This is a genomic window from Gottfriedia sp. NPDC056225 (assembly GCF_042267765.1).
Lineage (GTDB): Bacteria > Bacillota > Bacilli > Bacillales > Bacillaceae_G > Gottfriedia.
On sequence record NZ_JBHJTJ010000006.1, the window covers coordinates 115,343 to 165,326 of the forward strand.

Here is a 49,984-nt window from a genome sequence, read left to right on the forward strand (position 1 = left end):
CAACAGCCTGTCATAACAAAACAGTCCAATCCGGACTCTACTACAAGCCCATCTTCTAAAGGATGGATTTCATTTTTAAAACTCGGTATGAATCATATTCTCACGGGTTATGATCATTTACTGTTTTTACTTTCGTTACTAATCGCAAGACAAAGTTTTAAGCAGTTTGCAAAAGTAATTACTGCTTTTACAGTCGCACATAGTTTGACATTAACATTAACAGTTTTAGGAATTATTTCGATACCTTCTTATATTGTCGAACCTGCAATTGCACTGAGTATTTGTTATGTAGCAATTGAAAATATATTCCGTAAAAACATCAATCATCGGTGGGTATTAACGTTTATTTTTGGATTAATTCATGGAATGGGCTTTGCAGATTTATTAACCGCGATGCATCTATCAAAAAGTGAATTAGCAGCAGATTTGGTTAGCTTCAACCTTGGAATTGAAGTGATCCAACTTTCAATTGTTCTTTTATTATTACCATTATTAACACAATTACATCGCTCGAAGTATTCAGGAAAGGCAATTATTTCTACCTCTAGCTTTGCATTTATATTAGGTGGAATTTGGTTATTTGAACGCATCATATCTTAAAATGGAAAGAGTGAATCCTTTTGCGAAGTATTGCTATTGAAAAACGAACGTCTGCTGGTTCTAATCGACATTTTCTAATCATTATTAGTTTAATCATTGTGTTTCTTTTATACTTATCTTCCACTACAGGCTTGAGCTCTGTTTTTTCGACTGCAAAACTACAAGTCTTTAAAATGGTCTTTATTAGTATTATTATCGAGGCCTTACCTTTTGTTTTAATCGGTGTATTCGTTTCAGCAATTCTTCAAGTTTTCGTTACGGATCAAATGATTCAAAGATTTATACCAAAAAATCCTTTTTTAGGTATTATTGCAGCTAGTGTTTTAGGAATCATTTTTCCGATTTGTGAGTGTGGAATGGTACCTGCTATTCGTAAACTAATAAAAAAAGGAATGCCACTTTATGTTGCCGTTACTTTTATATTAGTTGGACCAATTTTAAATCCAATTGTATTTCTATCAACTTTAACTGCTTTTCGAAATCAGCCAGTTGTTGCATATTATCGTATGGGACTTGCATTCATTGTTGCACTAATCGTCGGACTGATCGTTTTTCAATTTGTTAAGTCAAATCAATTACGAGATCAAGTCGACCAAACTAAAGAAAATCATCACCATCATGATCATCAGCACGATACAGCATCTCTACCAGTTAAAAACAAATTCATTGAGGTTTTGGGTCATGCAGTAAGTGAATTTTTTGAGATGGGTAAATACTTAGTATTTGGTTCGATTATCGTTGCCCTACTTCAAATTATCGTTTCTCAAAATAGTTTGATTGAATTAGGAAACAGTGGTCCTGCAGCAAACATCCTTATGATGGGTCTTGGTTTTATTCTATCCCTTTGTTCAACATCAGATGCTTTTGTTGCTCAATCTCTACAAACGATTTTTACAAAGAGCTCACTAATAGGTTTCATGGTTTTTGGGCCAATGATTAATATTAAAGGGATCCTGATGATGCTTGCAGTGTTTAGATCTCGATTTGTTCTACTTCTTTGTACATTGGTTTTCATTTTTGTACTAATTGGAACGTTAGTCTTGCAGTCTATTAATTTATAAAGGCAGTGATTTACTATGAAAAATAAAATTAGTTCCACGACGATTCATCATTTTATTAAAGCTGCTATTCTCTTAGGACTTGCTATCTATATTTTTCAATTAACGCTTACTGACGAAATACTTCAATTTATCGTACCAGAGCTTGTAATCTATATAAAAATTGCAACCGGCATTCTGTTTATTGTCGTAATCTCTCAAATATATATAGCCGTCCTTTCATTAAAAAGACATGTTATTATTTGTGATTGTGGTCATGATCATAGTCACGATCAAGTTTTTGGCCATGAGCACCATCATTTATTTAAAAAATCAATTTTGAAGGATATTTTGATTTATAGCCTATTTTTATTACCTCTGTTTCTTGGGTATCTGTTACCAAACCATGCGAGCTCAAGTTCTCTTGCTAGTAATAAGGAAATGAATTTTAAAGGGTTGGCTGTTCAATCTTCATCTAGTGGACATGCTGTAGAAGTAAAAGGAAATGAGGACCCTGCGCTTAAGAAACTGTTCAAAACAAATGTATATGATCAAGATTATGCAAAGCTTGGAATGCGATTATACAAGCAAAATATAATTGAGATGAAAGACAAATGGTTTATCGAAAAACTTCAATCAATGAATACATTTGTCGACAATTTCCAAAATAAACAAATTAAAATTAAGGGGTTTATCTATCGAGATCCTAAATTAGCAGGAAATCAATTTATTGTTGCAAGAATGGGAATGACTCACTGTATCGCTGATATTTCACCATTCGGTATTATTGCAGAATCAACTGATGCACAGCAATTTGTCAATAATTCATGGGTAACAATTACTGGTACGATCGGTAACACTAATTTTAATGGTCAAACGGTTATAAAAATAAACGTTGAAAAATCAGAGCCAGCTAAATCTCCAAGTGTTCAATACGTATATCCTGACTGGAACTTTGGATCAAAGCTATAGTTAAAAAACTTATTTTAGAGGTGTTATCATGGGATTAAAGTATGGAAGTCTTTTCTTAGTACTCCTTCTTACTTATTATAGTTTAAACCACTTTTATCGAAATAAAGAGCGTTTTTCTAGTACGATCCATTCAATGATTTCTTTATTGGTTGGTGTATCATCAGCTACTATCAGTTTCTTATTCATCTTAACTATAAATTACCATTTGCTAATCTCTTTCACTTTGGACGTCTTATTAGCAGTTTTAATTTTAGTTATAACTAAGAAACTATTTAATAAAGGAATTACTGATATGTTAGCTTCTCTACTCGGAGCATTTGTGGGGACAACAATCGGATACATGACATTCACATCAAGTATAACGATCGTTATTGTGGACGTTCTGTTTATCATTTTTATTTATTTATTATTATTTTTCATTGATCGAAAACTAGTTTCAAATTCACCTCAAAAAAAGAAGCATATAATAGAAGGAAAAAACGAGAGAATACTCATTGGGTCATCAAACAGTACAGTACTATTAATTTCAGCCCTTCTTATATGGGCAATTATTTTTACAGTGAATATCGATAAAGTAAAAGTTGGTGTAATTGGGCAACCCCAAAAGCAGACAGCAAAACAAGATGACCAAAATGACCTTCAATACGCAACAATTCACGTAACTGCTTCAGGTTTTAGTCCGAAAAATACAATCTTTAAACCTGAGACAATGACTAAAATTATTGTTGATGTAGATAAAGGAAGCGCCGAACACCCAAAATTGACCTCTGCAGACTTGGGTATTAATATTCCATTGAAAACCGGCAAAAATATCCTCTTATTAAATAATCCTTTAAAAGGGGAATACCAAATTTCATTAGAGCCATCTAATTCAGTTGGTAAGTTACTTGTAAAATAAATATAAGTCCAAGGGCTTCGTCATAGTGAAAATCCGCAAGATAATTAGATTTCTTGCGGATTTTTTATGTTTCATGTAATTTAAAATAAGCATGCATAAAGGAATAAATGCAGTTAAATAATTTTACTATCTGAGGACTTTTGTAGTATGAATTAAAATATTCCAATTAAATTTAATAAATATTTACAGATTATCACACTTCTATCACAATTTTAATTTAGAATTTAGAAGTTGTTTATCATCTAGCTCATACCAAAAAGTAGATATAGAGGTGACTCAAAATAATAAAATCTCGCAAAATAGGGTTTTCTTTCTTAATTTTATTGATTGCTGCTCTTTATTTTCCATCCATTGCTTCAGCACATGCCTATATCGTAAAATCTACACCTTACGAGAATGAGACTTTTACTAAATCTCCACAACATATTCAAGTACGATTTGATGAACCAGTACAGTCTGCATTTCATTCTTTACAAGTTTTAGATGAATTAGGTAAACGAGTTGATTTAAACGATGGGAAAGTTAATAAGCAAAATCCATCAATTTTAGAAGGAAACTTAAAACCAAATTTACCTGATGGCAATTATCATATTGTCTGGAAGGTTGTATCAAGTGATGGACATTCAGTTAATGGGGTCATTCCATTTAGTGTAGGAGATGCTGGCAGTAAGATCAATACCTCTAGTAAACCTACACAACCTTTATCCAATACGGATGTAATGGGAACTTATTGGATTGAATACATTAGTTTATTTTTATTTGTTGGCCTATTATTTTTTGGCTTATTTGTTTACAAAAACGATAAAAACAATCGCACAATTGCCTTTAATAAGACAAAAGGTTTATTGTTACTCTCCTATTTCGGGCTATTATTTAGTGTCCTTCTTAGCCTGATTGTTGAGACAAAAAATTATACGAATGGAACATGGCAAGCCGTTTTTCATAAGAACTTACTAATGGAAACAATAAACAACACTAAGTTCGGAAGTGTTTGGATCATCCAACTTCTATTATTAATGGTGCTAGCTAATTCATTGTATATGGCTTGTAAAAAGGAACAAAAAAACGCATTTTATTGGTGGCTAAGTGCATTTGTAATCGGCGCTTTCTTATTACTTGCAAAAGCATTTATTGGCCATGCAGCAACGGAAAACGAATTTTTACCAATTTTGTTTGATTTTATCCACTTACTTTCTGTTTCAATTTGGCTAGGAGGATTAATAGGAATATGTTATTTACTTCCTAGAGTACAAATAGAAAAAGAGGCTAACGCAGACTATTGGAAAACCATCCAACGATATTCAAAATGGGCAACTATATCAGTTACACTACTTTTAGTAAGTGGTATTTATGCAAGTTTAAACTATATCCCTAACCTTTACTCTTTATTACATACAAACTATGGAAAGGTTTTATGTGGGAAAATACTTTTATTCCTTGTCATGTTGGTATTAGGCTTAATCCATTTTATTAAAGGAAGACGCAGCAAAAATAAATTAGGCAAATCAGTTTGGATTGAAATAAGTATCGGAATTGTCGTACTTGCACTATCATCTTTACTAACTAATCTGCCTACTGCAATGGAATCACCTGGTCCATTTACTGGAGTAAAGCAAAATAAAGGTTATTCAATATCACTACATGCTACACCAAATATAGTCGGCAAAAACACTTTTACAATTAAGATTAAAGACAAAAATCATAAAAACATCACATCTATTCAACAAGTTACACTTACCTTTAAAAACACTGATATGAATATGGGTAATAACACTACACAAGCTAAACAAGCTTTAACAGGTGTTTACGAATCAAAAGGATTTTATACAAATATGGCCGGACATTGGAATGTAAAGGTCCATATTTTAACAGATTCTCTCGATTCAATAGATGTAAGCTTTAACTATATCGTGGGTAGTAGATGATTTATTACATTCAAAGGAGACATAAATAATGAAAAAATTCATTTCAAAAGCAACTAAAACGATTGCCACAGCATTCGCTATGACTTTGCTATTTACTGGTATTGCAAGTGCACATGTTGTCGTTATGCCAAAAACTTCAACACCTGGTGCATGGGAAACTTATACAATGAAAGTACCAACTGAAAAAGATGTACCTACAACAAAAGTAACACTTAAAGTTCCTTCAAAATTTGAATTTGTTTCATACCAAGCAATTCCAGGATGGAACTTAACTGAAGCAAAAGATGCAAATGGAGTTGTCACATCAGTTACTTGGACTGCACAAAATGGTGGAATTTTACCAGGACAATTTCAACAATTTGTGTTCATGGCAAAAAATCCTGACTCAGAAGTAAATGGCGCATGGGATGCATACCAATACTATAAAGATGGCAGTATCGTAGAATGGACTGGTGACGAAAAATCAGAATCTCCACACTCAATTACAACGATCGTGAAGGACACGACTGTAAACGAAGCACCAGCTAAAACAACACAAGATACAACTAAGAAAACTGATTCTGAGAAGTCAAATTCAAGTAATACTTCATTAGTAATGTCAATCGGAGCAGCTGTTCTTTCTGTGATTGCTTTACTGATTGCACTTCTTAAGAAAAAATAAGTTTGATATAAAGCACGCGGAACACGAACAAAATGTGAACAATATTGATAAAGTTGTGAACTCCGTTGATATATCGCTGTTTCTCGTTGATATATTGCCGATTCCGGTTGATATAATGGCAAATCACGTTGATATATAATTTCTTAAAACCATTCCTCAATATAGTAAAAACTCCACAAAGAAAATTTGTGGAGTTTTTGTGTAATAGACGAAAATTCACCAACCGCTCTTCGTTACAACAATACGTTTGCCAATTAAAAATCATAATTAAATCATTTTAGGATATGTTATTTATGTTATAGATAAATTTAAGAATCATCCCTGTCACAAACTTCTACCCTATCTCGTTATATAAGAGACCCTATCTATAAAATCTTAATAGTAAATTGTTTAAATAGAATGGATGTGAAACTATGCAAGATCTTTACGAAAAGTACAAAAAGTTATTGTTTAAACTTGCATACCAGCTGTTAGGATCGGTTTCAGATGCAGAAGACGTAGTCCAAGATGTATTTTTAAAGCTATATGACGTTTCCCCAGACAAACTAGGCGAACCTAAGGCATATCTATGTAAAATGGTAACAAACCGCTGTCGTGACATACAAAAATCAGCTCGCAAGAAACGGGAGCAATATTTCGGAGAATGGCTTCCTGAGCCCCTTTACTATGCTGAAGACAATTCAATGAATTCAGTCGAACTTGACGATCAGTTGTCTTACGGAATGCTCGTTTTACTTGAAAAGTTAACTCCTACAGAACGTGTCGTTTTTGTCCTTCGTGAAGCACTTAGCTTCGAATATTACGAAATTGCTGAACTAGTAGAAAAAAGTGAAGCAAATTGTCGCAAAGTATTCAGCCGTGCAAAAGCAAAAATTGGAATTAGTACTGAAGAAGTAATTCATTCCAACTCTGCTTCCCAAGAATTAACACATAAATTTATCATCGCACTCAAAAACGGCAACTTGAATCAAGTCGTATCAATGTTAGACCAAAATGCTGTACTTATTGCAGATGGTGGTGGTAAAGTAATCGCCGCTGTGAATCCAATTAAATCAAGTGACCACGTTACAAAATTCCTATTCGGTGCGATACGGAAAGCATCAATGGTCGACGGAGTACCACATATTGAAATCAGTCAAATTAACGGCCAACCCGCTCTTATTCTCCGTTCCAACGAAGGAATTCACACAGTCGGCATGCTTCATATCGAAAATAATTTAATTCAAAATGTATATATAATCAGGAACCCAGACAAGCTGAAACATCTTGGAAAGTGAATTTAAAAAAGCGCGTGAGCATTCCACGCGCTTTTTTGTCATTTTTATTTTAGTCCAGCTTTTGTTAATCCAAATGCTATATCTGCTGATCCAGGTACTGCTTTAAACGCTATACTAATTCTATTCCAAGCATTTATTGCCATAACCGAGAATGTTAAATCAGATAATTCTTTTTCCGAAAATTGCTCACGAACTTCATTATAAACATCATCAGGCACACCATGCTCAGGCAATTTAGTCAAAATCTCCGTCCATGTTAATGCTGCACGCTCACGTGGACTGAATAATGTAGACTCGCGCCAAATAGGAATATGGTAAAGACGAAGCTCCCTCTCACCATGCATTTTAGCTTGCTTAACGTGCATATCTGTACAAAAACCACATCCATTCATTTGCGATGCTCTAATGTGTACTAAATGAAGAATTGCTTCTTCAATTGAACTCTCATTCTCTTCATTGCTAAGTGCCATCATTTTGTTAACGAATTCTGGTGATTGTTTCATATAATCAATACGTTGTGTCATAATTAATTACCTCGCTTTTTTTATTTAAGTCGGAAATATGAGTACCTACTCGAATATATAACGACTAAGTGATTCATTTTGTGACATTAGGAATAATTTGTATTATTCGAGCTAGGTTTTACCTCTGTTATTTTTCCAATCGTATATATAACGATTGGGGGTCTTTTTTTGTGACATATTATTTATGTAAAAATTAAAAACCTGCTCCTGCATACCAGGAACAGGTCGATATTCAAAAAATCTTCCGCTGCTGTCGATCATCCTTCAAAATTTCCACAGCTTCTCTAAATCTCTGCGAATGAACAATCTCACGCTCTCTTAAAAATCTTAAGCTATCATTTAAATCCGGATCGTCAGAGAGATCAATGATCCATTGATAAGTTGCTCTAGCTTTTTCTTCCGCTGCAATGTCTTCATATAAATCTGCGATTGGATCGCCCTTTGCTTGGATATATGCCGTAGTGAATGGCACACCGTCTGAGTTATGGTAGAAGAGTGCACTGTCGTGTGATGCGTAGTGGGTGTCTAGTCCGGCTGCTTTCATTTGGTCTGGGGTTGCGTCTTTTGTTAACTTATAAATCATCGTAGCAATCATTTCCAAATGAGCAAATTCCTCTGTCCCGATATCTGTCAAAAGTCCAATAACCTTATCGGGAATTGTATATCGTTGATTTAAGTATCTTAATGCAGCTGCTAATTCTCCGTCCGCTCCACCATATTGTTCAACTAAAAATTTGGCAAGCATGGGATTACAGGTACTTACTTTAACTGGATATTGTAACTTTTTTTCATAAATCCACATTGTTACTCCCTCCTTTTAAACCTGCCATGGCCATGGGCCTTTATGCCAGTTCCAGTTTTGATCTGAAAAACTGCTACCAAATTGATATAATGGGCCATATTTTGATTCAAAGTTAGCTTCAATTTGCTTTTTATATTGGGCATATTGGTTAAATTGGTTGATTGCATTTTGATCATCTGGATGAGTATCTAAATATAAAGTTAATTCTACAAGCACAAAGTCAACTGCTTGAAGCTCCTCTAAATCTTGATAATACTCTGGAGGAAGTTGCTGAGTCATTTTTTAATCCCTCCTAGCTTTATATGGATTTTCGTAATAGTCATAAAAAACCTTCCATAAAGTACCTTTTTTTAATGCCTCTTTGTATGAAAATTGCTCTAATCCTGGTGGCTGAAATCCTAAATATAAATGTGGAGGTGTTGAAAAGTATCTTTTCCCGATTGGTGGACACGGGTCATTTGGGCCATGAAAAACATCGTATGTTTTAACAGGGGTAAATTGAAGTCCTTGGTTATTTTCGTTCAAACTGATCACTCCCTCAAATAAAAAAACATCCACTATCTCCACTATATTCAAAGGAAATACGAAAAATGAATTTTATCATTCATTGAAAGTCCGATTATTGACTTCAAATGCCGAGCGAATGCCTGATTCGACTGCACCTTCAATCCATGCAGGAGCAGATGATGTATGTTCTCCAGCAAAGTGTACTTTCCCTTCAGGAGTGGAGATATATGGTGACAGTTCTCTATTTTGTTCAGGCTTGAACATAGAAAAAGCCCCTCCAGAGTATGGATAAAGAGCCCAGCTATGTGTGTAACCTGTTATAAATTCAGTATAAACTATACTACCGTGTATAGTGGCCAAGTCCTTCAAAGCATTCATTATACGGCCATTTTCAGACATACTATCCCAAATCAATGCATCGTCTTCCCAAGTATAGCTTGCCAGAACAATTCCTGATCCATTATGTCCATTATGATTACTAGGATAATATGCAAAACGTATTGGCAAGTCTGTTATTAATTTACCGCCTAATGTCCCATCTTTTTCCCAAAATCTAGTTTTAAACTGAAGTCCGATTTTTGTAGAAGGAACATAGTGTAATTCTCGAATAGCTTTCCATTTATAATAAGAAAATGAGTTTCTTGGAAATACTTCTATGAAATTTAATAATGAAAAGGGGATAGTAATAATGGCATAGTCGGCAGTTGTTTGATAAGGAAGATGGCTTGTATAATGATCAGAGTGAATGGTAACCTGATTATTTTCTTGTACAATTTTATTCATCTTTTGTCCGAAAAATAGATTGTCTTTCAATTGAGTTAAGAATTTTCTTGGTAGCTGATCATTTCCACCTGTAATCTCGTAAAACTTAATTTCTTTTGAGAGTAATACGATAAACTCTCTTAAAATAGCCGTAAAGGCAAGTTCAGGAAATCCCTCCATCCCTTGAAGTACTTTTACTTTTTCAACAGCACCAGGTGATAACGGAGTCCCGATCGGGTTATATCTTAAAAATGAATCCATTGACAGATTATCATAGTTTTCAATAATCGTTTTCCAATTTTCTTCAGGATTTTGATTTATAAAATCAGTTACAGATTTTAAAGACCCTTCAATTAACTGATCAACATTTACCCCTTTTTCATTAGCCTCTACACGATAACCTAAAATATCTGGATTTTTTTCATATAACTTTTGCGTTGTTTTTACTCCGTTTACATAAATGATATCCTCTGATTTCCCGTTTATAAATTCGTTCACTTTTAAATTAAACTTATTAATATATTCAAGAACAAGCTTGTGGTTAGAAGCAATACGCATTGCACCTAATTCCAAATATTGATCATTAATAAATGGTGCTCTTTTCGTAAAAATCCGACCACCCACTCGGCCATTTGCTTCTAAGATTGTTACTTCATGCCCTGCATCCTTTAATAAAGATCCTGCTACCAATCCTGAAATTCCCGCTCCTACTATAACAATCTTTCTAGGATTATTTGTCTTCACTAGTCCATTTTGGATTATATTTACCATTTCATCCTTTGATAAATGCCTATCAGGTGTAGTATTCATGTTTCCTCTCCTAAAAAATATTTTAGTTCATAAGATTTTTATTCAGTAAAATATTTCATTAGAATAACAAAACATTTTATGCATTAATTTTTTAGGTAATTTTTAACGGTTTGATTAATTATAGGTGTGATTTTTAACTCAATACTCTTGAACGAAGCATGATTTATGCTCATATCAACAAAATTAACGATTATATCAACAAAAACAGACGCTTTATCAACAAAAATAACCATTATATCAACAAAGTTCACAGCTTTATCAATAAAATACACAATGTGTTCGCCTTTCGCGGTAGCATAGCGTCACCAGCAAACAAAAAAGCACCCACTAAAAAAGTGAGTGCCCTTTCTAAAACATTATTCCTTCACAAATTCCTTCGTACTTCTAACAGTATCAATCTGACGAACCATTCCTTCAATTTCATCGCGCTTTGGTTCTAAGAATGGTGGTAATGATAGTTTCTCACCAAGTGTTTCGTAAGGCTCGTCACCCATAAATCCTGGTCCATCTGTCGCAAACTCAAATAAAATTTGTGGTGCAACTCTCGCATATAAAGATTCAAAGAAATGACGGTCTACATAGCCAGAGTTAGGTAAACGGAATGAATCTAGTCGTTTAATCCATTCTTTTAATACGCTTGTATCTTCTACACGGAACGCCACATGGTGAACAGTACCAAAGCCTTGGAAAGCTTGAGGTAGTATTTCATTATGCTCCGCAATAATTTGCGCTCCGTTTCCTCCTTCGCCAACTTCGAATAAGTGGAATGATTCTTCTTTATCAATTTCTTTAAATAAAAGTACTTTTTCGATTACTTCTTTAAAGAATGCAAAATTTGCTACGCGGATAAAGATTGGGCCAAGTCCTGTTATTGCAAATTCTAATGGAATTGGGCCTTTTTGCCACGGTGTGCCTGAAGCAATTCCTTTGTTATGTTCATCTGAAATTAATTGGTATTGTTGATCGTCGAAATCAACAAACGATAGTGTTTTCTTACCGAATTTTGTTTTTATTCCTGTGTGCTTCACATTTAAACGATCAAAACGTTTCTCCCAATAATCTAATGCTACATCGGTTGGTACTCGGAATGATGTTTTTGAAATTTCATTTGTGCCATGTGCTCCTTTTGGAATACCAGGGAAGTCAAAAAATGTCATGTCCGTTCCAGCGCTACCCTTATCGTCTGCAAAGAATAAATGATACGTTTGAATATCGTCTTGATTGACTGTTTTCTTTACTAAACGCATTCCTAAAACATTAGTAAAAAATTCATAGTTTTTTTCCGCACTGCTAGTTATTGCTGTTACGTGGTGTATACCTTTTAAGCCGTTCATACGAATACCTCCAAATGATAGTTTTTTTATATAAACTTTTTTATTTTGCGAATCTATAGCTGAAGAATACTGAAAAAATTAATTAAAATTTATTTTGAATTCAAGATATCTCGAATTCGAGATAAATATATCATGTAAATCATTTTCCGTCAAACTGTAATTTTGAAGAACAAAAAAGACTCCGACGAATTCGTCAGAGTCCTTTATCTTGCATCTATTCTATTACGTTAAATGGGCGATCTAACTCAAAAAGGTTGCGATATCGAGTTTCGTGTCTGAAAAGATCATCGTGTGATCCATTCATTGCGATTTTTCCTTTATCTAAGAAAAGAATTTGATCAGCCATTTCTGCACCAATTAAGTGATGTGTAATCCATAATACCGTTTTTCCTTCTAAAACTTTAAAGATTGTTTGAAGTAATTTTCTTTCTGTAATTGAATCCAGTCCGACAGTTGGTTCATCTAAAATGACAATTGGTGTATTTTGAAGGAGTATTCTCGCCAATGCTATTCTTTGACGTTCTCCACCTGAAAATCTTACACCAGTTTCTTGCATAGAAGTATGATAACCTTCCGGAAGTGATGCGATATATTCATGCAGTTCAACCATTTTCGTTACCCTTATTACCTCTTCGTCACTTGCCACTGGATTTCCTAAACGAATATTATTTAAAACTGAAGTATCAAATAAATATGGCTTTTGGTTTAGTACAGAGACAACTTTCGAAATATGGTCGCCGAATGATTCACTTTCGATTCCATTCAATTTAACGCTTCCTTGGGTAGGAGTCTCTACTCCCTCAATTAGTTTAAGAATCGTTGATTTACCTGATCCACTTGGTCCTAATAAGGCTGTTTTTTTATTTGGCTCAATCGCAAATGAAATATTGTTTAAAATATTTTCACTTTCAGGGTAATGAAAACTTACATTTTTAAATTCGATTTGTCTATAATCATCACTATTCCCTTCTAAAACAGGTAATTGCTCAGCGCGTTTTACCTCTTTAATGCCATCTAAACGATTGACTGAATCCGAATATAATGGGACACTGCCAAGAGAATTCGATAACGGAATAAAGGCTTCTGTTAAAGGAAAAATCACTAACACAAATGCAGCAATAAACGTTTTTGGAATTTCTCCGGCTAAACTTTCATTACCTGCCCAATAAAGTATCATTAACACTAAAATTGCCACAACGAATTGTGCAACTAAGTCTCGCCATCTTCTAAATCTTTTTTCTTTGCCTTGGATTTTTCTTAAGGAATCATCCATTTCTCTATATTTTGTTATAAAGCTTGATTGCCTACCACTAAATAACCAATCGCTAATACCAATCACAGCATCAGTTAAATTTTCGTATAAATGACTCTTTTCCTTTTTTATTTGATGTGTCCGTGCTTTTTCAACTAATAATGAAAAAAGTGGTAAAACTCCGATTAAAACAAATGAGACGATTGCGGTCAGTAGTGCAAAAGGAATGGAGAAAAAACCTAAAGCAATAACCGAAATAAAATAGATAAATAATGCAGCAATGCCAGGAAAAATAGTTTTCAAGTAAATATCCTGTAAATATTCAATATCATTCGCTAGCAATCCTAAAATATCTCCTGTTTTAAACTTCGAATTGATATTAAGTGCATACGGTTCGAGATTGCTAAATAATCTAGTTCTCATTCGAGATAAAATTTTTAAGATCGTGTGGTGCCCGACTAATCTTTCAACATATTTAGATGCTGACCTTAAAATTCCAAATGTCCTTACAGCTACGATTGGTACATAAATCATTAAAATATTTTCAGGTCTAGTTGCTGCTTTTGAGATTAAATAGCCAGAAGTGTACATAAGTGAAGCCGCCGCAAAAATTGTCAGTGCACTTAAGAAAATCACAACTATAAATAAACGACGATTTTCTTTAATATATGGTAAAATCCATCCATTTTTATTTAACATACTTTTCCCTCTAACTATGAATTAGTCGATAATAATGACCTTTTTTCATCATTAATTGTTCGTGCGAACCAACTTCAGTTATGCTTCCTTCGTTCATCACAATAATTTGATCCATTTCTTTCATCCAATGTAAGCGATGCGTAGCTAAAATCACTAATTTATTTGAAAATAACTTAAGCATTGTTTGTTTTAATTCAAACTCTGTTTCAATATCAAGATGACTAGTAGGCTCATCTAATAAAAGTACAGGGCGGTTTTCTAAAAAAGCTCTAGCAAGTGCAACACGTTGACTTTGTCCCCCACTTAACGCTCTGCCACCTTCACCAATCTTTTCTTCTAATCCATTCGGTAGTTCTTCCATTAAAGAAGTTAAACCGGCCTGTGTGGCTGCATCTTCAATTTCCTCGTTAGTTGCATTAGGTTTATAAAAACTTATATTATCTTTTAATGATTTTGAAAAAATGTACGGATTTTGTGGGATATAGATTAACTGTTTATGCCAATTAGCTAATTGAAGATGCGATACCTCTTCATCTGAAATTCGAATAGTACCTTGTGAAGGCTCCAAAAATCCACCGATTAAGTCAATTAGTGTTGATTTACCAGAACCGCTCTCTCCAACAATCCCAATCTTTTGAAACCCATCCATTCTTAAATTTATATTTGTTAAAATCGATTGACCATCTTTCTCTGGAGTTACTGATAGGTCTTGCAATTTAATTGTACTATTATGGCTCCACTCAGAAAGGGGAGCAGTTTCTTGAGCCTTAAACTCCTGCTCATCTAATATATTCTGCATTGCTTTTCCAGCTTCTTGACCGTTTAATGTAGCATGATAATCCGCACCAACTTCGCGAACTGGTAAGAAATATTCAGGAGCTAAGATTAATATCGTAAGTGCTGGACCTAATAATATTACTCCGTCAATTAAGCGAAGACCTAAAAAGACGGCAACTGTAGCAATTGATAGCATAGTAAATAAATCTAGCGCAAATGATGATAAAAAAGCTATTTTCAGAGTTCCCATCGTTGCTTCTCTGTATCTTTCACTTACATTTTCAATTTTTTTAATATGTTTTCTACTTAATCCAAGAAATTTTAATGTTTCCAGACCGCGCAGTGAATCTGTAAAATGATTCGATAAAATTCGGTAAATCTTCCATTGTTTATCTGATTTCTTTTTAGCCGCCAAACCAAGTAAGATCATAAAAATAATAATGATTGGAAATGTTACGATTAATATAAGTGCAGAAACTTTATCAACAAAGAAAATATAGATCACAATTACTGGTGAGATGATGGCTAAATTAATCATTTTCAAAGGAACGATTTCTAAATATTGTTTTAGTTGAGTAGTTCCTTCCATAATTAGTGTTACAATGCTTCCTGTTCCTGATTTTCTTGCATATCTAGGCCCAAGTCTAAAAAGCTTCTCTAAAACGTCCATCTTTATTTCCGTCGATGCAATGTCTGCAAAACTTTCTGAACACTTCTGTTTGATTGTTGAAACTATATATCGGCAGACAAATGCGACGATGAAGAAAATAGTAGCGTATAAAATATCGCTACTACTTTTTCCATTGAACAATTTGACAATAGCTTGTGAAAGCATATATGCCTGAATAATAATTGTCGCTACATGTATAATTGTTAAAAAAGATAAGATAACAAATAAATTCTTTATCCCTTTGTATTTAATAAGATCTCTTCCCATTAATAAGTCAAATCCTTCTCATCCACTCTTTTTCTAAACACATAATAACTCCAAATTTGATAACCTAGTACGAATGGCAATAGTGTACATGCTACAATTGTCATTACTTTTAATGAATATGGACCTGATGAAGCATTATAAACTGTTAAGTCATAAGTTGTTTTTATTGAACTAATCATGACTCTTGGGAACAGAGAAGTAAATAGAGTTCCTACAGTGAGTACAATACCAAGTCCTGTCATAGTAAATGACCAACCGTCTCTTTTCTTAATGATGAAGACTGTAGCAAGAACGTAAGATACTACGATTAATAAAATAAGTGGCACTGTTATTTGCGCTTTTACTTTAAACATATCCGTTTCAAAAAATGCCATACCAGTAAATGCAACTAAGAATAGAAATACTGGTATGATTACTAAACGTGCTAGAGAACGTGCGCGATCTCTTAAGTCTCCAACCGTTTTTAAAGTTAAAAACATTAATCCGTGTAATAGACATAAAAGCGTCACAGTTATACCGCCGACTACAGTGAATAAATTAACGTAATCAGTAAATCCAGCAGATATATTCATATTTTTATCGATTGGCATTCCTCTAAGGATACTAGAGAATAGTACGCCGAATAAAAATGGTGGTAATAAACTACCAAAGAAAATTACCCAATCCCAAGCTTTTGCCCATTTCAAACTTTCAACTTTTCCTCTAAATTCAAAAGCAACTCCGCGTCCAATCAATGCCATTAAGACGAATACAAACGGAATATAGTAGCCACTGAACATCGTTGCATACCAATTCGGAAATGCTGCAAAGATTGCTCCACCAGCAGTTAATAACCAAACTTCATTTGCGTCCCAAAATGGTCCAATTGTATTTATTAATATTCTTCTTTCAGTATCATTTTTAGCTAGTAGCTTCGTAGATATACCTACACCAAAGTCAAAGCCTTCTAAAAAGAAGAAGCCAATAAATAAAACTGCAACAAGTAAAAACCATAATTCATTTAACCCAATCATACAATTGTCGCCTCCCTTTCAAATGGATCAACAGTAGGAACCTCTTCTTTTTTAACATGATGTGTTCCTTTTTTAATTTCTTTCACAAACAAGTAAACTAAAACGGCTGCTAAAATTGCATACATTGTAGTAAAAGTTGTGATAGAGAAAATGAGTGATCCTTTTGAAACATTAGGTGACACGGATGCAGCTGTCGTCATTAAACCGAACACAGTCCAAGGTTGACGGCCTATTTCCGTCATAACCCATCCAGCTGTATTTGCTATAAATGGTAATGAAATAAGTAATATCGTTGCCTTTAAGAATAGATTTTTTGATTCTAATTTTTTTCGATAACTAAAATATAATCCTAGCATCGACATTAAAATCATGACCATTCCTGCTCCTGCCATAATTCTAAAGCTCCAGAATGTCGTATTAACCGGTGGAATATAATTTCCGGGACCATATAATTTCTCATATTGCTTTTGTAAAGTATTCATTCCAGGTACTTTACCTTCAAACTTCTCGTAAGCAAGATAACTTAATAAATATGGTACTTCTACCTCATATTTATTTTCTTTCTTTTTCGAATCGATCAGACCAAAGAGCATCCAGCTTGCAGGGTCGCCACTATCTTTCCAAAGCCCTTCACTTGCAGCCATTTTCATTGGCTGTGATTCCATTAAATGCTTCGCTTGAGAATGGCCGCTAAACGCTACGCCAATTCCTGCTATTAAAGCGACAACCATTGCTAGATTGAATGCTTTCTTAAAGATTGCAATCTCTTGTTTCTTTAAAATTTTATACGCACTTACACCGGCTACAAATAATGCACCAGTTGCTAAAGCGCCAGCAATCGTGTGAGGAAACTCTACTTTTAGCTGAGGATTTGTAATGATTGCCAAGAAATCATTCATTTGTGCACGACCATTTTTGATCGTATAACCAACTGGCTCCTGCATAAATGAATTAGCTGCTAAAATCCAAAATGCAGACATGACAGTTCCAAATGCAACTAGCCAAATACACAATAAATGAATTTTTTTAGACAGTTTTTCCCAACCAAAAATCCATATTCCTAAAAACGTAGATTCCATAAAAAACGCTAATAATGCTTCAATTGCAAGCGGCGCTCCAAATACATCCCCTACAAATCGAGAATACTCAGACCAGTTCATACCAAATTGAAATTCTTGAATAATACCAGTAACAACACCAACAGCAAAATTAATTAAAAATAAGTGCCCAAAGAATTTTGTTAACTTTTTATATGTCTCGTTATTTCGAAAAACATACAATGTTTCCATAATTGCTACCATAAATACTAAACCAATAGAAAGTGGTACAAATAAAAAATGGAAAATCGTTGTGGAACCAAATTGTAATCTTGCAAGTTCTAACACACTCACAGTCCATCCCCCTTAAGATAAAGAATATTTCAAAAAAAATTTCATAAAGCTCGAGTTAAAATTTGAACATTTTTTCACAAATAATTCATTAAGTAATTTCTAGAGAAGTACATACGGTATCTCTTGTTACTTATAGTTTACTTTTCTAAAAGGGTTTTTGACTTAAACTAATATGTCAAATCCGTGTCAATAAATTGTCTATTTTGTGACTGAATTCACAAATGTTGATATGTATAATTTTTACATGCTATAATAATTGCTATTTTTATGGTACTTCACATTATGGTAATAAATTTAAAAAGGCTCAACGCAAAAAAACATTATTAAAGCAACATCACATAAATTGTTGCTTTAATAATGTTTAACTACTTATGCTAAGAATATAGCACCATATACAAGTGCTCCCCCTATTACATATGCAGGGTGAATTTTCCAACGCTCTAAAAATAACAAGGCAAGTACACTAATAATGATTGTTTGAGTTACACCTACACCATTATATGAATCATTGAAAAAGTCAAAAGCCATAATGCCAAGTAATACTGCGATTAGCGGTTTAACAAATGAAGTCATTTTTTTAACTTTAGGTGAATTTTTGTACTTCATTAATATGCTTAATAATGCAATCATCAAAATAAGTGATGGTGCGATTGAAGCAAATAATCCAACAAATGCTCCAAACGCTCCTCCTTGAGCATACCCAATATACCCTGCCAGCTTTGTTGCGATTGGACCTGGTAGTGCATTGGCTAATGCAAGTACATTACTAAAATCAACTGAACTCATCCATCCGTATTTATCTACAACTTCATTCTCGATCAAAGGAATAGAGGCTGGTCCACCACCGTATCCGAAAATTCCAGGTAAGAAAAATGCCAAGAATATTTTCCAAAAGATCATGATGCCTTCACCTTCTTCTTCTTTTCATTTTTACTTTTTGAGAAAAAGGCATATCCAACTAAACATCCGATTAGTATTGCAGGATGTACATTTAAAAAATAGAGAAGGATAAAACTAGCTACTACAATTATACTAGTAATTTTCCAACCGAGAGATTCTCTTGATTTTTCTACAAAATCCCATGTTAAAGTCGCTAACATCACCCCTACTACTGGAACAACCGCTTTTGACATACCTTGTACCCAAGCAATGCCTTTAAAATGATTTAACGTTGATAATAGAATCATAAGTAGGATGACAGTCGGTAGCGTTGTTGCGATTACTGCATTTAGCATACCTACTACCCCACCTATTCTCCACCCAATATATCCCGCAAGCTTTGTTGCGATTGGTCCAGGAAGTGCATTTCCAATTGCTAATACATCTGAAAAGTCATCTTTATTTAACCATTTATACTTATCTACAACCTCTGTATGTATAAGTGGTATGGAAGATGGGCCTCCTCCGTAACCTAACATTCCTACTCTAAAAAAAGCTAAAAAAAGTTGCCATTGATTTAACATTGAATCATTCCTTTACCAAACTGCAATTGCGCCATCTGTTCGAGATTCTGTTCCTCCCATTAACACGCCGTTCTGTTGATTCCGCCATATAATTTGGCCTCTACCAAAGCTGCTACAATCCGTAGCAATCTGAATTTGGTGGCCTTTACGAGCAAGTGCTTGAGCAAGATGATTTGGAAAGTGAGGTTCAACTACCACTTTTTTCCCTTCCATCCATTGCCATCTAGGTGCATCTAATGTACTTTGAGGGTTTAGTAGAAAATCTACTGTATTCATTACAACTTGTGCGTGGCCTTGTGGTTGCATATATCCACCCATTACCCCGAATGGACCAACCGCTTCGCTATCTTTTGTTAAAAATCCCGGAATTATCGTATGATATGTTCTTTTACCTGGTTTAAGTGAATTTGAATGCTCTGGAATTAACGAAAAGTCGTGCCCTCTGTTTTGGAGTGCAATACCCGTATCTGGAATGACGATTCCTGATCCAAATCCCATATAGTTACTTTGAATAAAAGAAACCATATTTCCTTCCCCATCAGCAGTAGCTAAATAAACAGTACCACCTTTTGGAGGAGTGTAATTTTCTGGTTCAATCGCTTTTTCACCAATTAATTCTCTGCGTGATGCAGCATATTCTTCAGATAATAGCTCATCGACATCGATATTCATATGTTCTGAATCGGTAATGAATGCTTTTCCATCAGTAAAAGCTAGTTTCATAGCTTCTATTTGCTTATGATATGTATCAACTTCATCTTTTGTAGAAAAATTAAAACCTCTAGCAATATTTAATGCCATTAACGCGACCATACCTTGTCCATTCGGCGGGATTTCCCATACATCATATCCGCGATAATTAGTAGAGATTGGTTTTACCCATTCCACTTTATATTCACTTAAATCTTCTAAACTTAAATATCCATTATGCTCTTTCATAAATGAAGCTATTTTTTCCGCTAAATCTCCACGATAAAAGCTTTCTGCATTTGTTGCTCCAATTTCTCGTAAAGTTTTAGCATGTGATTTTGATGACCACATTTCCCCGATTTCCGGAGCTCGATCATTTGGAGTGAATGTTTTGAACCATTCGTCAAACTCAGATGTAGTAAATTGTTTTTTAAACTTTTCATAAGCTATATTCCAAAACTTCCCTAGAATTGGTGAGATCGGAAAGCCTTCTTCTGCAAGGGTAATTGCTGGTTGAAGAACCTCTTCTAATGGTAATTTTCCAAATCGTTTTGATAATGCTGCCCATGCGGCAGGAACTCCTGGTACTGTAACAGGAATAACTCCATGAGTTGGCATTTTCTCAATTCCTTGTTCTTTTAGCTTTTCAATTGAAATTGATTTTGGTGCTGGCCCACTACCATTTAAGCCGTGTAGCTCCCCTTTCACCCAAACTAATGCAAAGGCGTCGCCACCAATTCCATTTGATGTCGGTTCAACTACCGTTAAAGCGGCTGCGGTAGCAATTGCAGCATCAATTGCATTACCACCTTTTTTCAATATATCTAGCCCTGCTTGTGCTGCTAAAGGCTGGGATGTTGCCACCATTCCATTTTTTCCAAATGTTGTATGACGTTGTGCTGAATATGGATTATTTAAATGATCAAACTGCATTTAATATCTTCTCCTTTATGCTTCTACATGGTGACATGCAACAAAATGATTTTCTTCAACTTCCTTCCACTCTGGCTTTTTTTGTCCACAAAGGTCTGTCGCAAGTGGACAACGTGTACGGAATGTACAACCAGAAGGTGGATTAGCTGGATTTGGAATTTCACCTGTCAAGCGGATTTTCTCATGTCTTTTTCCGACTTTTGGACGGGGAATCGCAGATAATAACGCCTTTGTATAAGGGTGTAGTGGATTTTTATATAATTTTTCTACTGGAGCTAGCTCAACAGTATTACCTAGATACATAACTAAAACTCGATCACAGAAATATCTAACTACTCCTAAATCATGCGAGATAAATAAATAAGTTAATTGATATTTTGCTTGTAATGATTTTAAGAGCTTTAATACTTGTGCTTGTACTGACACGTCAAGTGCAGATACTGCTTCATCACAAATAATTAGTGATGGATTTAGAGCAATCGCTCTAGCAATTCCGATACGTTGGCGTTGTCCACCACTAAATTCATGAGGATAGCGATCGTAATGATCTTCATTTAAACCTACTTCACGAAGCAATCCGATTACTTTCTCTTTTCGTTCTTGTTTTGATAGATTAGTATGAATTACAAATACTTCTTCTAACGCATCGCCAATTCGTTGTCTCGGGTTTAATGAAGCATATGGATCTTGGAAAATCATCTGCATTTGCTTCTTAAAATCATTTCGATTTTTATTCGATAAATGCTGAATTTCTGTATCTCTAAAAATTACTTTTCCATCTGTAATTTCCTCAAGACCTAAGATTGTCTTACCTAAAGTAGATTTACCACAGCCTGATTCACCTACAACTCCTAAGCTTTCGCCTTCTAATAATGAAAGGCTTACTTCTTCGACAGCTTTAACATGACCTTGTACTTTTTTAAGTAATCCTCCACGAATTGGGTAATACTTTTTTACATTTCGAAGCTCTAATAAAGTTGACTTACTTTTTACTAGAGTCATAGTGCATCCTCCTCACTTAACCAACATTTAACCGTGTGCCCATTTTTTATTTTAAATTCCTTTGGTACTTCGACTTTGCATCGTCCAAGGGCATGTTCACAGCGTGGATGAAAACGGCAGCCAGTTATTTGTTCGTTTAAGCTCGGCGTCGAGCCTGGAATAGCTTCCAATTCAAAATCTGGATCATCAACATTTGGTACAGAATTTAATAGACCTCTTGTATATGGATGACTTGGATTATTAAAGATCTCTTCAACAGGGCCTTCTTCAATTTTTTCTCCTGCATACATAACCATCACTTTATCGGCAATTTCAGCAACGACTCCCATATCATGTGTAACCATGATGACACCCATTCCCAACTGTTCTTGTAAATCGTGAATCAAATCTAAAATCTGTGACTGAATCGTGACATCAAGTGCTGTTGTTGGTTCATCCGCTATTAAAAGTCCTGGCGTACAAGCTAATGAAATGGCAATCATAACCCGCTGTCTCATTCCGCCGCTTAATTCATGAGGATATTGATGGATTCTTTTTTCTGGATAAGGAATTCCAACTTGTTTTAAAAGTTCAATACCTCTTTTATTTGCTTCTTGTTTAGTAAGCTTTTGGTGGATCATTAGTGGCTCACGTAGTTGATACCCAATTGTAATAACAGGATTTAAAGCAGTCATTGGCTCCTGAAAAATCATCGATATTTTATTACCTCTAATTTTTCTTAGCTCATCATTTGTTAGCTTAGTTAAATCAGTGCCTTCTAATTGAATAGAGCCACTTTTAATTGACCCATTACTTGGCAATAATCCCATTACAGATAATGATGTAATGCTTTTTCCACAACCAGATTCTCCAACGATACATAAAGTCTCGCTTTTGTTTACTGAAAAGGATACATTTCGAACAGCTGGGATTTCTCCGTCAGCTGTTCGAAACGTTGTTACTAAATTGTTTACAGATAGAAGTTCTGTCGTCATCATGCTACCTACTCTCTGTGTACGTTATATAAAGACCATTGTCCAGTAGGGTCAATTACTAAACCTTTCACCGTTTGATCAACTGCTGATGTTACTACACCTTGATTCATAACGATGACCGGAGCATCCTTTACTAATAAATCATCCGCTTCTTTTAGTTTTTCTTTTCGAACATCTGGGTCAATCGTTTGACGAGATTCATTCACTAACTTATCAAACTGGGGATTACTATATGAAATTCGGTTAGATATTCCAATATTGTCAGAGTGGAAGTTTGGATATAATAATTCACTACCATCTCCTGTACTATTTGCCCATCCTAAGAACGTTACATCGTATTGACCTTTCGTTGATGCATCAAGGAACGTCCCCCATTCCATCGTTTCAAGCTTAACTTTTAAGCCAATTTCAGTCATTTGAGCTTGAGCAATTTCAGCCATTTTCATATACATATCTCTGTTTGGAACTAACATTTTTACTTCTTTTCCTTCAAATCCATTATCTTTAATCAGTTTCTTAGCTTTTTCTACATCATAAGAATAGCCTGCTTCTTCTTCAGATTGGTCATATCCGAAAACTTTTGGACCAATTACACTATTCCCTTCAATACCTAATCCGTTTAATTGATTAATATATGCTTTACGATCTAATCCATAAGCAACTGCTTGACGGAATGCTAAGTTATTCATTGGTGCTTTTGTCATATTAAATCCTAAATAATAAACAGGAGTTCCTTCTGCTTTTGTAACTTTTACTTTTTTAATTGATTCTAGACGTTTAATTTGCTCTGCTGGTAATGCATCAATAAATTGTACTTTTCCAGTTTGTAGCATTGAGATCGCTGTAGATACTTCAGGAACGACTTTAAACGTAACTTTTTTCAGTTTAGGTGCACCATTCCAATAATCTTTATTCGCTTCAAGAACGATTTGGTCACCAGGTGTCCAGCTAACAAACTTAAATGGCCCAGTACCTACAGGTTTTTTCATTAAATCTCCATTTTTATCTGCTGTTGGACTTACAATTGAAGCAGCTGAGTGAGCAAGTGCCGCTAAAAGAGGTCCGTATGGATATTTCGTTTTAATTTCTAATTTGTAATCATCAACAACATTAATTGATTGGATTGGTTCTAATAAAGATGCACGTGGAGCAGCCGTTTTTGGGTCACGGAATTTATCGAATGTGTACTTTACTGCTTCTGCGTTGAAATCTGTTCCATCTTGAAACTTAATTCCTTTTTTAAGCGTAATATCCCAAGTTTTATTGTCTGGATTTGTATATGACTCTGCTAAAAGTGGTTCAATTTCCATTGTTTTTGGATCTCGTTTAAATAAAGTTTCATAAACCTGACTGATCACATTAGCCGAAACTGAGTCATTTGTTAAAATTGGTGATAAACCAACTACATCTGATGTTGAAGCATAAGTAAGTTCTTGAGAAACATTGGCGCTATTTGATCCAGTCGTTTTACTAGAACATCCAGCAAGTAAAAGAATTGCACTAAATACGATAAACATCCACTTTTTCATATATCCATCTCCTTAATTGTTTATATTCATATTTGGATCTAAAGCATCTCTTAACCCATCACCTACGACATTAAAAGAGAAAACGATCAACATAATCGCGATACCCGGTACGATTGTCATATGTGGTGAAGAAAACATATAATCTTGCCCTTGCGAAATCATTGATCCCCATTCTGCTGTTGGCGGTTGAGCTCCAAGGCCTAAATAACTAAGTGATGCCGTTGCTAAAATAGCCGTGGCCATCTTCATTGTGCCAAAAACAATTATTGGTGCCATGCAGTTTGGTAAAATATGTTTCACCATAATGCGTAAATCACTAGCTCCTAAAGTCCTCATTGCTTGTATGTATTCTTGCTTTTTTATTGATAATACAGAACCACGAACGATTCTCGCACATGAAGGTATTGCCCATATACTAATCGCAACTGCAACATTTACAAGGCTAGTCCCAAGTATTGCTATAATTAGCATAGCTAGTAGTATTCCTGGGAAAGCAAAGAGTAAATCGACAATTCTCATTAGCAAGCCATCTAGTTTTGAGTAATATCCTGCTAGCATACCGATTGTAATTCCGCCGATTAAGCCAAGAATTACTGCGCTAAACCCAACAAGAAGTGATACTCGTGATCCATAGACAATTCGACTCCACATATCACGTCCATAATTATCTGTCCCTAACCAATGTCCACTTGAGAATACTGGTAGCTCCGTTGATGATAAATGTTGTTTAATTGGATCGTGAATCGTGATTAATGGAGCGAACACTGCCATTAAAATTTGTAAAATAATAATAATTAATCCAAAAACGGCTAATCGATTTTTTACTAGTCGTTTAAACGTTTGAACAATAAATTTTTCTTTCTTTTTAGAACTAACTTGTTTTGCACCTATATTATTAATGACAACTTCCGTAGACAATTCTCTTCCTCCTTTCACTGATCAATCGTAGCTAATTCTTGGATCTATAAATACGTATAAAATATCGACGAATAAGTTCACAATTACAAATAGAGTTGCCACTAGTAATACTGCTCCTTGAACCATTGGAAAATCTCTAGATGCAATTGCATCAATCATCAGTCTGCCAACGCCGTTAATCGCAAATACTTGTTCAGTAATAATTGTTCCTCCAAGAAGAAATCCGAAGTTTAATCCAATTACAGTAATGACTGGAATCATCGAATTCTTTAATGCATGAATCCAAACAATCGATTTTTCTTTTACACCTTTTGCTCTAGCAGTTCGTATGTAATCCGCTCGAATTACTTCAAGCATAGAAGAACGGCTCATTCTTGCAATCATAGCAGCTGAAGCTGTCCCTAACGCGATGGCTGGTAAAATAATTTGCTTCAGCCCAGCTATTGTCCAAATTGGTGAATCTAATCCCCCAACAGGCAATATTTGTAAGTTAACCCCAAATATGAGAATTAGGATCGCCCCTAGCCAAAAGTTAGGTACTGATATACCTGCAAGTGCAATAATTGTACTTGATACATCCATCCACGAGTTTTGCTTAAGTGCAGAAATAATGCCAGTTACAACTCCGATTATTACCGCAACAACCATACTCGCGATTGCTAAACTTAATGTATTGGGAAAACGAATTGAAATTGCCTCTGCAACCGACTGTTTCGTTTGAAATGAATATCCAAAATTCCCATGTAATACACCTGATAAATAATGCCAATATTGGACAAAGAAAGGATCATTCAGTCCCAAGCTTTCTCTAATGGCATTAAGATCTGCCTTTGTTGCTGTAGGTCCTCCAATGACTGCAGCTGGATCACCAGGTGCTAAATGCATCGAAGCAAAGACTAAAAAAGAGATACCTAGTAAAAGTAAAAATAATTGGAACAATCTTCTCAATATGAGTGCTGCCATCTTTCCACCTACTCCATTTGTAAGTATATTAATTAAAATCACATACGTTTGTTAACTAATGATGATAAATAACCTAACAATGTAAATTTAATTATTTTTGATTATACCCCCGGTAGACAGAATATTCTATAATTTTATGAATTTTTACAAAAAATAGTAAAAAAAACCGAGAGATACGACATCTCTCGGTTAAAAATACCTATAACTTTAGTCCATTTCTACTTTTAAATCTTCGCAACAGTATATGACTTTCTACTCTCGTAATACCTTCTAAAGCATATAGTTCATTATTTATAAATTGCTCTAATCTGACAAAATCATCGACTAATACATGCATATGTAAAGTACTTGGACCCGTCATTTGATAACAACTAGCTACAACAGGATTATCTACGAGTGCTTCAGCTACATCTACTAAGAAAGCTGGTTCACAATCAACCTCAAAGAAAGCAGATACTCCTTTTCCTACTTTTTCTGAATTAATAACTACCGAGAATCTCTCTATAACCTCGTTTTTTATTAATTGATTCACACGCTCACGAATCGAAACTCTTGATAAGTTCAGTTCTTTTCCAATATCGGCGTAAGACATCCGACCATTTTTAGTGAGCATCTCTAAAATTCTTTTATCAACCTCAGTTAATTTCATTTATTCACCACTTTTCCTTAGAATGAAAACGCTTCCTTATTTTTTTATATTTTATCGCACTTAAATGCACCCCTAAATTACCATGTTAAAGTTTACCGATAATTACTTTACAATGTAAAGCAAAACTAAAATATTTCCTTCAATATGCCCATTTTTCATCTCTAATTTTACAATAAAATATTCACCTAAAGATACTGGATTTTTATTTCAATTATAGTAAAAAAGGATTGAAATCTTTTTTTAGTTAGACTTCAATCCTTTTTTATTAATTTATGATTTATGCTTCGATTTCACTTAGTTGTTTTTTCTTTGATGATTTAACCCTAACTGCAAATGTTACATTTGTTAGGATGATAAATAGCACTGCAAATCCGCATAAATAGTAGACTTGATCCCATACAAATCCTTTGCTAACAGAACTAGAGATTAATTCTCTAAATCCTTTTATCGCGTATGTCATCGGTAAATATGGATGAATCGTTTGGAAGAATGTCGGTGTTAATGAAATTGGGAAAGTACCTGAAGTTCCTCCAATTTGTAATAACATCATTACAAACACAAAATATTGTCCTATATTCCCTAATGTAACAGTTAAGAATTGAATTAATGAGAAGAATGTTAAGCTAGTGATCATTGTAAACAGAACGAATAATCCTACGTTTTTCACATCAAGACCCATACCGTAAATTAAAACGATGTCTGCTACAATCGATTGCATAATCCCCACAAAGATTAGAACGCTATATTTACTAAAGAACCAAGCTATACCAGTTGTCGGAGTGATTGAGTTCTTTCTCATTGGATAAACTGAAGTGAACATTAATCCACCTGCAAATAATCCAATTGATAAAATATAAGGCGTTAATCCAACACCATACTCTTTTACATTATTTATTTTATGAGCAACTAACTCTGTCGGTTGTGCAAAGAACTGATCGGTTTCATCACTTGTTTTAACTTTGTTTACTTCATCTCCACCATCCTTTAATGATTTATGAAGTTCAGTCGTTCCTTTTGATAAATCAGTTGCACCTTTTAATAAGTCTCCAGACCCGTTATATAGTTTATTTGTTCCATCAGATAGTTGTTTAGAACCATCATTTAGTTGATCAATACCTTGAACTAGTTGGTCTCCACCTGTATTTAACTTACCTAAACCTGATGAAAGTAATGAGCTTCCTTCACTTAATTGTTTTGTACCATTGTATAAAACATTACTTCCCCCGGCTAATTGATTCGCTCCGTTAGAAGCTTGTTGCAATTTACTATTAAATAAACTTAAATTTGAATTTAGCTCTTTTTGTCCTGCAAGTAGATTATTTGAGCCTTCATATAATTGCCCCTGTGCTGCAGCAACTTGATCGATACCAGCTTTAATTTGGTTACTTCCTTGTGAAAGCTGATTTAAGCTGTTTGAGATTGATTGTAATTTTTGTAAGTCTTCCTTACTTAATGAGCCATCTTGCAATCCACTAACAATTGATTTTAATGCGTTATTTGTTGCACCTAGATTCTCATTAAAGCTGGCCTCATTTTTTTGCAGTTGGCTTGAGCCCTCATAAGATTGTTTTAATCCAGCATTTAATTGACTACTTCCAGATTCCAACTTAGAAGACCCTGCTTCAATTTTAGTCCCACCATCAACTAGTTGTGACAGACCATTATTTAATTCACTAGAACCGGCTTTCAATGTACCAGTACCTTCTAAAAGAGAGTTTAAACCAGTGTTTAATTTATTTGCTCCATCATTTGATTGTTTAATCCCATCTGAAAGTTGTGTTGCGCCATTTTTAAGCTTACTACTTCCGTTTTCAAATGTTAGCATGCTATCATTTAATTTTTTTAAATTTTTATTTAAGACATCTGTTCCATCTGTTATTTTTGAAGCACCATCATTGATTTTGCCTGCACCATCAGTTGCCTTTGTCATTCCGTCGCCAATATCCTTGAAGTTATCAAAGACAGATTTAGCATATTGCTCTGTAATTTCTTTAGAGATATTAGCATTTACTTCTTTCATTGCATTCGTACCAATTTGAGCACCAACATAGTTTTTGCCCGCATTCGTGTAATAATTCAACTTCATTTTTTGTGGTTTTTCGTTTAATAATGTAGCTGCATTTTTAGAAAAATTAGAAGGGATTTCGATGACTAAATAATATTTTTCATCGTTTAGTCCATCCATTGCCTGTTTTTTACTTGTCACTTTCCATTTAAAAGATTTATTATCTTTCAAACCATCGACAAAATCCTTCCCTACATTAAGCTTTTTATCATTAAACTCAGTACCTTTATCATTATTAATAACTGCGACAGAAAGTTTTTCTGTTTTGTTATAAGGATTCCAGTAAGCAGATAAGAAAATTAATGAGTAAAGCATCGGTACAAGTCCAATTGCAATGATTGTTGCTATAGTCATTGGCTTCTTAAAAATATTTTTCCATTCTTGTTTAAACACAATATCACTCCCCTTTTAGACCAATTGACCAAATTTGTATTATGGTCATTTTTTGTCATTTAAATAGTTTAATACTCCCTTTTATAAAAAAATAAAAGGGTATACTAAACCACTCTCCCGTTTTATTCATTAAAAACTAAATACATATTCATGTTTATTCAGGACTTTTATTTCCTATTAAACCAAATAAAATTAATTGCACCATTTTATTGATAGCATCATCTGTTATATGCATTGGATCTTTTCCCATTACACTCTTTTGCAGATTTAGAATCGATATGATTGTCGTAATCATACTTAAGCTTAGTATAGGAATTTCTAAATGCAAGTTCGTTTGTTTTGTGAGCATTCTAGCTTCAATTTCTTCTTCAATTGGTGTTTTGCGATATATTTGTTGAAAGAAAATTTCTGATAACTCAGGATGGCGTAAAGTTTCGCTTATCAAAATTTCAATTTGATTCCGATTCTTTTCTACCCATTTAATTCGTTTCTCTACATATAATCTAAGCAAATCTTCAATCGAATAGTTACTAAAATCCTCTTCCATCCAAACGTCTTGAATATCAGGCTTTACACAAGTAATTAATACATCTAATTTACTTTTAAAATACTTATAAATCGTTGCTTCAGAAATCTTACTTTCCTTTGCAATTTGATTAATTGTCGTTCCATCATAACCGTTCTTCGCAAAAAGCTGTATAGATTTTTCTAATATATGATGCTTTGTTCTTTCACCCTTATTCACCATTTACCTCCTTACGAACTAATGTTAAAAAAGGAATTAAACCTATATTTTAGCATGCCTCAAAAAAAGTAAGTGTTTATTCACTTTCCTAGTATATTAACCGGAAATCATTTCGTCAACAAAAAGTAAGTGAACACTCACTTTTTTAATCTTTTTTTAATTCAACCTAATTTCATTAAGATTTCATTAAAAAATTATTGTCATCATCGTTGTAATAATTTATTATTACACTTTATAGTCAAAATTATAGAATAATTTTTCGAATATTCTTACAAAGGAGAGGGATTCATGACAGAATTGGTTACAGTAATCAACGACTATCTATGGGCTAAATTAATTGTCATTTTATTAGTTGCAATTGGTCTATTTTTAACAGCGTATTTAGGATTTATTCAGTTTAAATTCTTCCCTGAAATGGTTCGATTATTAGCTGATGGCCGAAACAAAGACAAAAGTAAAAAAACGGTATCTTCATTACAAGCATTTATGATCGGAATGGCTGCACGTATTGGGACAGGTAATATTGCGGGTGTTGCAACTGCAGTAGCATTAGGTGGACCAGGCGCAGTATTTTGGATGTGGTTAATGGCATTAATTGGTTCAGCTTCAGCATTTGTAGAAAGTACATTAGCTCAGCTTTATAAAGTGAAAGACGGTTCTTCATGGCGCGGCGGGCCTGCTTATTATATGGAAAAAGCTTTAGGTAATCGAAAGCTTGGTGTTATTTTTAGTATTTTGATTACGTTATCTTTTGGTCTTATCTTTAATGCAGTACAAGCAAACACGATTGCTGCTTCTATTAATAATGAATTCGGCGTAAATACAAAAACTACAGCAATTGTATTAGGGATTATTACAGCTTTAATTATTTTTGGTGGCGTACATTCAGTTGCAAAATTCTCAACTGTTTTAGTTCCAATTAAAGCTGGTGTATATATCATTTTAGCTATATGGGTAATGATTTCGAATTTTGATATTTTACCAAACGTTTTCGGCGCAATATTCTCTGAAGGTATTTTTACGTTTAAACAAATGTTTGGTGGTGTAATGGGTGCCGCAGTTCTTCACGGGATTCGTCGTGGATTATTCTCAAACGAAGCCGGAATGGGTTCTGCTCCAAACGCAGCAGCAACTGCTGATGTAACTCACCCTGTAAAACAAGGATTTATTCAAGCTTTAGGTGTAATTGTTGATACATTTATCATCTGTTCATCTACAGCAATGATCGTATTAGTTTCAGGCGTATATAAAACAACTGAACTTACTGGTATACCTTTAACACAGGAATCTTTACGCGCAAGTCTTGGAGACTTCGCTGCCACATTCGTCTCAATTTCAGTATTCCTATTCGCATTAAGTACAATTATGGGTAACTATTACTACGGTGAATCAAATATTAGCTTCATGAAGCATTCAAAAAAATCAATTTATCTATACCGTTTTGCAGTAATTGGAATGGTATTATTCGGAGCACTATATAACGCTGAATTAATTTGGTCTTTAGCAGATATCTTCATGGGATTAATGGTAATCGTTAATCTTTACGCAATTACACGTTTAGCTAAAGTAGTAAAAGCTTTATTAAAAGATTATATCTCACAAAAGAAACAAGGTTTGGATCCTGTTTTCTATGCTGATCAGATTGATAATATACCTGGCCGTGATCAGTTAGAGGCTTGGATTGATGAGAAGAAGGATGTTAAGAAGCAGGTTGGAAAATAAATTAAAACCATCATTCTTTGAATGATGGTTTTTGCATTGTTTATATCAAATTTGATCATGAAAGATTCTTATTTTAAAGGCAATAATTTTACTAATAGTACCCTACTATAAAATTGCTGCCTTAATATGCAGTCCAACCTGCATCACCAGTAATAACAGTACCATTCACAAAACTCGATTCATCTGAAGCAAGGAATAAAGCGATTTCTGCAATCTCTTCTGGTCTACCTACTCGAGGGTTTACTCCTAATCCTACTTGAATTCGTCCCATACCAAACTCGTTGATATTTGTCATTGATGAGCCGATATTTGTTTCTACACCACCAGGGGCAATTGCGTTACAACGGATTCCATTCTTTGCGTACATGAATCCAGTATTCTTTGTAAATCCAACAACAGCATGCTTAGAAGCTGTGTATGCTGCTCCTGCTCTAGCACCTTGTAATCCGCCAGCGGAAGCTATGTTAATAATAACTCCAGACTCTTTTTCTAAAAAGATCGGTAAGGCTTTTCTAGTTGAGCGCATGACACTTGTTGTGTTTACTGCAAAAACTCTTTCCCATTTTTCATCTTCAATATCACCTGCAGGTTCAAAGTTATCCATTATTCCCGCATTATTAACTAGAATATCTAATGTGCCAAAAGTATTAACGGCAGAATCGATTAAGTTTTGAACATCATTTTCGAGCGAAACGTTTGCCATTACAGCTATTGCATCACCATCGTTTGATTTTATTTCTTCAACGGTTGCTTTAGCAGCATCTACATTAATATCAGATACTACTACTTTTGCACCTTCCTTTGCATAAAGGACAGCGATTGCTTTCCCCATACCTGAACCTGCACCAGTTACTACAGCTACTTTATTTTGAAGTCTCACGATTATTCCCCCTATTAATTATGATGTTTTATGCTTTAACTGTTACTTTATCTAACTTAACAGTTGCCTCTTCGGAAGCTGTTTGTTTACCCTTTTTAATAAAGAAAGAAAGCAATAATCCAATTATTCCTATTCCTACAATTACTAAATAAGCGTCATTTATTCCATTTATTGAAGCTTCTTTTATAAGCTGAGCTTGTGTTAAGCCTTTAGTTGCCGCTGTAGGAATTAATTCCTGAATATGTGTTTTTGTACGGTCTGTCATAACTGTGACTAAAAGTGATGTACCAACTGCCCCAGCCACTTGACGGATTGTATTCGTAATTGCTGTACCGTGTGCATTTAATTGCTTCGGAAGTTGATTCAAACCAGCTGTCTGGATTGGCATCATCATTAATGCCATTCCGATTCGTCGACCTGTTGACATTAAAACTAGGTAAGTGTAGCTCGTTGAATCTGTTAAGGTTGTGAATCCAAGTGTTGTTGCAATTGTAATAATCATCCCGAAAATAGCAAGCCATTTTGCACCCACTCGGTCGAATAGTCTTCCAGTAACTGGCATAAGAAAGCCCATTACTAATGCACCAGGAAGTAATAGAAGACCTGACTCAACAGGTGTATAGCCACGAATATTTTGTAAGTAAAGTGGAAGTAGCATCATATCTGCATACATTACCATCGTTACTGCGATATTAATAACTGTCGTTAATGAGAACATACTAAACTTGAATGCACGCAAATCAAGTAAAGGATTTTTTGAAACCATTTGTCTCCAAGAAAAAAGTACAAGCGCTAAAATTCCAACAGCAATCGTAGTAATGACTTCGGCGTTCTTCCAGCCTAAGCTTCCAGCTCGACTGAAACCATATAGCATTGCACCGAAACCGACTGTCGATAATGTTACGCTAAGTAAATCAAATTTTGTTATGACACGATCGGATACGTTACGTAAATAAATAAACCCAAGTACGATTACTAAAATAGCAAATGGAATCATTCCGTAAAACATCGTTTCCCATTTGTAGTTTTCCATAATGTAACCTGCAAGAGTAGGTCCAATAGCCGGTGCGAAAATAATCGCTAGTCCAACCATCCCCATTGCCCCTCCACGTTTTTCAGGTGGGAATATTGTCAAAATAACATTCGTAAGCAGTGGCATAATAATTCCTGCACCTGCAGCCTGAATCAATCGCCCTGTTAACAAAACAGGAAAGTCAGTCGCAATTGCCGATACAATTGTTCCTGCTAAAAAGATAATCATTGAAGCCTGATAAAGCTGGCGCGTTGTGAAACGTAGCATTAAATAAGCTGTAATCGGGATTAACACACCATTTACTAGCATGTAACCTGTTGTTAACCACTGTGCTGTTGCTGCCTTGATGTGAAAATCAACCATTAGCTCAGGAATGGCAACACTCATAAGCGTTTGATTTAACGTTGCTAAAAAAGCACCTAAAATCAAAATGAACATAATAGGTCCTTTTTTTATTGAATTTGTGTCTGAAACAGTAATTTTACTCAATCCCCCATCAACTCCTTCTATCTTTATCATGGACATAATTTACAAAGTGTTTAATAATTAACATGATATAAATTAATTATAGTTAGATAGTTCATTCTTACAACCAACAATATTTGTAGAAATGTATTGTAGTTATCACACATTTTATTTCTGTAGCAAAAATCAAACTTAATATACACATCTAAAAAAATTGTAAATTTTATGGAAAAGGTGATTTGATTTGAAGGATAAAATAAAAGTAGACCCTAGGATCATTCGTACACGCCAATTGATTAAAGATGCATTTATCGATCTACTTCAAGAGATGGATCTAAACAAAATAACAGTTAATCGAATCGCTGAGCGTGCAACAGTTAACCGAGTTACATTCTATCTGCATTATCGTGATATACAAGATATGATGGAGAATATGGCTTTGGAAATGGGCGAGAAGCTTGGCCAAATTATGAGGGATTCAACGAATTATAAATCTATAGAAGAAACAGATTCAGTGAAGCTTTTAAAATTGCTCGAACATATAGCTCAGAATGCAAAATTTTATAAAGTAGTTCTTGCTTCTACTAAAACACCTATCTTTACGGAGCAATTATTAAAAATCATTACAGAAACAATAACGCAAAGAAGAGAAATTGATTCCTTACACATTAAAACAGATATTCAAAAGGATATTATTATTTGGTACGGTTCATCTGCGCTGATTGGCACAATTGTATCTTGGTTAAGGAATGATATGCCTTATACTCCGCAATATCTAGCAAAGCAACTATCTATGCTCTTTAGAATCGGTAATAAAATAGAGAAATAATTCAACGTAAGGTAAAAAAATGAAGTTCGGGAAAGGGATGGCAAAAAATTACTTCCTTCTCCCCCCTTTCTTTTCCTGTATTTTCCTTTTCACTACTTCTTAACACATCTTTAAGTATTACTTCACATGCTATACGATATCTCTAAATATACTAATTTTGTTGTTAAATGTAGAATTTTAGTATTAGGTGTATTTTTTACATCATAGGGTGGGAAGGAGGAATTAGTTATGTATGAAGGAAAAATAATTAAGTTTTATCGAGAAAAATACAAACTAACGCAAGAACAGCTTGGAAAAAACATTTGCTCCGTTACCCATATAAGTAAAATAGAATGTGCGCAAACTAAATATGCGCCCGAAATAATAAATTTATTATCAAACAGACTTGGTATTGATATGGAATTAGAAGTAACTAATTTTATGAATATAAAACAACGATTACTTCACTGGCATGACGTGATCATCATGCAGTTATTTGAAGAGATGGATCAAATCTATTATGAATTTGAAATGGAAGAATTAATTCAAATCTCAGAATATAATGATATGTATCAGTTGCTAAGAGCTAAATATTTTCTTGTGTATAATAAATGTAATGAAGCATTTAAAATCATCAAAAAGATTCAAAAAAAGGAAGATAAATTAGCACAATATGAACGAAATTTATTAAAGCATATTTTAGGAATTTATTATTTAGCAAAACAAGAATATAGTAAAGTAATCCAAATTTTAAAATCGATTGATAATACAGTTTATAAAAACCCTGAATATAATTACCATTTAGCATCGGCTTATCATACTTTAAGTGCTCCTGTATTAGCCTATTATTATGCTGAAAAATCTCGTCATTTTTTCAAACAAATCAATAACTATCTTAGAGTGATTGACGCTGAAATGCTGATGATTATACAAGTTCAAGGTGACACATTAGATGAAGAAATTATTAATCGTTTTAAAAATTTAATTAGAAGCTGCGAGCTGTGCAATGCACCTGAGCGAAAAGCAAAAGTACTGCATAACTTAGCTTATGAATTATATAGAGGTAAACATTATAAAGATGCTAGTAAATACTACAAAGAATCGATGTCACTGAAGGATTCCGAATCCGCGTCATATTTACTTTCATTAGAAGGTTATATTCGAAGTTCATTTGATGGTGGTTCATCCAATATAGAAGAGCTTATTCATGGCACAGACTCTGGACTACTTATAGCGAAGAAGAATAACTATACTTTATATATACACTTATTTAAACTTTTACTTTATTTATTAAAGTCTAAGGAAAAAGAATATCATATCTACCTTAATAATAAAGCTTTACCAATGTTTATAAAAAATGGCTTCACATTTTTAGTGGAGCGCTCGAAAAAGGAATTATTTAATTATTATAAAAAGATGAATTTAAATGAACAGGCAATGGAAATTGCGCAATTAATTGTGAATGCTTAGCACTTATATTTTTATTATAGATCGGGGCTGTCTCTTCATTGATACGGCTCTTTTTTATGAAGATTTTTTTGGGAATTCCAAAGTTGTGATTAATAGAAAGACGAACAAATTATGTCATTTTTTGATAAAGTTGTGAACTTTATTGATATAATCATTTTTTTGTTGATAAAACACGGAAATTTGTTGATATACCTTTAATTTTTATTGATAAGTTGGTTTTGAGACACCCTCTTTTAATTTTTAAAAAAAAGAAGACAAGAATACTAACTCGTACTCTTGTCTTTTATTATTTTTAAGGGAAAGTTTTTAAATTTGAAAATGCCAAGCTATTCCTTATTCTTTCAAGAAAGGGTGTTTAGTCAATCCTCTTCATTTCATAAGCACCCTTTTTGATTTAATTACTTGAGAGTAATTTGTACTGCCTGTTGTTTCACTTTTATTGTTTGATAGACATTACGTTTGTCCACTCACCATAGATTTTTTGTGATCCAACAAGTTTGTAAGAACGGATTTTGTAATAGTATGTTTTACCTTTACTTAATCCTTTGTTTGTATAATTCGTTGTTGTCACACTAGTTAGGTGAGAATATGATCCTGTTTTTGAAGTTGCTTTTACAATTTCATATCCTGTTGCACCTGAAACTTTTGACCATGATAATTTCACTGAATCTTTTCCAGCTTTCGATAATTTCGCATTTGATGGTTTAGCTGGATTTGCTACCCATTTAGCGTAAATTGTCATGTTTGCTGTAACATGATCTTTCGTAAAGTTCCAAGCTACTTTACCTGCAGCATCTTTGTACCATCCAAGGAATGTGTAGCCTTTTCTTGTTGGTGACTTTGGTTGGCTAATCGCCCCATTGTAAGTTGCTGTTTTTGAAGCAACTGAACTTCCTCCGTTACTGTTAAATTTAACAGTATACGTGTTGATGTTCCATTTTGCATAAAGTGTAATGTTACCTGTTAATTTTAAAGAATTTCCTGCTGGTGTTTTTAATGTAGCATCTTTGTACCATCCTGCGAACGTATAACCCGTTCTTGTTGGTTTTGGTAAATTAACTACGCTATTGTAATTTGCAGTTTGAGCATGGACTGTTGAACCACCATTGCTAACATAACTCACTTTATAAGAATTAATTTTCCACTTCGCATATAACGTTGTATCACTTGTTACTTTATCTGTTGCAAAGTTCCAAGCTACTTTACCTTCCTCATCTTTGTACCATCCAACTAACGTGTAGCCTGTTCTGTTTGTTGTCGGTGCAGTGATCGTCGAGTTATATGTTGCAGTTTTGTCAGCAACTTGACTGCCGTCATTACTATTGAAGTGAACAGTGTAAGAATTAATACTCCATTTCGCATAAAGGATCATGTTGTCTGTTACTTTATCAGTATCAAAGTTCCATGGTGTTTTACCTTCAGCCTCTTTATACCAACCAAGGAAAGTATAGCCTGTTCTTGTTGGTTTTGTTTCATCTAGAAGTGAGTTGTATTCAGCCTTCACTGATACGACTAGTCCAGCATCCTGTGTGTTATAGATTACAGTATATTTAGCTGGTTTCCAAGTTCCGTAAATTGTTTTTGCAGAGTAAATCGAATTTGTGAAATCCCAAGGGATTGTGCAATCTTCATCTGCGAACCATTTTAAATCGTATCCGTGTACGGTTGGTTCTGTAATACGACGTACGACGATTTGGTCTTTTACTTCAAATGGCGCTTTTTCACCTTTTAGAACAAAGTGAATGTTATTTCCGTTTACGATTTTTTGCGTCACTGTAACATCTGCATATTCTTTTGCGCTAATACTGATGATAAAGTCACCTGTTTTTTTGAATACACTCTGATCAATTGTCAGTGTGCCATGTGTTGCATCGATTTTGTATTTTGTTGCATCAATCGCTGAACCTGCCACATTGATACTCGTAATCGCATTTGCCCAATCTTTGTCGCTAAATTCGAGTGTGATTTCATTGCCTAACGCATTATCAGTTGTATCTGCTGATACGATTGATGTTGCTAAGGCATATTTTGCATATAGTTTAATTGGTTTTGTCACAATGCTTGTGAAATCAAACGGCGTTGTTAACGCTTCGTCACTGTACCATCCCATAAATTTGTAACCAACTTTAGTTGGGTCAGTTGGCATTGTAACACGTGAGTCAACGATTTGCGGTTCGATTGCATCGCCTCCGTTTGTTTCAAAAGTGACTGTGTAACCAATGACTTGGTCTGTAACAGTCGCATCCAAGTACCCTTCTGACGAAATGGTCACATTTACTTTTTGTCCGGCTGTAAATAATGATTTATCAAGTGTAATTGAACCTTTGTGTGTTATTGAATCATACGTTAGTTTATAATCAATACCCACATTTAGTACTTTTGAACCAATGCTGACTTTCTTGATATTATTTCGCCAAGTTCCGTCGTCTGTAAAGGCGATTGTAATATCACTTCCAACAACATTTCCTACGACATCTTTTGTGACTTGAGGTGGTGTTTTCATCCAAGCGATGTAATATGTTTCGTTGTTTTTCAATACTTTACCAGTTCCTGTTGAAATTGGTACATCTTGTCCGCTTGTTCCAGCCGCATCATAATAAAGTGTTGGCATCATGGAAAGGGTGCCATTTTTTACTTTTGTTGCTGCTGTCACCATGTCAACACCAAATGCTTTTCCGTTGACTAGTTTGTCATTGAAGAATACATCACCTGGTGAATTTAATGTACCTCCATTTAAATCAATGTGTCGGCGATAACCTAGCTTCACACTTGGAATTTGAACGGTTTCTCCTGTTGTTGACGTTAGTGTTAGTTGATAGCCAGTTGAACTTGGCGCTTGACTAAATGCAAATTTTTCACTTGGATGAGCAGTCGCATAAGCCTCTGTCGCCGTTGTGAACGTTAACGTACCACTACCGTCACCATTATCAACTAAATTATACGTACTTGGATCTAATGTATACGTACTGTCTGTTGTTTCAAACGTACCATCTGCTTTCATTTTTTTGTACGTTGCGTCAATTTTTGCGATATCGTTCTTTGTCTTTAACCATGGTGTGTTCGTTGTATAGTCTGGGATTTTAATCATAACAGGACCTTCACCAAGTACGGTACCACCTAAATTATCACCATCCGGTTTCGATACATCAACAGGTGAATAGTTTTGCGTGTAATTCACTTGCCATTTTGCAGCAACCTTTATATCTGAAGCATAGTTATTATATTCAACCCAAGGAGTCGTTAATGCACCCGTCACTGGATCGACATTATACCAACCAACAAAATTATAGCCAGGTTTGACAGAAAGTGGCGTACTTCGATTTACAGAGATACTATTGAAAATAAACTGTCCTCCATTATATCGAGAGTTGCTTGGTTTAAATCCGAATGAAATTGGATTTATCGCGCTTCCACCTTTTGAGTCAAACGTAATGCCATATCCAATTGGTTGAGCCGCACTTGTGCCATCTGCACCAATCGTTACTGTCGGGTAAATGGTTCCATCTAAACCGGTTGAGTTGATCTCGAATTTATACAATTGAGGTAAATAGTTCGTTCCTCCTGGATTAATCGCTGCATTATACGTCGTATTGACATTCGGATCAATTGTTGCATTTGTTTTAAATAAATCGGCTTTAAATGTAATTTTTCCTGTTTGTGAAATATCGTAATACAGATTACCATTTCCATCTTTTAGATTCGTAATATCCAAGCCTGTTGTAAAATTCGCTGTTTTTACAACGATTTTATTGATGCCATTTCGCCAATTTGCTTCATCAGCAAATGTATAGTTAAACGTGATATCGTTTCCGATATGCGCTTTTGCTGGATCAGTGACCATTGGAATGGTAGGCGTTGCAATTGGCACTGATGCAATTGTAAAGCTATTCGTGACTGGTTGATAGCCAGCAGCCGTGATACGAACCGTGTACGTACCAGTCGTTTTAAATAATGAACCATGTAATGTTAGTGTAGCTGGTACATATACGATCCCTTGTGTCGGGTCATTCTTGACGTAGCCGGATGTAATCGATACTGCTGGAACGGTTGTATTTGGTACAACTGCATTCGTTACGTCAGTGAAATTACCGCCTAGACCTAATTCAACCTTTGTAATCGCTTTTCGCCATACAATATCATCTAACATGACATTGCTCGTTGGGATCAACGAAACAGTTGAACCATTTTTCAAATCTTGGAAAGTTGGTAATTGCGTTACGGATGTTTTTTGCGTTGGACCTGCAAAATTTAGCATTGCCATGACTTCACTTAGACCATTACCAGCAGATAAGTTATAGGTTTTAACTTTCGAATCATCAGAAGAAGCAGTATGTGTTCCTCTATTTGATGAAATCGATAGATTTTCTGTCAAATTAAGTTGTGGTTCTGGGACTACCTTACCTGCATCAATCGCACTTTGATTTTTCTGACCAAAGTTTTTAAAGATATAGTAAAAATCATTGTAATCAATATTACTGAAAGAGTAACTGCCAAATGAATTCAGTCCTGAGAAAGCCCAGCTAATGTCATTATTTCGATGAGCAATAGAATTTGTAAAGAATTCCGCTTTTTCTTTAGAGGGTGCTGATACTCCTTTAAGAAAATCGAAATCCGCATATGCTTGGATTTCTGAAACTAAATCCTTCATATCAATCACATTATCGCCATTTACATCTCCACCAAGTAAAAGTGGTGTGTTCATCGATGCAAAATCAAAGTAAGAGCCTGATTGATATCCGAATTTGTTGGAACCAATGACTGGCGTTGTTTGATATCCTTTAAAATGACCTGGCATATTCGTTTCAATTGAATACGGCTTGTCGCTTGCTTTCATTGTAATGGAATACGAACCTGAAGTTTGATTTCCTATTTGAACGGTGTTTGCGTCGCTTGTGTTATCCGTTACATACGTATTACCATCGGCATCCTTTGCCGTAACGGTCGCACCTGAATCCTTCGTAATATTCGTAAAACTTCCGCTTAAACTGTTTGCTTTGAAGCTTTCCGCAAACAGACCGCCCGTCACTTGTGACTTCGGTTGTTTAACAAGTGGCATGTTCGTTAAGAAAGCCGGAACGACTGTCTCTTTTCCAGCCAATGTGAAGCTCGATTTTTCGACAGCGAAACTTTCGTCAATTGGGCCAACAAATGCACTTTTATCTGTGTAAGTCAAATCTGCTTCTAAAATCGTCATGTCTTGCGTGTCTTTCGTCAGTCCACCTGCTTCAGAAACGCCAGAAATAGTCACATCGATTGAATTTCTGCCTGTATGTTTATCTAAATAAGGCTGACCAACTGTTAGTGTAGGTGTAATGCCTTTACTACTTAAATAGTTACGATATTCGTCAGAAAGCTTAATGTTCGAATATTCAAGTATATGATCCGCCTCAATTGTAAAGGTACCGCCAGTCATTCCAATTCCATTTTTCGTCGCTAGTGATACTTTAAATGGTTTATTCGGTTCAACGACCACATTCCCTTTGCTTTCTAGTGCTGGGTCTACGCCTCCAGAAGTTGTGACGGTTAAATATGGCGAACCTTTTTTGATGAAGTAATACTTTTTCTTCGTTGAATACCAGTCGCCTGCTCCAGAATAGTCGGAAGGATAGATCACATACTTCATTCCGCTTGCTTTAATGTCGTCAGGCTCTAAGCCAAAACTGAAACGACCGTTTCCATCCGTTTTAAAAATGTGTGTGACAAATGGACCATCTTGATAACCAAACACTGTGTTCTGCCCTTGATTGACAGGTGAAGGCTTAAGCGTATCGTAATCTTTTAACGTCGTTTCACCATTATTTTTCATGACATCAATATTCGAGTCATAAACGTTTCCATAAAACTTTTTCACCTCTTGCCCTGGATTGTATCCTGTAGGGTCGATTTCATAAATACCCGGCTGCGAATCACTTTCCATCGTTAAGGTAGGTGCTTTGTAGTCGACATAAATAGTGTCTTCTTTTTTAAACTTTTTCCCATCTTTGTCAGTTGCGATCATCTCAACCGAATAGGCACCTTCTTTTAGCACCGCAGGCGTTTTCCCGATTCCAGCTTGATCAAGTGAACCATTATATGGTTTTGTAAATGGTAAATAGAGTCCATTAACAAGCATTGTTACAGGACCATAAACGACTCCAGGGCCAGCCCCACTGATATTGCTCACATTTTGTACGACTCCGATATAGTTTCCATCTTTATCTTTCAATAGAACATAGGCACTATCCATTGAGCCGTTTACAGAAAAGGAATATCCTGATCCAGGTTGTCCCGAATTTGGGTTATAGTTTCCAGTATAACGCTCAGATAGTGTCATCGCCTTGATGTCTACTTTAAAATCAATTCCTTTTTCAGCAATCGTGATGGTAAATGGCATGCGGTATGATTCGTTCGCATCATTTGTATTCACAACATTTACATATCCTTCATACGTACCGTCTAATGCGTTTGCTGGTACGGTAATTGTCGCTTTCGCTTTCACTGAGGTTTTTCCGTCCACACTGACAGACGTTACATTTGACTCACCAGTCGAAAAGTCGATTTTCACATTATTTCCAGTACCTTGTCCAACAGGATTTGAACTCGCAAATTTCGTTGTGATGAACGTTGAACTTAGTTTGAACGTTTTACTTGTTGAACCTTGGTTTGTAATCGTGAAGTCTTTTGATTTGACAACATCATCAGAGCCGGTTTTCGCTCCTTCTCCGCGTCCATTAAAACCAAACGAGAAGCTACCTGTCGTGTTATCGATTGGCGTATACTGTTCTTTCCCATCTATAGTTGTAGTACTTGTTGCTTTATCTAATACTTGTATTTTGATATCAGAGTGCACCGCTCGAACTGGATCAACACGTCCTGCACCAACTTGGTACACACTGTATGTTTTTGAATCGGTACTCACGTCTTTTGCTGTATTCATTAATGCCGTTTTCACATCGGCTGGTGTGTAATCTGGATGTGCAGCTAATACAAGGGCTGAAATCCCTGTTACGTGAGGCGCAGCCATAGATGTACCTGACATTGATTGGTAAGCATATTTATAATCTTTTTCATTATTTGGTTCCCACACATCGAATGGTTGAGTTGAGAAAATATCGACACCTGGTGCGATGACGTCTGGTTTGATGCTCCAATCTTTTACTGGTCCTGTTGAACTGAACGACGCCAATTGATCCGCCGGTTTGTTGAGTGGGGCATCAAGCGTCATTGGGAACGTAATCTTTGCGTTCCCAGGATCGGCTTTGATTGCGTTTACAAGTGATTCACCTTGTGCTTGTGTAATAGAAATTGCATATACATTGTCAGCGCTTATCCCTAAAAAGTTTGGATTATACCCTTGGGTTTCTTCATCAGCTTGGTTATCCCAAATGATCATCCCTTTTGCCCCAGAATCTTTCGCATTGGCCATTTTTTGAGTTAATGTATCGACTCCGCGTTTCACAAGGGCAATTTTTCCGCTCATGTCTCTTCCTGCATAATCATCTTTGCTTCCTAGACCAACATCGACTATTGGAATCGATAATCCTTTGAACGCATCATCAGCGTCTGCAAAATGTTTTCCGAATAAACGCGCTTGATACGGCGTATTACCGAATTTTACGGTTTGTACAGGAATTTGTTCTGGAACCGTACTTGCGCCTACCGTAATGGCAAGTGGTGAAGTCCCTGGTGACCCAAGTGTCGCGACGCCTGGTCCTGCATTTCCCGCAGAGACTGAACAAACGACACCTTGTAATGTTGCGTTGTTAATCGCGATACTAGTCGGGTAAAATGGGTCATTAATATTTGCACCGAGTGATAGATTCACGACATCCATTTTATCTTTTACTGCTTGGTCGATTCCGCTTAGTACAGCGTAAGAAGAACCATGTCCACCCGGTCCAAGTACGCGGTACCCGTGAAGTTCAACATCTGGTGCAACACCGTCCGCTGAGTAAACGTTATTATTATTTGTTGTACTCGCTGCAATCGTACCGGATACGTGAGTACCATGCTCCGTAATATAATCTTTGTAATTAGGAGACGGTAACCCTTCTTCTGGATTCGGATTTTCTCTTGCTGCTTCCCAATCCGAATAGATCGTTTCCATCGGGTCATGATCATCTACTGGGATCACGGTTCCATCTGCATCAACTTTTGAATTAATAAAGTCATGTCCTTCGTATAAATGACCGTCCGCATCGTGAGTTACTTTATATAAATCAGGATGGTTGTAGTCAATCCCTGTATCAAGTACCCCAACTTTTACTCGTTGACCTTGTTTTGGACCTGACAAGAATTTACCTGTGTTTCCTTCAGCGTGTAGTTTATCGACACCCAATAATGAAAGCCCTGCAGTTGGTTTTCCAGTCGCCGGTACCTCGGTCGCTGTAACTGTTTCTCCTTTTGAAGGCGTTCCTTCTTCTACTTCGTATTGAACCACTGACCAAACAGAAGCAACATCCGCTTGGCTGGCAATTGTTTCAACCATACTCGGTGGAACCGATAATGCAACCCCGTTAAATGCATCTGTGTATTCCCTTGTGATGCGGACATCCGTCTGAACTTCTTTTCCACCAGTAATTTGCTTAGCTGGCTGCGTCTTGACAAACGTTTTAAATTTCGCATGTGCATCCGCAACTTTTTGTTTTGCTTCTGCGTAATCATCAGCAAATGTCTGCGCACTTGCGCTTCCTTTTTCAAGTGATTGCTTTATGATTTGGATCTTTGCTGGATCCACTTTAAATTGAACGATTACGTCAATATTTTTTCCACTTTTTAAATCTTTCTGATCGACGTGGATTTTTTGTGTGTTATCCGCACCAGTCAGCTTATTGATGCTCGCTTTTTGTTCTGGCGTTAATCCAGTCAAAATGCGATTCACTTCATCTGCTGTAAATTTCCCATCAGATGAGCTTTTCTGATCGACATTCGACTCTGCATGTGCAAGAATCGCACTTTGGGGTAATACGACATTTAGTAACATCGCACTACTCAATGCAACAGCCGATAACGTTCGTTTCTGTTTCCTCTTCTTCATTAAATCTCCCCCATTTTAGTGAACTTTTCGGTTAAGAATTAAAAATATTCTAAAAAAATACAAATTAATTAATCTACCATAATAATACTTTAAAAAATACGTAAACTATATTGGGGGAATTTGCAGGAAATTGTCGTCATCTGACGAACAAAATCAACTCATTTATCTACCAAAAACAGCCTAATCTATGGGTTTTTACGCATAATTACACTGCTTTATCTTCTTCCATTAGTTCTATACACCTAATTATTCAGTGAAATTCTATTTTTATAATTTCATTGAAATTTAGTCTGATTTGGGGGAATTTTCTACATTTAAATATTTTTTTAAATTTTCGGATTATAAATTCCATTATTTACTTACATTTGAAAATACTAATGAAAATTTAAAGTCGTTTTTAAATTGTTCATATTCTCAAAGATTTACTATTCATTTCTTTATAATAAATAAAAACTGTAAGTAGATTAGATCACAGTTTTTGGTACAGGGAGAAGTTGTTTAAACACTCTTTAATTTATATCAGTTTAAATACTTTAAAAGCATTAGTAAGTTTAAACGTTTTGTCCTCAGATAATATATCAATTTAGATAAAACGATAAAAAAATAATTAACGCCTAAAATAGAAAAACCTCTTAAAAAATTTATAATTCAACGTTTTAAGAATTTAATTAAACCAAATTGAAAGTTTTTTAGGAAGTCAGACGCAATAGCACAGAAAAAACGTCTTATTACTAACGTTTTTCTGTGCTATTTTACTATCCCCAAACAAAATTCCGTGCAAAATGCGGTATTACTAACATGTTTGCGTGCAATTTTATCTTGATCCAGCTAATAGTTGATGGTCGGTCACGAATAGCTTTCGATTACGTTGTAGCTGATGCGCAAGTCTTGGATCATATGTGTCATACGTAGTAGAAACTCATTTCATGTCTGGCATGAAAGAAAAACCGGTTTAATAAATGAGGCTATTGTCCGGATTTCGATTTGGATGGATATGATCTAGTAGCTACTGGATGGGCGAAATTCAAATTATGCGCGGCATACATAGTGGATGGATTTGAAATAGCGTTCTGAACGGTACCTTTTAAGAGCTCTAAATAGACGCTATTACACCTTTCTTCAGCGATAGCGTTGTAACCGGTACCTTTTTTAAACGAGTCACAAATCCGTTCAACTAGCGTTGACTATAGCAAATCTGGCTAGTATCTAATTGTTTCAATTAAGACTTGCAATTCTTGTAGGGAGTGCTTATGTTCTCTTTGAGTCATTTAGTTTAATTTTTTTCACTTGGCATATGTCCTGGAATCCAGGTACTCGCGACATAAGTAATAAGAAGTATTTTAATAGATGAAAGTTTGAACTTCAGCATCATACAGGTGCTGAGAATAAAAAATAGGAGGTTTTACTATGCACCACAATGATGATATGACTAAATTTGAGATCAATCTAAAAGGAAAGGAATCAGATTTCATGATGAAATACGAGAGAAAAAAAACCGAATCTCCCCTTTAAGTTCAGGTTCCCTTTCTGGTTGTTGCAGGGGATTGTTAAAAGCCGTTTTCATGTGGATCATGCAAAATGTCCCATTGGAACATCTTCATTTACCGTTTCAAGGAGAGGTTCTGTTAGATTAAAATGTTGATTTTGGAGCTAACAAAGACTGTCCCATTTAGACAGTCTTAGACATTCCTTAAGCAACTAACGTATCAGTTAGTTGTATAAGCTTTATACAATTAGTCCCTGATTTCCACCATAGTAATCAACAATTTCTTTTAGTTCTGCTAACGTAGAAGTCAAATAGCTCTGTTCACTTTCAAATTCAAATTGTAAAAAATTCTCCTCTGATGGATACTCTTGAAAACTGCCAAGTATTGTAAATTGACCAAAGTCTGCAAATTCGAGCACTAATTTAAGCTCCGATTCAGTATTCGGAAAATTAATTATACCTTTTAATTCCTTGTAGCATTTAAGCAGTTGTTCGTAGAATTCATATATTTGACCTGTTGAAAACCAAAGTTCGGCATCTTTAACGTAATAGTTTTTACTTTTAATTTCAATTTTCCCCTTAACATCATAGCCTCCCAAATAACTTGTTCTTTTTGGAAAACCTAAAACCTCAGTTAGCTCAATTCTTATATATCCTTGTTTGCCTCCAAGTTCAAATGCATACACTTAATCATCCCTCTTCATTAATTGCCTTTAGTTCAACCTTATCAAAATAAGAGTTATTTTAACAGATTCTTATACAACTAAATTGCCATTTAGCTTAATAAAAAAAATCGACCATACAGCCGATTATTTTGTACAACTAATGCATTAATTAGTTGCATAAGATTTTATCAATTAAGTTTAAAAAATGATAAATGTTTTAATATAAGCCTCAGTTAGATTTTAGTGTTGTTTTATCGGCAAATAAAGGATGGATTCGCCTAACGGATTTCAATTTCGTGTTTGAAAATGGCTAAGAAGCATTACAAATCACAATGATAAACGCAAAAAAATTCACTTCAGAAATGGTGTGAATTTAATTATTAAATATAAGTTATAATATTTACCAAATAAAAGGAATTAATCTCCATGTGTTAATGCAATATTCGTCAAACTCTTGCCCAAACCTCGTCCTCAATGCCTTTTCTTCAACTATAATTCTTATTCCAAAACACACAGTAAAAAGAATCAATGATAGTATTACAGCGGTTAAATTTCGCAGAGAAAGAGCAACTCCGATAGTAAAAAGCAATAAACCTGTATACGAAGGGTTTCTTAGGAATTTATACATACCGTGTTTAATTAACTTCTGGTTAACTGTGGTTTGCACTACAACGGTAAAGGCACGCTTCAGAGTCAGTACAGACACACAACGAAGCACAACTCCTCCTAACATAAAAAATACTCCAAAGAAAAAAATGAAATTTGGAAGATGCAGTCTTATAACTGACGAGGACATACTATCATTTGATAGAAAGAAACTTAATTGAAGGCTTCCAAACAAACCGATAATTGCAATAAAAATCGAACCTACGTCCGATGATTTTCTTTTATTGAAAGAACGCAATCTATTAATATCTGCATATATTTTAATTATGACCTCTGATATTAGAAAAAAAATGAAAAGTAGGGTAAATACATAAAATTCAACCAGAGATGAAAAGTATGACATTCATTTTGCCTCCATAAAAAAAGTTTTTCACAATAAATATTTTGAATTAGGTAATATTCTTCTCAGAAATAGAAATTCCTTCTTTTAATAAAGAAATCTTATTATACTAAACTACCATTTAGCTATAAAAAAAATCGACTGATTAGTCGATCATGTTATTAGTAATTCATATTTATAACAGAACAGTTGGTATCAATTAACGACATACTCCAATTTTTCCTGATAGCCAATCCTCGTATGCGTCTTGATGTTGTTGCACGAATAACTCTGGTAGCTCATATTTTGGAAAGTACCTTAACTCCAGAGTTTCTTTTCCATCTATCGTTAATTCACCATCAAAAGGTTTACATTTAAAAAAGAAAGTAATGGTTTGAGCCTTATCGCCACTTGAATAAAGGTGGACATATTTTGTATAAACACCAATTAGATGTTCTACCTTTACTTTTAATCCAGTTTCTTCATATATTTCACGAATGGCAGATTCTTCAGCAGATTCCCCTAGTTCCATTGCTCCCCCAGGAAATCCCCATGAATCGCTATCGCCTCTTTTTTGCAATAACACCTCGTTATGCTCATTACATACAATTCCTCCAGCAAAATTTAAGAAAATTAAATCCTGTCCAACCTTTTCTCTAATCCACTGGATATAATTTTGTTTTCCATTCATTAAACTCATCCTTACTTTTTTCTTTATTTATTCAATTTGACAGTTAAAAGTCCTTTTCTTAATCAACTATACCGCTATTTTTTTAATAAAGAACAAGCCCCTTTTATGACTTTTGATATACAACTATCGCATCAGTTAGTTGTATAACTCTTCACTGTTTTTACATATTTAAACAATGTGTAGAATTAAGAAATCTATTTTCTTTTGAAAATCCAAGGGAAGTATAAAATTTATCAGCTTGTTCTGTATTAGTATGAAGCA

General features: G+C 34.8%; 37 protein-coding genes (1 of these 37 only partly in view). 10 read left to right on the forward strand and 27 right to left on the reverse strand.

Annotated elements, in window-relative coordinates:
* The 7 genes from ACFCYN_RS06820 to ACFCYN_RS06850 form a co-directional block, all read left to right on the forward strand.
* Positions 1-600 carry the end of a HupE/UreJ family protein gene (locus ACFCYN_RS06820; protein WP_172446192.1) on the forward strand. It extends 615 nt beyond the left edge of the window, so only the last 600 of its 1,215 coding nucleotides appear in the window; its start codon lies off the left edge, out of view; it ends in the stop codon at positions 598-600.
* Between the two features lie 20 nt (positions 601-620).
* Complete coding sequence (locus ACFCYN_RS06825) at positions 621-1,661, forward strand: permease (protein WP_375948342.1); 1,041 nt, start codon at positions 621-623, stop codon at positions 1,659-1,661.
* Positions 1,662-1,676: 15 nt separating this feature from the next.
* A complete protein-coding gene (locus ACFCYN_RS06830; protein ID WP_375948344.1) occupies positions 1,677-2,609 on the forward strand; it encodes a TIGR03943 family putative permease subunit in 933 nt (310 codons plus the stop codon).
* A gap of 28 nt (positions 2,610-2,637) precedes the next feature.
* Complete coding sequence (locus tag ACFCYN_RS06835) at positions 2,638-3,507, forward strand: hypothetical protein (RefSeq protein ID WP_375948346.1); 870 nt, start codon at positions 2,638-2,640, stop codon at positions 3,505-3,507.
* 323 nt (positions 3,508-3,830) lie between these two features.
* Positions 3,831-5,432, forward strand: a complete 1,602-nt coding sequence (locus tag ACFCYN_RS06840; RefSeq protein WP_375948347.1) for a copper resistance protein CopC — start codon at positions 3,831-3,833, stop codon at positions 5,430-5,432.
* Between the two features lie 28 nt (positions 5,433-5,460).
* On the forward strand, positions 5,461-6,093 hold the full coding sequence (locus ACFCYN_RS06845; protein WP_172446197.1) for a YcnI family copper-binding membrane protein: 633 nt from the start codon (positions 5,461-5,463) through the stop codon (positions 6,091-6,093).
* Between the two features lie 413 nt (positions 6,094-6,506).
* The gene (locus ACFCYN_RS06850; RefSeq protein ID WP_375948349.1) at positions 6,507-7,370 is read left to right on the forward strand and encodes an RNA polymerase sigma-70 factor; all 864 of its coding nucleotides are present in this window, start codon (positions 6,507-6,509) and stop codon (positions 7,368-7,370) included.
* A gap of 44 nt (positions 7,371-7,414) precedes the next feature.
* On the opposite strand, the gene ACFCYN_RS06855 is transcribed toward ACFCYN_RS06850, so the two are convergent.
* From ACFCYN_RS06855 to ACFCYN_RS06955, 21 genes are all read right to left on the reverse strand, one after another.
* A complete protein-coding gene (locus ACFCYN_RS06855) occupies positions 7,415-7,894 on the reverse strand; it encodes a carboxymuconolactone decarboxylase family protein (protein WP_375948351.1) in 480 nt (159 codons plus the stop codon).
* Positions 7,895-8,126: 232 nt separating this feature from the next.
* The gene (locus ACFCYN_RS06860) at positions 8,127-8,696 is read right to left on the reverse strand and encodes a manganese catalase family protein (RefSeq protein WP_172446200.1); all 570 of its coding nucleotides are present in this window, start codon (positions 8,694-8,696) and stop codon (positions 8,127-8,129) included.
* A 15-nt stretch (positions 8,697-8,711) separates the two neighbouring features.
* Positions 8,712-8,975: a spore coat protein CotJB gene (locus tag ACFCYN_RS06865; protein WP_098170825.1), complete on the reverse strand. Its 264-nt coding sequence runs from the start codon at positions 8,973-8,975 to the stop codon at positions 8,712-8,714.
* 3 nt (positions 8,976-8,978) lie between these two features.
* The gene (locus ACFCYN_RS06870; RefSeq protein ID WP_172446201.1) at positions 8,979-9,221 is read right to left on the reverse strand and encodes a spore coat associated protein CotJA; all 243 of its coding nucleotides are present in this window, start codon (positions 9,219-9,221) and stop codon (positions 8,979-8,981) included.
* Positions 9,222-9,296: 75 nt separating this feature from the next.
* On the reverse strand, positions 9,297-10,775 hold the full coding sequence (locus ACFCYN_RS06875; protein ID WP_375948354.1) for a flavin monoamine oxidase family protein: 1,479 nt from the start codon (positions 10,773-10,775) through the stop codon (positions 9,297-9,299).
* Between the two features lie 356 nt (positions 10,776-11,131).
* The gene (locus ACFCYN_RS06880) at positions 11,132-12,109 is read right to left on the reverse strand and encodes a ring-cleaving dioxygenase (protein WP_375948355.1); all 978 of its coding nucleotides are present in this window, start codon (positions 12,107-12,109) and stop codon (positions 11,132-11,134) included.
* A gap of 214 nt (positions 12,110-12,323) precedes the next feature.
* Positions 12,324-14,060 carry a thiol reductant ABC exporter subunit CydC gene (gene cydC / locus ACFCYN_RS06885; protein ID WP_375948357.1) on the reverse strand — a complete coding sequence of 579 codons (1,737 nt, stop codon included), beginning with the start codon at positions 14,058-14,060 and terminating at the stop codon, positions 12,324-12,326.
* 10 nt (positions 14,061-14,070) lie between these two features.
* Positions 14,071-15,774: a thiol reductant ABC exporter subunit CydD gene (cydD, locus tag ACFCYN_RS06890; protein WP_375948359.1), complete on the reverse strand. Its 1,704-nt coding sequence runs from the start codon at positions 15,772-15,774 to the stop codon at positions 14,071-14,073.
* Entirely contained in the window at positions 15,774-16,787 is a 1,014-nt protein-coding gene (gene cydB, locus ACFCYN_RS06895; protein WP_098118668.1) for a cytochrome d ubiquinol oxidase subunit II, read from the reverse strand. The genes cydD and cydB overlap by 1 nt, the downstream gene beginning before the upstream one ends.
* Entirely contained in the window at positions 16,784-18,178 is a 1,395-nt protein-coding gene (locus ACFCYN_RS06900) for a cytochrome ubiquinol oxidase subunit I (protein ID WP_172446206.1), read from the reverse strand. Before ACFCYN_RS06900 ends, cydB begins: the two co-directional genes overlap by 4 nt.
* 369 nt (positions 18,179-18,547) lie before the next feature.
* Entirely contained in the window at positions 18,548-19,078 is a 531-nt protein-coding gene (locus tag ACFCYN_RS06905) for a chromate transporter (protein ID WP_172446207.1), read from the reverse strand.
* Positions 19,075-19,641 (reverse strand): chromate transporter, encoded by a 567-nt coding sequence (locus ACFCYN_RS06910; RefSeq protein ID WP_172446208.1) that lies wholly within the window; start codon positions 19,639-19,641, stop codon positions 19,075-19,077. The genes ACFCYN_RS06905 and ACFCYN_RS06910 overlap by 4 nt, the downstream gene beginning before the upstream one ends.
* A gap of 12 nt (positions 19,642-19,653) precedes the next feature.
* The gene (ggt, locus tag ACFCYN_RS06915; RefSeq protein ID WP_375948361.1) at positions 19,654-21,264 is read right to left on the reverse strand and encodes a gamma-glutamyltransferase; all 1,611 of its coding nucleotides are present in this window, start codon (positions 21,262-21,264) and stop codon (positions 19,654-19,656) included.
* Positions 21,265-21,279: 15 nt separating this feature from the next.
* Positions 21,280-22,266: an ABC transporter ATP-binding protein gene (locus tag ACFCYN_RS06920; protein ID WP_172446210.1), complete on the reverse strand. Its 987-nt coding sequence runs from the start codon at positions 22,264-22,266 to the stop codon at positions 21,280-21,282.
* Positions 22,263-23,240 carry an ABC transporter ATP-binding protein gene (locus tag ACFCYN_RS06925; protein WP_375948364.1) on the reverse strand — a complete coding sequence of 326 codons (978 nt, stop codon included), beginning with the start codon at positions 23,238-23,240 and terminating at the stop codon, positions 22,263-22,265. The genes ACFCYN_RS06920 and ACFCYN_RS06925 overlap by 4 nt, the downstream gene beginning before the upstream one ends.
* 8 nt (positions 23,241-23,248) lie before the next feature.
* Positions 23,249-24,769, reverse strand: coding sequence for a glutathione ABC transporter substrate-binding protein (locus ACFCYN_RS06930; RefSeq protein WP_375948366.1), 1,521 nt, complete (start codon positions 24,767-24,769; stop codon positions 23,249-23,251).
* A gap of 12 nt (positions 24,770-24,781) precedes the next feature.
* The gene (locus ACFCYN_RS06935) at positions 24,782-25,669 is read right to left on the reverse strand and encodes an ABC transporter permease (RefSeq protein ID WP_172447723.1); all 888 of its coding nucleotides are present in this window, start codon (positions 25,667-25,669) and stop codon (positions 24,782-24,784) included.
* Between the two features lie 39 nt (positions 25,670-25,708).
* The gene (nikB, locus tag ACFCYN_RS06940) at positions 25,709-26,650 is read right to left on the reverse strand and encodes a nickel ABC transporter permease (protein WP_172446213.1); all 942 of its coding nucleotides are present in this window, start codon (positions 26,648-26,650) and stop codon (positions 25,709-25,711) included.
* Positions 26,651-26,849: 199 nt separating this feature from the next.
* Positions 26,850-27,299, reverse strand: coding sequence for an Lrp/AsnC family transcriptional regulator (locus ACFCYN_RS06945; protein WP_172446214.1), 450 nt, complete (start codon positions 27,297-27,299; stop codon positions 26,850-26,852).
* A 277-nt stretch (positions 27,300-27,576) separates the two neighbouring features.
* Positions 27,577-29,757 carry a YhgE/Pip family protein gene (locus ACFCYN_RS06950; protein WP_375948368.1) on the reverse strand — a complete coding sequence of 727 codons (2,181 nt, stop codon included), beginning with the start codon at positions 29,755-29,757 and terminating at the stop codon, positions 27,577-27,579.
* Between the two features lie 154 nt (positions 29,758-29,911).
* Entirely contained in the window at positions 29,912-30,502 is a 591-nt protein-coding gene (locus ACFCYN_RS06955; RefSeq protein WP_172446216.1) for a TetR/AcrR family transcriptional regulator, read from the reverse strand.
* Between the two features lie 288 nt (positions 30,503-30,790).
* Here ACFCYN_RS06955 and ACFCYN_RS06960 point away from each other — a divergent pair, with 288 nt between their 5' ends.
* A complete protein-coding gene (locus ACFCYN_RS06960; RefSeq protein ID WP_172446217.1) occupies positions 30,791-32,224 on the forward strand; it encodes an alanine/glycine:cation symporter family protein in 1,434 nt (477 codons plus the stop codon).
* Between the two features lie 121 nt (positions 32,225-32,345).
* Here ACFCYN_RS06960 and ACFCYN_RS06965 read toward each other — a convergent pair whose 3' ends face one another.
* The gene (locus ACFCYN_RS06965; protein WP_172446218.1) at positions 32,346-33,104 is read right to left on the reverse strand and encodes an SDR family oxidoreductase; all 759 of its coding nucleotides are present in this window, start codon (positions 33,102-33,104) and stop codon (positions 32,346-32,348) included.
* 28 nt (positions 33,105-33,132) lie between these two features.
* Positions 33,133-34,575, reverse strand: coding sequence for a DHA2 family efflux MFS transporter permease subunit (locus tag ACFCYN_RS06970; RefSeq protein ID WP_375948384.1), 1,443 nt, complete (start codon positions 34,573-34,575; stop codon positions 33,133-33,135).
* 271 nt (positions 34,576-34,846) lie between these two features.
* Between ACFCYN_RS06970 and ACFCYN_RS06975 the strand changes: the two genes are divergently transcribed.
* Positions 34,847-35,431, forward strand: coding sequence for a TetR/AcrR family transcriptional regulator (locus ACFCYN_RS06975; RefSeq protein ID WP_375948370.1), 585 nt, complete (start codon positions 34,847-34,849; stop codon positions 35,429-35,431).
* Between the two features lie 228 nt (positions 35,432-35,659).
* A complete protein-coding gene (locus tag ACFCYN_RS06980) occupies positions 35,660-36,880 on the forward strand; it encodes a helix-turn-helix domain-containing protein (protein WP_172446221.1) in 1,221 nt (406 codons plus the stop codon).
* Positions 36,881-37,316: 436 nt separating this feature from the next.
* On the opposite strand, the gene ACFCYN_RS06985 is transcribed toward ACFCYN_RS06980, so the two are convergent.
* The 4 genes from ACFCYN_RS06985 to ACFCYN_RS07000 all read right to left on the reverse strand — a co-directional run bounded on the left by ACFCYN_RS06985 (position 37,317) and on the right by ACFCYN_RS07000 (position 49,723).
* The gene (locus ACFCYN_RS06985; protein ID WP_375948373.1) at positions 37,317-45,896 is read right to left on the reverse strand and encodes an InlB B-repeat-containing protein; all 8,580 of its coding nucleotides are present in this window, start codon (positions 45,894-45,896) and stop codon (positions 37,317-37,319) included.
* A 1,725-nt stretch (positions 45,897-47,621) separates the two neighbouring features.
* Positions 47,622-48,068 carry a WapI family immunity protein gene (locus tag ACFCYN_RS06990; RefSeq protein ID WP_172447952.1) on the reverse strand — a complete coding sequence of 149 codons (447 nt, stop codon included), beginning with the start codon at positions 48,066-48,068 and terminating at the stop codon, positions 47,622-47,624.
* A 379-nt stretch (positions 48,069-48,447) separates the two neighbouring features.
* Positions 48,448-49,056 carry a methyltransferase family protein gene (locus ACFCYN_RS06995; RefSeq protein ID WP_172447950.1) on the reverse strand — a complete coding sequence of 203 codons (609 nt, stop codon included), beginning with the start codon at positions 49,054-49,056 and terminating at the stop codon, positions 48,448-48,450.
* A 196-nt stretch (positions 49,057-49,252) separates the two neighbouring features.
* Entirely contained in the window at positions 49,253-49,723 is a 471-nt protein-coding gene (locus ACFCYN_RS07000; RefSeq protein WP_375948375.1) for an NUDIX hydrolase, read from the reverse strand.
* Between the last annotated feature and the right edge of the window lie 261 nt (positions 49,724-49,984).

Excerpts from the sequence above, each read along its gene's own strand:
- ACFCYN_RS06830 (WP_375948344.1), top strand. The coding sequence starts at position 1,677 with ATGAAAAATAAAATTAGTTCCACGACGATTCATCATTTTATTAAAGCT.
- ACFCYN_RS06835 (WP_375948346.1), top strand. The coding sequence starts at position 2,638 with ATGGGATTAAAGTATGGAAGTCTTTTCTTAGTACTCCTTCTTACTTAT.
- ACFCYN_RS06845 (WP_172446197.1), top strand. The coding sequence starts at position 5,461 with ATGAAAAAATTCATTTCAAAAGCAACTAAAACGATTGCCACAGCATTC.
- ACFCYN_RS06850 (WP_375948349.1), top strand. The coding sequence starts at position 6,507 with ATGCAAGATCTTTACGAAAAGTACAAAAAGTTATTGTTTAAACTTGCA.
- ACFCYN_RS06855 (WP_375948351.1), bottom strand. The coding sequence starts at position 7,894 with ATGACACAACGTATTGATTATATGAAACAATCACCAGAATTCGTTAAC.
- ACFCYN_RS06860 (WP_172446200.1), bottom strand. The coding sequence starts at position 8,696 with ATGTGGATTTATGAAAAAAAGTTACAATATCCAGTTAAAGTAAGTACC.
- ACFCYN_RS06865 (WP_098170825.1), bottom strand. The coding sequence starts at position 8,975 with ATGACTCAGCAACTTCCTCCAGAGTATTATCAAGATTTAGAGGAGCTT.
- ACFCYN_RS06875 (WP_375948354.1), bottom strand. The coding sequence starts at position 10,775 with ATGAATACTACACCTGATAGGCATTTATCAAAGGATGAAATGGTAAAT.
- ACFCYN_RS06880 (WP_375948355.1), bottom strand. The coding sequence starts at position 12,109 with ATGAACGGCTTAAAAGGTATACACCACGTAACAGCAATAACTAGCAGT.
- cydC (WP_375948357.1), bottom strand. The coding sequence starts at position 14,060 with ATGTTAAATAAAAATGGATGGATTTTACCATATATTAAAGAAAATCGT.
- cydD (WP_375948359.1), bottom strand. The coding sequence starts at position 15,774 with ATGGGAAGAGATCTTATTAAATACAAAGGGATAAAGAATTTATTTGTT.
- cydB (WP_098118668.1), bottom strand. The coding sequence starts at position 16,787 with ATGATTGGGTTAAATGAATTATGGTTTTTACTTGTTGCAGTTTTATTT.
- ACFCYN_RS06905 (WP_172446207.1), bottom strand. The coding sequence starts at position 19,078 with ATGATCTTTTGGAAAATATTCTTGGCATTTTTCTTACCTGGAATTTTC.
- ACFCYN_RS06910 (WP_172446208.1), bottom strand. The coding sequence starts at position 19,641 with ATGTTAAATCAATGGCAACTTTTTTTAGCTTTTTTTAGAGTAGGAATG.
- ggt (WP_375948361.1), bottom strand. The coding sequence starts at position 21,264 with ATGCAGTTTGATCATTTAAATAATCCATATTCAGCACAACGTCATACA.
- ACFCYN_RS06920 (WP_172446210.1), bottom strand. The coding sequence starts at position 22,266 with ATGACTCTAGTAAAAAGTAAGTCAACTTTATTAGAGCTTCGAAATGTA.
- ACFCYN_RS06925 (WP_375948364.1), bottom strand. The coding sequence starts at position 23,240 with ATGACGACAGAACTTCTATCTGTAAACAATTTAGTAACAACGTTTCGA.
- ACFCYN_RS06930 (WP_375948366.1), bottom strand. The coding sequence starts at position 24,769 with ATGAAAAAGTGGATGTTTATCGTATTTAGTGCAATTCTTTTACTTGCT.
- nikB (WP_172446213.1), bottom strand. The coding sequence starts at position 26,650 with ATGGCAGCACTCATATTGAGAAGATTGTTCCAATTATTTTTACTTTTA.
- ACFCYN_RS06945 (WP_172446214.1), bottom strand. The coding sequence starts at position 27,299 with ATGAAATTAACTGAGGTTGATAAAAGAATTTTAGAGATGCTCACTAAA.
- ACFCYN_RS06960 (WP_172446217.1), top strand. The coding sequence starts at position 30,791 with ATGACAGAATTGGTTACAGTAATCAACGACTATCTATGGGCTAAATTA.
- ACFCYN_RS06970 (WP_375948384.1), bottom strand. The coding sequence starts at position 34,575 with ATGTTCATTTTGATTTTAGGTGCTTTTTTAGCAACGTTAAATCAAACG.
- ACFCYN_RS06980 (WP_172446221.1), top strand. The coding sequence starts at position 35,660 with ATGTATGAAGGAAAAATAATTAAGTTTTATCGAGAAAAATACAAACTA.
- ACFCYN_RS06985 (WP_375948373.1), bottom strand. The coding sequence starts at position 45,896 with ATGAAGAAGAGGAAACAGAAACGAACGTTATCGGCTGTTGCATTGAGT.
- ACFCYN_RS06995 (WP_172447950.1), bottom strand. The coding sequence starts at position 49,056 with ATGTCATACTTTTCATCTCTGGTTGAATTTTATGTATTTACCCTACTT.
- ACFCYN_RS07000 (WP_375948375.1), bottom strand. The coding sequence starts at position 49,723 with ATGAATGGAAAACAAAATTATATCCAGTGGATTAGAGAAAAGGTTGGA.